Annotated in this window: 32 protein-coding genes and 1 tRNA gene; 18 read left to right on the top strand and 15 right to left on the bottom strand. The window is 46.4% G+C overall.

Annotation, left to right across the window (positions count from 1 at the left end; genetic code table 11):
• Window positions 1-35 precede the first annotated feature (35 nt).
• Window positions 36-1,487, top strand: coding sequence for a trypsin-like peptidase domain-containing protein (locus QUB10_RS00255; protein ID WP_333198427.1), 1,452 nt, complete (start codon window positions 36-38; stop codon window positions 1,485-1,487).
• A 229-nt stretch (window positions 1,488-1,716) separates the two neighbouring features.
• Complete coding sequence (locus QUB10_RS00260; RefSeq protein ID WP_333198429.1) at window positions 1,717-2,337, top strand: pre-peptidase C-terminal domain-containing protein; 621 nt, start codon at window positions 1,717-1,719, stop codon at window positions 2,335-2,337.
• Between the two features lie 359 nt (window positions 2,338-2,696).
• Here QUB10_RS00260 and QUB10_RS00265 read toward each other — a convergent pair whose 3' ends face one another.
• A complete protein-coding gene (locus QUB10_RS00265; RefSeq protein ID WP_333106934.1) occupies window positions 2,697-2,885 on the bottom strand; it encodes a chlorophyll a/b-binding protein in 189 nt (62 codons plus the stop codon).
• A 94-nt stretch (window positions 2,886-2,979) separates the two neighbouring features.
• Entirely contained in the window at window positions 2,980-3,996 is a 1,017-nt protein-coding gene (locus QUB10_RS00270) for a succinate dehydrogenase/fumarate reductase iron-sulfur subunit (RefSeq protein WP_333198431.1), read from the bottom strand.
• Window positions 3,997-4,235: 239 nt separating this feature from the next.
• Between QUB10_RS00270 and QUB10_RS00275 the strand changes: the two genes are divergently transcribed.
• The 7 genes from QUB10_RS00275 to QUB10_RS00305 all read left to right on the top strand — a co-directional run bounded on the left by QUB10_RS00275 (window position 4,236) and on the right by QUB10_RS00305 (window position 11,247).
• Window positions 4,236-4,478: a hypothetical protein gene (locus QUB10_RS00275; RefSeq protein WP_333198433.1), complete on the top strand. Its 243-nt coding sequence runs from the start codon at window positions 4,236-4,238 to the stop codon at window positions 4,476-4,478.
• Window positions 4,479-4,998: 520 nt separating this feature from the next.
• Window positions 4,999-5,547 carry an excalibur calcium-binding domain-containing protein gene (locus QUB10_RS00280; RefSeq protein WP_333198435.1) on the top strand — a complete coding sequence of 183 codons (549 nt, stop codon included), beginning with the start codon at window positions 4,999-5,001 and terminating at the stop codon, window positions 5,545-5,547.
• A gap of 122 nt (window positions 5,548-5,669) precedes the next feature.
• Window positions 5,670-6,401 carry a RadC family protein gene (radC, locus tag QUB10_RS00285; RefSeq protein WP_333198437.1) on the top strand — a complete coding sequence of 244 codons (732 nt, stop codon included), beginning with the start codon at window positions 5,670-5,672 and terminating at the stop codon, window positions 6,399-6,401.
• Between the two features lie 317 nt (window positions 6,402-6,718).
• Window positions 6,719-7,057 (top strand): DUF1815 family protein, encoded by a 339-nt coding sequence (locus QUB10_RS00290; protein WP_015176985.1) that lies wholly within the window; start codon window positions 6,719-6,721, stop codon window positions 7,055-7,057.
• A 715-nt stretch (window positions 7,058-7,772) separates the two neighbouring features.
• On the top strand, window positions 7,773-8,252 hold the full coding sequence (locus tag QUB10_RS00295; RefSeq protein ID WP_015176986.1) for a DUF4079 domain-containing protein: 480 nt from the start codon (window positions 7,773-7,775) through the stop codon (window positions 8,250-8,252).
• A 238-nt stretch (window positions 8,253-8,490) separates the two neighbouring features.
• Window positions 8,491-11,100 carry a ComEC/Rec2 family competence protein gene (locus tag QUB10_RS00300; protein WP_333198439.1) on the top strand — a complete coding sequence of 870 codons (2,610 nt, stop codon included), beginning with the start codon at window positions 8,491-8,493 and terminating at the stop codon, window positions 11,098-11,100.
• Between the two features lie 60 nt (window positions 11,101-11,160).
• Window positions 11,161-11,247, top strand: a tRNA-Ser gene (locus tag QUB10_RS00305).
• A gap of 519 nt (window positions 11,248-11,766) precedes the next feature.
• On the opposite strand, the gene QUB10_RS00310 is transcribed toward QUB10_RS00305, so the two are convergent.
• Window positions 11,767-17,235 (bottom strand): AAA family ATPase, encoded by a 5,469-nt coding sequence (locus QUB10_RS00310; RefSeq protein ID WP_333198441.1) that lies wholly within the window; start codon window positions 17,233-17,235, stop codon window positions 11,767-11,769.
• Between the two features lie 369 nt (window positions 17,236-17,604).
• Here QUB10_RS00310 and QUB10_RS00315 point away from each other — a divergent pair, with 369 nt between their 5' ends.
• The gene (locus QUB10_RS00315) at window positions 17,605-17,739 is read left to right on the top strand and encodes a hypothetical protein (RefSeq protein WP_333198443.1); all 135 of its coding nucleotides are present in this window, start codon (window positions 17,605-17,607) and stop codon (window positions 17,737-17,739) included.
• A 114-nt stretch (window positions 17,740-17,853) separates the two neighbouring features.
• Here QUB10_RS00315 and QUB10_RS00320 read toward each other — a convergent pair whose 3' ends face one another.
• From QUB10_RS00320 to pilM, 7 genes are all read right to left on the bottom strand, one after another.
• Window positions 17,854-19,329, bottom strand: coding sequence for an NAD(P)/FAD-dependent oxidoreductase (locus QUB10_RS00320; RefSeq protein ID WP_333198445.1), 1,476 nt, complete (start codon window positions 19,327-19,329; stop codon window positions 17,854-17,856).
• A gap of 404 nt (window positions 19,330-19,733) precedes the next feature.
• Window positions 19,734-20,999 carry a threonine-phosphate decarboxylase gene (locus tag QUB10_RS00325; protein WP_333198447.1) on the bottom strand — a complete coding sequence of 422 codons (1,266 nt, stop codon included), beginning with the start codon at window positions 20,997-20,999 and terminating at the stop codon, window positions 19,734-19,736.
• Window positions 21,000-21,014: 15 nt separating this feature from the next.
• Window positions 21,015-21,323 (bottom strand): HU family DNA-binding protein, encoded by a 309-nt coding sequence (locus tag QUB10_RS00330; RefSeq protein WP_333198661.1) that lies wholly within the window; start codon window positions 21,321-21,323, stop codon window positions 21,015-21,017.
• Window positions 21,324-22,206: 883 nt separating this feature from the next.
• The gene (locus QUB10_RS00335) at window positions 22,207-24,609 is read right to left on the bottom strand and encodes an AMIN domain-containing protein (protein ID WP_333198449.1); all 2,403 of its coding nucleotides are present in this window, start codon (window positions 24,607-24,609) and stop codon (window positions 22,207-22,209) included.
• A 481-nt stretch (window positions 24,610-25,090) separates the two neighbouring features.
• A complete protein-coding gene (locus QUB10_RS00340) occupies window positions 25,091-25,891 on the bottom strand; it encodes a pilus assembly protein PilO (RefSeq protein WP_333198451.1) in 801 nt (266 codons plus the stop codon).
• On the bottom strand, window positions 25,888-26,793 hold the full coding sequence (locus tag QUB10_RS00345; RefSeq protein WP_333198453.1) for a PilN domain-containing protein: 906 nt from the start codon (window positions 26,791-26,793) through the stop codon (window positions 25,888-25,890). Before QUB10_RS00345 ends, QUB10_RS00340 begins: the two co-directional genes overlap by 4 nt.
• A gap of 399 nt (window positions 26,794-27,192) precedes the next feature.
• A complete protein-coding gene (pilM, locus tag QUB10_RS00350; protein ID WP_333198455.1) occupies window positions 27,193-28,287 on the bottom strand; it encodes a type IV pilus assembly protein PilM in 1,095 nt (364 codons plus the stop codon).
• 429 nt (window positions 28,288-28,716) lie between these two features.
• Between pilM and QUB10_RS00355 the strand changes: the two genes are divergently transcribed.
• The 3 genes from QUB10_RS00355 (at window position 28,717) to QUB10_RS00365 (ending at window position 31,462) form a co-directional block, all read left to right on the top strand.
• Window positions 28,717-30,000, top strand: coding sequence for a sugar ABC transporter substrate-binding protein (locus QUB10_RS00355; RefSeq protein WP_333198457.1), 1,284 nt, complete (start codon window positions 28,717-28,719; stop codon window positions 29,998-30,000).
• Between the two features lie 243 nt (window positions 30,001-30,243).
• Window positions 30,244-30,687: a retroviral-like aspartic protease family protein gene (locus QUB10_RS00360; protein ID WP_333157226.1), complete on the top strand. Its 444-nt coding sequence runs from the start codon at window positions 30,244-30,246 to the stop codon at window positions 30,685-30,687.
• Window positions 30,688-30,886: 199 nt separating this feature from the next.
• The gene (locus QUB10_RS00365; protein WP_333198459.1) at window positions 30,887-31,462 is read left to right on the top strand and encodes a Uma2 family endonuclease; all 576 of its coding nucleotides are present in this window, start codon (window positions 30,887-30,889) and stop codon (window positions 31,460-31,462) included.
• Between the two features lie 5 nt (window positions 31,463-31,467).
• Here QUB10_RS00365 and QUB10_RS00370 read toward each other — a convergent pair whose 3' ends face one another.
• Window positions 31,468-32,730 carry a folylpolyglutamate synthase/dihydrofolate synthase family protein gene (locus QUB10_RS00370; RefSeq protein ID WP_333198461.1) on the bottom strand — a complete coding sequence of 421 codons (1,263 nt, stop codon included), beginning with the start codon at window positions 32,728-32,730 and terminating at the stop codon, window positions 31,468-31,470.
• Between the two features lie 153 nt (window positions 32,731-32,883).
• Between QUB10_RS00370 and QUB10_RS00375 the strand changes: the two genes are divergently transcribed.
• Window positions 32,884-33,909 carry a DNA cytosine methyltransferase gene (locus tag QUB10_RS00375; protein ID WP_333198463.1) on the top strand — a complete coding sequence of 342 codons (1,026 nt, stop codon included), beginning with the start codon at window positions 32,884-32,886 and terminating at the stop codon, window positions 33,907-33,909.
• Here the strand turns inward: QUB10_RS00375 and QUB10_RS00380 are convergent.
• The 4 genes from QUB10_RS00380 to rsmI form a co-directional block, all read right to left on the bottom strand.
• Window positions 33,906-34,454 carry a hypothetical protein gene (locus QUB10_RS00380; protein ID WP_333198465.1) on the bottom strand — a complete coding sequence of 183 codons (549 nt, stop codon included), beginning with the start codon at window positions 34,452-34,454 and terminating at the stop codon, window positions 33,906-33,908. The two genes, QUB10_RS00375 and QUB10_RS00380, sit on opposite strands and share 4 nt — an antisense overlap.
• Complete coding sequence (locus QUB10_RS00385) at window positions 34,451-34,954, bottom strand: DUF4365 domain-containing protein (protein ID WP_333198467.1); 504 nt, start codon at window positions 34,952-34,954, stop codon at window positions 34,451-34,453. Before QUB10_RS00385 ends, QUB10_RS00380 begins: the two co-directional genes overlap by 4 nt.
• Before the next feature lie 175 nt (window positions 34,955-35,129).
• Window positions 35,130-36,347, bottom strand: coding sequence for a glycosyltransferase (locus tag QUB10_RS00390; protein ID WP_333198469.1), 1,218 nt, complete (start codon window positions 36,345-36,347; stop codon window positions 35,130-35,132).
• Window positions 36,348-36,429: 82 nt separating this feature from the next.
• Window positions 36,430-37,311 carry a 16S rRNA (cytidine(1402)-2'-O)-methyltransferase gene (gene rsmI / locus QUB10_RS00395; protein ID WP_333198471.1) on the bottom strand — a complete coding sequence of 294 codons (882 nt, stop codon included), beginning with the start codon at window positions 37,309-37,311 and terminating at the stop codon, window positions 36,430-36,432.
• Window positions 37,312-37,423: 112 nt separating this feature from the next.
• Here rsmI and QUB10_RS00400 point away from each other — a divergent pair, with 112 nt between their 5' ends.
• The 4 genes from QUB10_RS00400 to QUB10_RS00415 form a co-directional block, all read left to right on the top strand.
• Window positions 37,424-38,284 carry a PfkB family carbohydrate kinase gene (locus tag QUB10_RS00400; RefSeq protein ID WP_333198473.1) on the top strand — a complete coding sequence of 287 codons (861 nt, stop codon included), beginning with the start codon at window positions 37,424-37,426 and terminating at the stop codon, window positions 38,282-38,284.
• A gap of 222 nt (window positions 38,285-38,506) precedes the next feature.
• Entirely contained in the window at window positions 38,507-39,634 is a 1,128-nt protein-coding gene (locus QUB10_RS00405) for a cupin-like domain-containing protein (RefSeq protein ID WP_333198475.1), read from the top strand.
• A gap of 98 nt (window positions 39,635-39,732) precedes the next feature.
• Window positions 39,733-40,611 (top strand): inositol monophosphatase family protein, encoded by an 879-nt coding sequence (locus QUB10_RS00410; RefSeq protein ID WP_333198477.1) that lies wholly within the window; start codon window positions 39,733-39,735, stop codon window positions 40,609-40,611.
• Between the two features lie 401 nt (window positions 40,612-41,012).
• Window positions 41,013-44,521: FG-GAP-like repeat-containing protein (locus tag QUB10_RS00415; RefSeq protein ID WP_333198479.1), on the top strand; the 3,509-nt coding region annotated here is incomplete at its 3' end.

Below are 44,521 nucleotides of genomic sequence, written 5' to 3' on the forward strand. Positions count from 1 at the left end.
CTAGCTACCGATCGCTAAATACTAAATCGATCCCCATGAATTTCAAACTTCTAAGTTTAGCAGTATCGGGAATTTTAACGGTTGGGGTTGCAGCCAGCGCCAGTGCGGTTGTTACCACATCCCCTGTGCGGCAATCAACAGATTTAACGGAATTTAACTCGGTGCATTCCCAGGGTGCGATCGCCCAAAATGTCGAAGAACAAACCAATATTCGAGTCTACGAAAAGGCTAGTCCGGCGGTTGTTACGGTTGATACAGATAAATCTAACGGCAGCGGCACAATTATCAGCCCCGACGGCATGGTGTTAACTAACGCCCACGTTGTTTCGGCAGGCGGTACCGTCAATATCATTTTGTCAGACGGCAGAAAACTTGTCGCCGATGTCATTGGATTCGGCGAAGAAGGTCTAGACTTAGCCGTGGTGAAGATTCGCGATCAAAACAATTTGCCCACCATTCCTTTAGCCCGTCCCGGTTCGGTGAAAGTCGGGCAACAAGCATTTGCGATCGGCAATCCCTTCGGTCAATTTCAAGGTACTTTTACAGTCGGAATCGTCAGTCGCATCGACCAGCAGCGGGGCTTAATTCAAACCGACGCCGCCATCAATCCCGGCAATTCAGGAGGCCCACTGCTCAACAGTTCAGGAGAATTAATCGGCGTCAATACTTCTATTTTTACTCGCGGCCGGGGCGGTGGCAATATCGGTATCGGTTTTGCAATTTCCGCAGACAAATTACCCGCTTTCCTGACAGCAGTGCGAGAAGGGCGGGCTCCCCGCGTGGCTCAAGCCCGATCGCCCTTTGGTGGCAACAAATCACCTCAAAAAGTTGCGTTAAACGGGCCCGCCGTCAGCGGCATCCTCACCGAGAAGTCTAGCGTTCTGCCCACCGACAACAGCTTTTTTGACCTCTACTCGTTTGAGGGAAAAGCGGGCCAGCAAATCACAATAGAAATGAAAAGTCAAGAAATTGACCCTTATTTAATTTTGCTCGGGCCCAACCAACGCGAAATCGCGCAAGACGATGACGGCGCAGGCAGGAAAGACGCCAGAATTACAGTCAGGCTGCCAGCAGACGGGACTTACACGTTAGTGGCAAATTCCTACCAAGCTAAGCAGTCAGGGGCTTATACGTTAGAACTGAAAGCGAGTGCTCCTACCGCGCCTTCTCGGGCGATTTTGCAAGAAGAAGGCGCTTTAGTCGCAGGCGGCCCAGTATTGCCGTCTGACAACAGTCTGTATCGAGAGTATACTTTTGAAGGTCGATCGGGTCAGTCTGTAGCCATTTCCCTCGAAAGTACAGATTTCGATCCCTATGTGGCTATCTTTGGCCCTAACGGCCGATTAGTGGCAGAAAATGACGATGGGAGCGATTCGACTAAAAATGCGTTTCTGACCGTTACTTTGCCCGCTACGGGTCGCTATCGCGTAATTGTCAATGCTTACGATGCTGCGGGCCGGGGTCGTTATACTCTAACAGTCCGGTGAAAATGGGGAAAAAGGTAATGGGTAATCGGGAATTGGTAATTGGTCGAATTATTCTGCTTCCTGCTTCCCTGCATCCATTAAATCTTGTACAGTGCTCGTTGCCGAACTTCCTTCTTCCATCCGTTAAATCTTGTACAGAATCGTTGCCGCACTTCCTTTGTCCCATCCGTTAAATCCGTTACAGAATCCGTTGCCGAACTTCCTTCTTCGTTGCAAATCGAGGTAATTCATGCGTCAAGTTAGATTTTGGGCGATCGCGCCAATTGCTCTGGTAGCTACTTTTTCTGGCAAGCCGACTGTCTCCCTGCCAGTTTCCAATTTAGGTGGAGTTGCTAACAGTAGTTCCACCCTCATTTCAGCAGAATTTCCTCAAAATTTAACTGATGCGAAGCCTGCTGGCAAGGCGGTTTTAGCTCAAGCAAGCCCCAACCCGTCGCCATCACCACAAAGTTCGCCAACTCAGAGCCCAAGTGTAGAACCTCGATCGAGTCCTGATGCGGGTTCATCTAAAGTCCTTTTAGAGCAAAACGGAGAACTCAGCCCTGCTAAGTCTTCTGTACTGCCCTCGGACAGCAGTTTGTACGATGAGTATACCTTTGAAGGGACTCAGGGTCAGAAAGTGGTTGTTACCGTAGAAAGTACCGAGTTTGATACTTATCTCGCTATTTTCAACTCCCAGGGCGAGCTACTTGCAGAAAATGATGATGCAACGCAGCAAAATTCCAATTCAGAGATTTCTGTTACCTTGTCTGCGAACGGTCGCTATCGCGTCATTGTCAATGCTTACGATCCGCCTCCAAAAGGTAGAGGCAAGTACAGTTTAACCGTCCGTGAAACAACTGGAAATTAGTTTGATATCATGTCCGCTCGAACGATTAAAAGGGCGGGTTTTTGAGATTGTCAATTATTGGCAGATATTTTTCGTGAACCCGCCCCTACCGTATTAGGGGTCATCGACCGAACAGAATATGAACTAAACTTCGGAGTCAGGGCACGGCAATACCGTGTCCCTATAATTCAAGGACGATCGCACTACAAGCAACTGCGATCGACTTTGGTAAATTCATATGTTTGTATGCCACTATAAATGTTATAACTTTTTACTTCTAATAATTTGATAAAGTGTATTTCCAATAACTATTAAAAATCCAATGGAAGCTGAAATATAGATAATTTTTCAGCTTCCATTTTTAATTAATTTTGATTAATTTAACGCAGACCCAGCCAGGTAAAAAAATCCTGACGGGTGAAGAATTCTAGCAGCAAAAGTCCCACGAACCCCACCATCGCAAATCGTCCGTTGATTTGTTCGGCGTAGGCATTCCAGCCAAAGGCTGGTTCTGGTTTTGGGGTATTTGGGGTTGTCGGTTTTGGAGATGGAGGAGTTTGAGCAGTCATTTAAAAGTTTTAAGTTTCGAGTTTTGAGTGATGATTTTTGGGAAGCTTTGCGATCGCACAACTTGTAATTTACCAGGAAAAGGACAGCCGATCGCTAATCTGCTGACTTTTCTAAACTTTGAACCGATTCGATCAGATTTCGCACCGTTTCGGTACCTTCTGAAGGCTCAAAAAACAGCGGGAACTTGCCGCGAGCGATCATTCTCAAACCCAACGGGCCCAGACTCAGCAAACCTTTAACGTCGCGGAAGTAGTTTCCTACTACTTCGATGCCAAATTTCCGCTCATCTATCCAGCCACCTTCTTTGACAAGATCGATTAAAACTTTGCGGTGGCGGATCGATCGACTGGCTTGGTCGTCTTTGCGATCGAGAATCTCCTGTTTAATCTTACCAATTTGATCCATCGGCGCAACTTCCATCGGACAAACCGAGTTGCAGTAATAACAGCGGGTGCATCCCCAGACGCCTGCGGTGCCTTCGTTGTATTTTTCTAGCCGATTTTCGGTTTCGCTGTCGCGGGAGTCGGCGATCGTGCGGTAAGCTTTGGCGAGGGCGTGGGGGCCGACAAATTCCGGGTTAACTTCGCGGGCGTTGCACTCAGAATAGCACGCGCCGCAGAGGATGCAGTTGCCAGTTTGGTCGAGTTTCGATCGCTCTTCTGGAGTTTGCAGAAATTCGCGTTCTGGAATTGCTCGCGAGGCGGTGCTGATATATGGTTCAACTGCTTCTAGGTTGTCCCAAAAACTGGTCATGTCAACAACCAAATCTTTAATGACCGGCATATTTCCCATTGGGGCGACGGTGATTTCTGGGATGAAATCGGTAGGCATTTCTGCTGAGCTGGAATGGGCTATTTTTTGCAGTCTTGCCAGTTCGCTGGCCACATTTTCTTTGCAAGCTAATGCCGAGCGACCGTTAATTCGCATAGAACAACTGCCACAAATTGTATTGCGGCAATTTTTGCGAAAAGCTAAAGTGCCGTCGTGTTCCCACTTGATGCTGTTGAGGCAGTCGAGGATGGTATTGCTCTCTTCCACATCTAAGGTGTAACTGTGAACCCGGGGAGCCTCGTTTTGATTTTGGCGCACTACGTTAAAGCGGACTTTCATATTTTGAGTAAGGAATTTAGTTTCTATTTTAAGCTGACTTTTCTGGCTCTCTCGAAAGCTATTATTTTTTTTAACACCTACCTAAAGTTAGAGATTTAACCAATTTTATTATTGCTTAATAAGAGGCAATAAGTCCAAAGTCATAAATTCTAAATGATAACTTTTTTAAGCGGATTTGTGAGCTATTAATTGGAGATAAAAGTAATTAATCGCTGCAATTCGCTAGGCGGAGGTGCGTGATGTCCAGCTTGTTTGTATTAACTTTCATGTTTTCCACACCGGCTTTTTGTCTGGGTCTGCTAAATCCTCAATGGGTGGGACTGGGAACTCGCAGGCGATCGGCTGCCTTGTACGGCGGCTTGATGGCAGTTTCGTTCGTTTTGCTTGGGGTTACAGCACCTAATGCGCCACAACCAGTTTCATCGGGGCTGCTGGCCTCAACTGAATGGCCAGAATTTAGGGTAAGCGCACCTTTGCGCTGAACGTAGCTGGGTATGCTTCTCACTTTTTTGGCAGCATTACAAAGAATTTTACCAGGACTTACGCCCGGTTGGGGCGAGAAACGTAGTTTTTTAAGAAAAATACTTGGTTATACTCATTTACTGCAATTAAAAACCCCGGTTTATAGGCGTCGGAGTGCGATCGCGAACTGTAGGAAAAAATCGTGGGTTTAGTAAGAAGAAATACACTCTGAAACCCGGTTGCACCAGGGTCGGGTGTCCAAGATTCGAGTTTACTTCGTAAATCCTAGGGATTTGTGAGTTTGCCAGCAGATAAATAAGGAAGTTAACTTCTCAGGAGTTAGGCACAGGGATTAAAGAAATCGGGTTGTTTAAACAGATATCCTTCGTGCTTCACCTCGTATTTGGGTAAAATAAACCCGGTTTCTGCGTCCTGGATTACTTCTATTTTTTACGGGTATAAAGTCGCGATGTTTAATTTTTTCGTCTTAAGCTTTCTCTTGTCGATACCTGCCTTATTTCTGGGTATTGTTAATCCGAAATGGGTGCACCAACCCGCAAGCGATCGGCCGCGATGTACGGCGGGTTGATGGCGGCTTCGTTTGTACTTGTTGGCGTCACCGCACCCAATCCGTCTCAGGAAGTTTCAGTGGCGCCTCCGGCCCCAACCGATCGGCTAGAATCATCTCAAACCCCTAAGCCGTCACTGCTTTCGGCAGTGCCGACACCCAAGCCGAAGACTGTGAAAACGCCTACACCAACACCGAAACCTGCAATTTCTCCTGCCACACCTGCACTTGCCAAACCAGATCCCGATCGCAAATTGCCATCTGCAGTCAAATCTGTTGAGCGAACCGCAGAGATTGCTCTTGATGCACAGCAGCCAAAGAAAGACACCAAGAAAGTTATTGACGAGTCTTCTAAAGTTAAGGTTAAAAGTGCCGATTTTCCGAGTTGCGTTAACTCGGATTGCAACTGTTCTGACTTTGCTACTCAAGCCGAAGCGCAGCGAGTTTTAGAGGCATATCCGGGTGATCCGTTTAAGCTTGATCGAGATCAAGACTCGATCGCTTGCGAAACGCTGGGTTAGATTTGATCTGCCAAAATCCTCGGTTAATGATGAAGGCTTTTTTCGGTGATTGTACGAATTGAAGAAGGCAAATCGATCGGCTAAAATCATGTAATTGTTGAGCTTGCGGTGCGGGTGCAGCTATGACTTACAGCTTGAGAATTGTCGATTTGCCAACGAGTGAACGGCCACGGGAACGGCTGATGGCGGGCGGCCCGAAAAGTTTGGCGACTGCAGAATTGATTGCGATTCTCCTGGGTACTGGTCAGGGACCGGGCAAACTTTCCGCCGTCGGGCTCGGACAGTATATTTTAAATCAGTTGAGTTTGCACCACCGCGATCCTCTGGCTGTGCTACGCACTATTAGCGTTCAGGAGTTGACGCAGATTCACGGGATTGGCCCTGCTAAGGCGACTTCTATTTTGGCTGCGGTGGAGTTGGGGAAGCGGGTATTTCAGTCGCGGCCGCCGGAAATGGCTGTGGTTGACTCTCCCCAAGCGGCGGCGGATGCCCTGAGTCAGGACTTGATGTGGCAGTCTCAGGAACGTTTTGCTGTGGTGTTGCTGGATGTGAAAAATCGGCTGCTGGGTACTCAGGTAATTACGATCGGCACAGCAACGGAAACTTTGGCTCACCCACGGGATATTTTTCGCGAGGTGATCCGCCAGGGGGCGACCCGGGCGATTATCTCGCACAATCACCCATCGGGGATTGTGGAACCCAGCCCGGAGGATATTGCTTTGACGCGACAGTTGCTGGCGGGAGCGCAGTTTTTGTCTATTCCGCTACTGGATCACTTAATTTTGGGGAATGGCGATTTTCGGAGCTTGCGACAGACGACGACCCTTTGGGAAGAGTATCCCCAGGGCGATTGAACTCTTATACTTAACTAATTTCATTGCTATCATTAGTTATTTGTATCTTTGGGCTCTCCGACGGCTGAATCAGCTCTGACCGCAGGCAAATGTTCCGGCTGGAGTTCCCCGCTAGAGCCTGTTTTGGCTGAATGTCGCTGCTGATACTTCGTTTCGATCACAACTCGGTTAATCTAGTATAGGTAGGCTGAAGAGGTCGCTAATCCGATTTTTTTTGAGCATACTAAACGTATACTAAACCAGCACCTAAATACCCATTTATTAAGAAATTATTAAATGGGATGTAAAATACACGGTGTGGTGATAGGAGGAGAACTGTGTTTCTGAGACTTGCAGAACAACACCGTAAATTCGTTCAAGATTTGGTAATGAACCTTCAAGCTTTAGCGATCGTGCTAGAGCATCGGGGTTATCTGGCATCCTGCTACACTTGCGGGGGTCAGATGAACAGTGCCTCATTTATGGTCAGTTTGACGGACAACCATCTGATTCGATTCTTAGTGTCAGATTACGGTATCACTTGGACTGAGATGCGGGACGACCGCGAACTCATGAAACTAGAAGGTGCAGAAGCGATTAATCAGTTACAAGAACTGGCAAATCTCGTAAAGTATCAAATCCAACCTTCGGAAGCTACTTTAGCGACGGCGCAGTGAGTGTAGCGATTGCAGGGTTCCGAGGAAGGCGACGCAAGAAAGTCAGTGCTTGTCTGCTAAAACCGAATCCCCAGCGAGTTAGTTGAGAGGGTTCATTTAGGTGCACAGCGATGGCAGCTCAACAGACAAGGGTGCTATCAGGGTGCCTTCAGACGGTTTAGCGCTCAGTCGAGCTCTCAGTCGATCGAAGTGAGCCTGGGCAGACGGCAGACTTTATGCCAGAAGTCTCAAACTTGGAACCTCTAGTTTTTTTTCAGCAGTTGATTCTCCCTTGAGATCGATTAGCAAAATTTAGAAGTGTGACGGCTCGTCGGCTGCGATGTTAATTTCTCACTTGGCCATTCAAAAGTCAAGGAATTGAAATTAACTTTGAGCAGGCAGGTAAAATTTAACATCCAGAGTGAGGATGAGGCTGTGAAGATTGGGCAAAAGGCAGCCCACGGGGTGTGATGTGCGGGCTAATGGCGTTTATTTTTGCTCTTAGATTTAGCCTATCAGGCTAAGAATTAACTTGAAGCAGCATCACTGCTGTAAAACATCTCACAGCCGGCCCAAGCCGGCTAAGTTTTGCGTATATCTAGGCTTTTGGCCAATGTTGGGCTGTTAGGTTAAACGGCTCTTTGAAGTGCACGATCGCACTTGCTACACTAATATTTTATAATATTTTAATGATTAGTCCGAAAATATTTATCGCCAAGTTTGGAGTCAGTATCAAATGGTAAATTTAAGCGAACTACTAGAACCCATCGCCAGTCAATTTCGCAGTCTAGGAATTCCCGAACCAATTACCCATTGGGGACACCCTGTAATGATGGGGATCGTGGTAGTGGCGATGGGCAGTTTTGTCGGGTATACGGGATGGCAGGGACGTTTGGCCACCGATAAAGATGTCGCACTCAAAAGTCGCTCGGATCACCGCAAGCTTGCACCGTGGATGTTTCTGTTTCTAGCTTTGGGCTATACAGGCGGCTTGCTGTCGCTGGTGATGCAGCACCAGCCAGTCATGGAAAGTCCGCATTTTTGGACGGGTTCGGCAGTGCTGGTTTTGCTGGCTGTTGGCAGCTTGATTTCGCTAACGGGTTTTGGGGGCAATAAGCTAGCACTGCGCGCGGTTCACGCTTATTTAGGCACGACGGCCCTTGCACTTATGGTGCTGCACGCGGCTTTCGGTTTAAAATTGGGGCTGTCTATTTAGAAGAAGACTTATCAGGCAGTGGTAGTATATGTAGGGTCGCAATGTGTACCCTACATACAGAGGTTATATCAAATCCTCTCTTCATCGGCATTATTCGTCTCTCTCTCTTCTCTTCCTCTGCGTTCTCTGCGTTCTCTGTGGTTAAATCATTCCGATATAACCGGAATTGATATTATGTGTTCTGGACTGAAACCAACTCTACTTTGGACAGTAAAAATTGCTAATTACTTGCTAATTAATGAATCAAGCAACGGGTGTCATTTTCTGTCTTTCCTACATTTTGGGATTGATTTCTACAGCGGTTTCTTGGGGTAGATACGCGATACTTGCTTTGGGAATAGCGGTAGCGATCGCCCTGCCGAAATTGTTGCGAAAATATACTAAAAATTCTGTCAAAGTTACTAAGAAAAGACGCAGCAGACAAAAAGAAAATGCTCTTGAAGCACCCTTAGATGCGAGGGAAGAGTTGAGTTTGTTGGATCTCCTGCCGCGAGGGAAATGGGTGTGGGCAGTTGCGGGTTTGGTGGCATTTCTAGCTAGCGTTTATTTTGCAGTTCGATCGCCCCAACCAGCAATAGATGACATCAGCAAACTGATTCCGGCGGTTGGAAACACTCAAGAAGTGGCAGTGACAGTTCGCGGTAGAGTTGTCAGTACACCTCGATTGACTCGATCGGGTCGATCGCAATTTTGGCTAGAAACAGATTTAGTTAGCGAAATCAACGGCGGCGAGGGAGGAGCAGTCGTAAACCGCCCAGTATCCGGTAAACTCTACGTTACAGTGCCGCTGTTGCAAACAACGGGTTTGTACGCCGACAATACGATCGCAGTTGTGGGTTCCTTGTACAAACCGCAGCCACCGTCGAATCCGGGGGCTTTTGATTTTCAAACATATTTAGCCAGAGAAGGAGCTTTTGTCGGACTCAAAGGCCGTCAAATTGACTGGAGGAGAGAAAAGGCGATCGCGGATGTAAATCGAGTTAACAGCCAAACGGCTGCTTTCTTGGAACCAAGCGGGATGCAGCCATCGAAAATTCAAGCGATGCGGCAGCGGATCGTGCGATCGCAACTATCGCAGTTAAATGTTCCCGAAGGGCCCTTGATCAGTGCGATCGCCCTCGGCAAACAAGCAGTAGATTTACCTTACAACATCCGTGACTCTTTTGTCCAGGCTGGATTAGCCCACGCGATCGCAGCTTCCGGCACTCAAGTTTCGATGGTTTTGGCTTTAGTTCTAGCTTTAACCAGGCGTTTTTCCAAACAATTACAATTTAGCTTTGGCGTCGGTGCTTTATTTTTGCTTGTGGGATTAACCGGCTTTGAAGCTTCAGTATGCCGCGCCGCTTTAATGGGATTTGGAACATTATTTGCTTTGGTGCTGAACCGCCAAGTTAAGCCGCTGGGATTGCTGTTAATCGCTGCTACTATTTTACTGCTGGTTAACCCTTTGTGGATTTGGGATTTAGGTTTCCAACTGAGTTTTTTGGCAACTTTGGGGTTAATCGTGACAACGCCGCCATTGATGGCAAAATTGGACTGGATGCCGCCCGCGATCGCTTCGATTGTTGTGGTTCCGATCGCCGCTTCAGTTTGGGTGCTACCGCTGCTACTTTACGTTTTTAGCGTGGTATCACCTTACAGCATTTTAGTTAATATTATTGCGGCTCCTTTGCTGTGGATTTTGAGTATTGGGGGGATGGTTAGCGCTTTAGCTGGATTGATTTTTCCGCCGGCTGGCAGTGTTTTAGCACAACTGCTGGACTATCCGGCAAAGGGGTTAATTGCGATCGCCCAATATTTCTCGCAATTACCAGGTAATTCGGTAGCTGTCGGTCAAGTATCGGTGTTTCAACTAATAGCGGTTTACAGTTTAATTTGCTGGGTTTGGATCGGGGGAAGTTCGGCAACGAGCAAGGTACAGGAGGTAACGGATAGAAGGAGGAAGGAAGAACAAAGACGGAAGCCGGAAGCAGTCAGAGGGAAAAACCAGGAAAAAGGGAAAGGGAAGAAGGGGAAAAGTAGAGTTATTGCGCTGCCGAGTTTTTCATCTGCTTGGATTTTACCGCTGGCGCTGGTGGCGGGAATAAGTATCATAGTTTTGCCAGCTTGGCACGTTCAATCATCTTTATTTCAAGTTACTTTGCTGGCGACATCTGGCGAACCAGTGTTAGTAATTCAAGATCGGGGAAAAGTGGCGCTAATTAATAGCGGTGATGAAAATACCGTAAGGTTTACAGTGTTGCCTTTTTTGCAGAAGCAAGGAGTTAATTCTGTGAATTTTGCGATCGCCACTCACGGTCATTTAGGTTTGAGCAGTGGTTGGGGAAAATTACTAGAACGCTTGCCAATTAAAACATTTTATGATAATAATGCTCCGAAACAAATTCACCGTGGCAGCAATCAGGAATTTATAACGGCTGTGCAATCTCGCCAAGGCGTTTACTTTCCTTTAGAAACTAACAGTACAGTTGATCTGGGTTCGACGCGGTTGCAGTTGGTGAATGCGGAGATGCCGGTGGTAGAATTCCTGGTGGGAAATCGAACTTGGTTGCTCGTCGGTGAAATGACACCGGAAGCGCAAAAAAAATTGGCAGCAACGGGAACCTTGAAGCCGGCTCAAGTGCTGTGGTGGTCGGGAAAAACCTTGACTGCCGAGTTATTGGGCGCAGTTGGGCCGCAAGTGGCGATCGCATCTGCTAACGAAATCGACCCAGAAACCGCCGCCCAACTGCGCCAAAGCAAAACCCAAATATTCTGGACAGGGCGCGACGGAGCCCTCCAGTGGACTCCTGCTGGGGGATTTAAGACCACTCTGGAATCAGAAGAAAATCAAACTTCTTTTTTATAAAGATTTACAATGTGGCGCACTGTGCGGTAATATACTTTTAGCTCACATCTCAAATCAATTGGAGAGGTGGCAGAGCGGTTGAATGCGGTAGACTCGAAATCTACTTTAGGGGTAACTCTAACGTGGGTTCAAATCCCACCCTCTCCGTACATTCCTTACTCCACAAGGCTTTGATGCTATCCGCTTCTTTAGCCCAATGTGCAGTTTTATAGGCAGTGGTATATATGAGTGGTATATAAACCACTTCGGTATATACCACTTTTTGCTTTAACTCCACCCCATCAAGCGGGCGATCGGTCAAGACAAAAGTATTTCTAAAATTGCCTCGAAATCTATTTTAAAGGCAACTCTAACGTGGGTTCAAATCCAACCCTCTCCGTACATCTCAGCGTCAAGCGCGCACCTTATTAACCTAGGGTGCGCGCACCTGATTATATTATGAAATTTAACTCCACAATCTCCGTAGCATGATAGCTGCTTTCATTTCGGTGAGGATGGGGGAATTAGTCTAGATTCTTTGTTTCCCTAGTCCATAGTCGCTAGTTCCTAGCACGAAAACCCCTAGCCTGTTGCTCGTTCCCCGTGCCCAGTTTCCTGTTTCTTCTAATAACGTAGCCTGTAATTGCGAGGCGGCGCTAATTGCGCTAAAGCCCTACTACGAAATGCTCACGCCGGAATAGAAATCACAAACTCCGAACCCTGACCCAGGGAAGAATTCACCACTAATGTACCTCCATGTTTTTCCACAACAATTTGGTAGGCTATCGACAATCCTAATCCTGTTCCTTGACCTACAGACTTGGTGGTGAATAAGTGGTTAAAGATGTTTTCCTTGACTTCGGGTGACATCCCCACTCCATTATCCTTAATGCGAATCAAAACCTGATTGTTGGATTCGCTCAGAGCAGTTTGAACCGTGATTTGATTAGGTAGAGCTTTAATTTCACTAAAACTCCGCCCCTTATTGGACTCCTCCAGAGCGTCAATCGCATTAGCCAGCACATTCATAAATACCTGGTTTAACTGTCCGGGAAAGCATTTTACGAGGGGCAAGTTACCATAGTCTTTCACAACTGCAATGGCAGGGCGGAACTCGCTGGCTTTTAAACGGTGCTTAAGAATTAGCAGAGTGCTTTCGAGTCCGTCGTGAATATTGAAAGAAACTGGTCGATCGCTATCAGCCCTGGAAAACGTTCTTAGACTCGTACTGATATTGCGGATGCGATCGACTCCCTCCTGCATCGAGCCAATCAATTTGGGCAAATCTTCTCGCAAATACTCCAAGTCCATATCCTCAATTTCTGCTTCAATTTCCACTCCCGGATTGGGAAACTTTTCTTGATACAAATCAATCAAATTGAATAAATCCCCCACGTATTCTATAGCCGGTTGCAAGTTGCCGGCGATAAAGCCTACGGGATTGTTAATTTCGTGGGCTACACCTGCGACTAAATTTCCGAGAGCAGACATTTTTTCACCCTGCACCAATTGCAACTGCATCTGTTTGAGATCGTTGAGATAAAGCTCTAGTTTTTGGGCATATTCCTGAGATTGTTGATACAGTCGGGCGTTTTGTAAGGAAATTGCTGCTTGGGAACACAGGATATTGAGGATGGCGACGCGATCGCGCGTAAACGCCCCCGTTGTGAGATTATTCTCTAGATACAGAATCCCCATTACTTTGCCTTGATGGAGAATCGGAGTGCATAAAACGCTCTTGGGTTGGTGCTCAATGATGTAAGGATCGCCAGCCCAGGTGGTTTGAGTGCTGGCACGATCGAATACCAAGATTTCTTTTGTACGTTTGACGTAGTTAATGATGTTCAGAGGAATTGCTTTGCTTTCTTCAACTCGAAGTGATTCCAAGTCACAATCTTGGCGATTTGTACAGTGTACGGCAACTCTCCACTTTCCACCTTCCTCCAAAATTAATGCTCCGGTTTGTGCTCCGGCATTTTGCACTACTACTTGCATCAAAGTAGTTAGCAATTGCTCTAGTTCTATTTCACTGGAAAGAGCTTGAAAAGCTTTGATCACTGTCGGCAAATCTACTAACTCCAAACTGCTGGTGCTACCGATAATTGTTCTATTCGTGTTAGATAGAGATGATTCACTGCTGGATGTGTGAGTTGTTTCTGTCGGATTCTGGCGAGTTCGCTCCTGTTGCAGGATCACAGCAAGCAATTCGGGGTAGCGCTGTTCTAGATGGTCAATCTTGGCTTTGGCTCCCCACTTTGCGTAAGCATAGTAAGCATCAATTAAATAGGGTTTTGCCAGTTTTTCTTTGCCCCATTCTAAGTAGAATTTGGCAGCGAGTTCGTGAGCAACTGCTTCTTCGTTGATGTACTCGTTTTCTTGGGCGAGGGCAATAGCCTTGTCGTACATCTCGACCGCTTCTATTTTTTGGTTTAAAACCCGATGCTGTTCTGCCTCAACTAGATAGAATTTATGCAGATGATTCATGGGGGCATGATGCGCCCATTTCAGCATTTTTTCTTGATTAGCTTGTACTCTGTCGAGAAGTTCCTGTTGTTCGGACTCTGGAGTCTCAGAATAAACCGCCAATCTCACTAGAGAATCGTATAAATAGAAGATTGCAACACTTATCTGCCCTGAAGCGGCGCTCAAATAACTTTCTATTTGAGCCATATTTTTAAAGGCTTCCGGGTAATTATCCAACAGATAACAAAGCACAAGTTTGTGCAAGTATAAGTAATGAATGCCCAGGTAGTTATTGGTTCGCTGATATAGTTGCAGCATTGTCTCTTCGTCGTAGGCTTCTCCCTTTAAAAGGCATGGGTTTTGCGATCTTCCTATCAAGTTCAAAACGGCTTGCCAACAAATTTTTTGATAAGAAAGTGCTGTGTCCTGGTGAATTTTACTAACGGCATCTGCGTAGCTTGCTATCTCTCGTTCGAGTTGGGTTAGCTGCCTGCCAATAAAATACGAATAATAACTGTATTCATAGATAGCATAGCCAGCAAATTCTAACTCTCCAGTTTCCAGCCCACAAAAATAATCTGACAGCAAAGGTTGTAAGGTATTTCTGAGGTGTTCTTTCCAAGGTTGAATACCAGAATGCACCATTGCGGATGTCTTCGCTTGGATTTCTTTGGCATTTAATTTTGACACTAGACGTAAAGCAAGTTCACCTAATTGATAGCCCCGATCAATATCTCCCATCCCACAGAGAAGAAAACTATATATGGCAAAAGCATAGGGAGACAAAGAAGCATTGCCATATTGGACAGATAAATTGACCTGTTTGCAAACTACCAAAGGCACGAGTGGCGGCAACGCTACGTAGGCAGGAGAAAATAGGCTTGACAGAATCGTTATAGTTGCTAGTTGTTGAGGAGCTGTCATCAGAGGAAGATCGATTAAATCCTCAATTCGCTTCTCATTCAAAATTGCCGCAGTTTCGCCTAATGCCTGCCCAATATCCGACGGATTTGGCTCCGAGGGAAACTCTACCCCCAACAGTTTTAAAACTTGTAGTCCTGTATTCAGCGCTTCCTGTAACTTATTTTGCGCCATACAAGCTTGCATCTGGACTTCATATACTTTCACTTTGTCCAGTAGCATTTTGGCACAGCTTTCCACGACTGATGCCAATTCTTCCATCCGCTCAAAGTCACCGCACAGATATGCCGCTTCTGCTGCTTCGGTATACAGCGCTAATGTTAGTTCGTATTGACTATGCCAACTATTTTCTGTCAGTAATTCCTGGCCAACCTTGAAATCTTCAACCGCAGCAGCATAAGCGGTAGCAGCTTTGGCTTTCTTTCCAGCAACCAGATTCAATCGTGCTAATTGTTCCCGTTCTGCCTCCTGGGTAATTAGCTCAACTCCCACATTTAAGTGATTGACAATATCAAAAATTCTTTCTTCTCGATCGGCTTCTGGCGTATTCTTTAATAACAGTTGACCAATTTTTAAGTGAGTAGAACGCTTTTGGTCTTCAGGAATGAGGGAATAGGCTGCTTGTTGAACGCGATCGTGTAAAAAATTATATTTGGGTAATTGGTCATGGGTAATTAGTAATTGGTCAGATTTCTTTTCCTTAGCGATTACCGATGCGCTATTTCCCTCTGGTTGATAAAACTTATAAACTTCGCTAATGGGTAAAATTAGCCCGTCTTGTAGTGCTTTCCATAAAGCCGATGCGGTTTCTGTTGGCGAATTTTCATCAACAATTGCTAACGTCGCCAAATCGAACTGATTGCCAATACAAGCAGCTAACTTTAAAACTTCCTGTGTCTGGGCTGGCAACTTTCGCAACTGAAGTGCCATAAATTCTACAACATCATCTGTTAGTGCCAAGGTTCGCACTCGGGCAATATCGCACTGCCAATACCGAGATTCAAAATTAAATTCAATAAGCCCATCTTCCTGCAAAGATTTGAGGAATTGTGTGCTGAAAAATGGATTGCCTTGGGTTTTCTGATAAACGAGTTCTGTCAAAGGCTGAGCCAACGCTGTAGAACAAGCTAGAGTATCGGCAACTAAACAATTTACGTCGGCTCTATCAAGTGGTGCTAAGGTAATAGTATTCACCTTTGCTTCAGTTTTTTGAATCTCTGCTAACGTCAGCATCAATGGATGTGCTGGAAAAACTTCGTTATCCCGATAAGCTCCAATTAAAAAGAGATAGCGGTTATCAACGTCGCTCATCAGCAGTTGAATTAATTTTAACGATGCTGAGTCAGCCCATTGCAAATCGTCCAAGAAAAGCACTACAGGATGGTCTTTTGTTGTGAAGACTTGAATGAATTTTTCAAACAACAAATTGAAGCGATTTTGCCCAGCACTTCCCGAAAGTTCGGGGACTGGCGCTTGCTGTCCGATAATACGTTCTAGTTCAGGAATGACTTCAACGATTACCTGAGCATTCTCGCCCAAAGCAGCCAAAATATCCAACTTCCATTGTTCTACTTTAGCATCGGTTTCCGATAGCAGTTGTCCCATTAAACCGCGAAAAGCTTGGACAAATACTGTAAAGGGAAGGGTGCGTTGAAATTGGTCGAATTTTCCTTTAATAAAGTAGCCTCGCTGTCTCACAATTGGTTTGTGAACTTCGTTAACGACAGCGGTTTTGCCAATGCCTGAGAAACCGGCAACGAGCATCATTTCGGTGCTTCCGGCACTGACGCGCTCGAAGGCCGATAGCAGGGAGAATACTTCGCTTTCTCTACCGTACAACTTTTCTGGGATTATGAAGCGATCGCACAAATCTCGTTGTCCTAATTTAAAGGATGCAATCTCTCCCTTTTCTCTCCACTGCTGCCAACAAGTTTCTAAGTCATACTTGAGTCCGCTGGCACTCTGATAGCGCTCTTCTGCATTCTTCGCCATCAGTTTACCCACTATCTCAGACAGTACCGGAGGAACTGCTGGGTTGAGTTCATGGACGGGAATAGGTTGCTTTGCCAGGTGGCAGTGTACCAAATCCATTGGATCGTCTGTTTGGAAGGGTAACTTTCCTGTTAGTAATTCGTAGAATGTGACTCCCAGAGAGTAGAAATCTGTGCGGTAATCAATGCCTCGGTTCATTCGCCCAGTTTGTTCGGGAGATATGTAAGGTAAAGTGCCTTCGAGGACATTGGGATTTTGAATTTCTTGGGTTTCGCGCGGCAGCAGGGAAGCGATGCTCAAATCAATCAGCTTGACTTCTTTACTGGTGGGGTTAATTAGAATGTTGGCGGGCTTGAGGTCTTTATGGATGACGTGGTGGCGATGAAGGCCGTCAAGGGCGTTGGCAATTTGAATCGCCATAGGAAAAAAATCGTTAACTGGCAAGCCTTCTAGGGTTTCGTTGCTATCGGATGCTAGACTAGCAAGGTAGCTACATAAGGAAATTCCGCCAAAGTCTTCCATCACCAGAGCATAGCGGTTATGATAGCTCTCCAGGCTGTATGCCTTGACAGTGCCGGGGATATTTAAGTTTTTAGCAATTACGTATTGGTTGCGGAAGTGAACCAGTTCGTTGAAGCTGGGAAAGTCATTTCGCAGTAATTTGATCGCGACGGGTTGCTGATCACAAGAGCGAATACCCCGATAAACTAGAGTTCGATTGCCTGCGTATATTTGCTCGTTTATGTGATATCCTAGAAAAAAATTTGTGATGTTAGCCATATCTACGTATTCCTACTGCTTCTGTCAAGTCTGAAGCTTCTGAGAGTTACTATCTACTATTTTCGCTCGCTCTGCTTTAGTATTCAGTGAATTACATTTTTCTTAATATATTGGGGAGAGATAGTTATGAAAGCAAGAGTTTAAAACAATACTTGAATTGTTTATGTAAGAGCTGTTTATAGTTGAGTTAATACTAAGTAGAAGATGAAGAAGGCTAAAGCTGATTGAACGACAGCCGTTGATAGAAGAGGAATTTAAGAGGCTAATCAGGTACTTAAGAGCATTTTTAAAACCGATGCTTGAATGCGATCGCCTATAAAAACTAATCTCTAGTTTACATCATAATTTAATGTCATTAGTACAATTCGGGTGGATCGGAATTTAAAGCGGGAAGCAGAGGAAATTGAGTTGGTGTGTCAGATTAGGGATAAATTGGGATTCATGGGAGCGCCCGCCGAATTATTTCTCCAACTGCCACAACAAGCTGCCCACTCTAATAAGTGAATCAGGTATTAAATGCCAAAATTCAGGAGCAGACTATGGAACTAGCCCAAGTCAATTATATTTGGCCACTCACATACTTACAATTACCAATTACCAATTACCCCTTTGATTTTTTCACTTCCAATACCTGCGCCAGTGAAACAAATTCTCCCATAAATTGCGCGAAAAAGTATTGCGACCCAAGCGCTGCGACTCCCAAACGGCAGCAGTTTGACCGTTAATTGCCGAAAAACTCGACCAAATATAAGGAAGTTGGGCGATCGCCTCAACCTTCATCCCGTGACGCACAGCCAAAGCGATCGTGTGAATCAACTCAGCAGCTTGCGGCCCGACAATACTCGCTCCCAACATCTCCCCGTTGCGACGCCCGACAATCTTACAAAAACCAGTTGTATCCCCGGACATTTGAGCTCTTTCAACATTCTTGAAATATTCCCGACAAACAATCAGATCGTCTCCAAAACGGCGCCTTGCTTGCGCTTCAGTCAAGCCAACCCTCGCCAACTGTGGATCGGAAAAAATAGCCCAAGGAATCCCACGATAATCTATTTGAAACATTGGCAAAAACAAAGCATTTTTCACAGCAACCGCAGCTTCGTAATTAGCGATGTGAGGGAACGGATAACCCCCAGCAACATCGCCGATCGCGTAAATGCGATGATTAGTTGTTTGCAGCTTTTCATTTAAAATCACCCCCCGATCGCTGAATTTAACCTTAGCCGCTTCGAGATTTAACGATGAAAAATTGTGTCCTCTACCTGCAGCCAGAAAAATCTCCTCAGCTTCGATAGCCCTTGGCCCAGCTTGAATCCACTTTTTACCCTCAATCACCCTAGCTTGAGTCACCTCAGTAGCAGTAAGAATCCGCACTCCTTCAGCTTCCATTCCAGCTTGCACCAAACCAGCCGCCTCCCGGTCTTCTTTAGCCAAAATGTGCGAACTTTTCACCACCAAAGTGACAGCAACCCCTAGGCGAGCAAAAGTTTGAGCCACTTCGACACCGCTGGGATCGGCACCGATTACAGCCAAACTTTTAGGCAACTCTGGAAGTTTGGCTAATTCCCCGACAGTTTCCGAAGTAAAAAAGCCAGCAGACGAAAGTCCTTCAATATTGGGAATCGCCGGCAGAGTTGGACAAGCTAGCAAATAACAGAGCGATCGCAATTTCCTACCGCCGACAACAAAAGCCAAATCCGGTTTCGCCACAAACTCGCCACTGCCAAAAATAACATCGACCCCGCGAGCAGCTAAAACGCCGAGAGAATCAATTTCTGACAAATTAGAAACAACATCATCTGCCCACTTGAGAACCCCGTCAAAGCGCAATTTGAGTGGCATGGAGGAATTGGCGACTTCCCAACGCACCCCCAACTGCTGGCGGCTGATCTGCTGGGCAAAACGAGCAGCCTCCCTCAAAGTTTGGCTGTATCTCAAACCAAGGTCGATCGACTCTTTCCCTCCAGTCGGCAAATCTTGGGAATTACTTAGGGGTTCCACCAAAGCAACGCGAGCCGGGAAATTAGTTGCAGTCAAAGCAGCATAACGTCCGGCCGGAGTTCCACCAATAATCACTAAATCATAGTCAAGCATAAATAAAGAAGTCAGTAGTCAGTAGTCAGTAGTCATTAGTCAGTAGTCATTAGTCATTAGTCATTAGTCATTAGTTAGTAGTCATTAGTTAGTAGTTTAGGAGGATCTGCGCGCGGGGTCAGAAACCCGGTTTCTTCCTAGATACTTCGCTGCAAAACCCAAGATTTTTAGCCATCCTCGCATCATTTGTGAATTTCTTACTCCCTCCCCTTTATAAGGGGAGGGTTGGGGTGGGGTCAAAAGTTTACGACTCCTGCAAGGATTGCTATATCATAGAAACCGGGTTTCTTGGGGATGTCCGCTCAAACGACCAATAAAATCGGTTTGTTAACTTTTATTGGTTGTCAACTGTCAACAGTCAACTGACAACAGTCAACTGTCAACAGTCAACAGTCAAAAGTCAGCTAACGAATAACTTCGGAAAGTCCAGCAATCAACCGCAGATTGTCCGCCCTGGAGCGCACAGCCACCCGAAAAAACCGATCGCCCAACTCAGGAAAACTTAAACAATCCCGAATCAAAATCCGGTGTCGTTCCAAGAGACTTTTTTGAATCGAAGAAACCGACATGGACGACTCAACCAACAAGAAATTAGCCGCCCCGGCAATTGGCTGCAAACCCGGTAAATTAGCCAAACCCTCAAATAGCTCTCGGCGAGCAACAGGCAGCCAATCCCAGGTTTGCTGCTCAAAAACAGTATCTCGCACCACAGCAGCAGCAGCAGCAGCAGCCAAAGCATTCACAGGCCAAGGATCGCGCAGTAACTGCCAGCGGCGCAGAATATCGGGATGGGCGATCGCGCAGCCCAACCGCAGTCCCGGCAGAGAATAGAATTTAGTGAGCGATCGTAAAATCACCAAATTCGGAAACTCCTCAACAGCATCGATCAAAGTTTCCTGCTCAGAAGGGGGTAGAAAGTCCATAAAGGCCTCATCCACCACCACCATACCTAACTGCTTCACATAAGGCAAAATCGCCTCCCTAGCAAACAGCAAACCCGTAGGATTGTGCGGGTTATTCAGTAGCAAACCACGTCGAGAGGGGGCATCGAGAGCAAGAGGAACTGGGATACGAAAAGAAGGGGAGACAAGGGAACGGTTAGAAACCGACAAATCATCCGTTACTAACTCGTTTCCTGCCCCAACGTCCAACGATTTCAGATCCAACTCAGATGTGGCACCATTCTCAATTAGTTGTTTAGGAACAGGCAAGATGCCTGTTCCACAAGAAAATTCATCTCTTGTGGAATGGGCATCTTGCCCGTTCTTGACAATGGTGCAAGATTTAATATCCAAAGGGCATTTGATCACCTGCGCGCCGAAAGCCGAAAGAGCCCGCGAGTAATCGCCAAAAGCCGGAGTCACCAAATAAGTCCCCTCCAGCTTCGACAAATCCCAAGCCGCCCAAGTCAACAATTCCGCCGAACCATTCCCCGGCAAAATCCAATCCCGGTCAACATTCAAAGCCTCACCCAAAGCAGTCCTGAGTTCTCCATAATCCGGGTCTGGGTAAGCCGTCAGACTGCTCAAGTGTGATTGAATCGCAGCCAGGGCCGACTCAGGAGGACCCAAAGGACTGATACTCGCAGAAAAATCGACAATAGCAGAGGCAGGGCAGCCTGCCAGTGTGGCTGCCCAAGCTAAATTCCCACCGTGTACAGGTCTAATCAAGACTCAGTTCGCCAGCTATTCCGCGTTTTTCGGCGGTGCAACTCTGTCCTTAAACAACTTCCCTGCGGAAAATGCAGGAACTCTGGTTGCCGGGATTTCCATCTTGTCCCCAGTTTTGGGATTGCGACCCTCGCGGGCCTTGCGTTCCCGCGACTCAAACGAGCCAAAACCGACCAGCGTCACCTTGTCGCCATCGGAGACAGCTTCCATGATTGCTTCCAGGGCCGCACTCAAAACAGCATCTGCCTGTTTTTTCGTCACGCTAGCCTTTTCCGCCACTGCATCAACCAATTCACCTTTGTTCATTGCGAACTCCTTCTCGATTTGCAAAATTACGTTAAACAGAGTTAGTTCAACTATTAGCTGTGAGTTATCAACTGGATTGAGGTGTGGATTGGGAGGTTTGGGTGGTTCCCGATTGCTCCCGTCCGCTTCCCCGAATCACAACTCCTGCTGAATACCAATTACCCTAGGGTAATTGGTCAGAAAAGGAATTTTTGTTTCTAACTGCTGAAAACCCCACAGCATCTAATTTTCACTGCATTATTCTAAAGTCTTGCCGACCGTTATGGATCGGTGGAACCTTTAATTTATATGGAACTTGCTAATTTTTGTAATTAATCCCAAAATTTAGGTAAAAAAATACCACATTGGAGACAAGATTTCTCGCCTCGGTGGATTTTTGAACCAAAAAAAAGGAGAAATAGAAAGAATAAAATGTAATTTGTCAAGGGCTAAAGGAAAAGTTTTTTCCTTCTTCCTTCTTTCTTTCCCCTCTTTCTTTCCCCCGTGGGGCAGGGCTGTTTCATTCTCAACGAAATCATCGTTTTGTAGGGGTAGCGCTACCCCTACTCCCCGTGCCTACCCCCTCCACGGACGAGGGAATCGGTGTTTCAAGTATCGGGGCTCTTCACGAGGGTTTGCCCCTAGGTCGAAGGAAACCGCCCTCCGTGGGGGGGGCTGTTTCCTTCTCCCGAAACCCGCCAGGGACTGAAGTCGCTGTCTCATAGCTGAAGTCGTCTGAAGACGACTGAAAGAGTTATTTATAGTGCTCTTGCAGAGGACTAATGAGTTCTTTAGTCCTCTAAAAGAGGACTTTCGCTTTGAGGCAGGGGTTTCAACCCCTGTCGGACTGTCGGACTGTCGGACTGTCGGACTCAGGGGAAAGAGCGTGGAAAGTTGACAGCAAGGCATTTTTCCTTTGTTCCTACTGTCTCGGCTGGACTGGCTGACTGCGCTGCAACAGTTGGCGGGCGTCGGGACTGATGTTGTTTTGGTAGCCAAAGTTCGATCGATCGCTATCATCCAAAATCTGCGGCGTCAGCAATACAATCACTTCCGCCCGCTCGTTGATCTTAGTAGTGCTCCTGAACAGCGAACCGATAATCGGCAAATCTCCTAAAATCGGAATCTTCCTCGCTGTAACCCGGTCTTGGTCGCGGATAATCCCCGATAAAATCAAAGTCTGACCGTCCCGCAGGCGAATTAGCCCCGACTGCAAAGAGCGGCGAGCCAGCAGGGTGATAGTGTTATTTTCTCCTGCGCCAGTGCTCAGGGGTCTGTCCGGGCCGATCGCACTGACGATTGGGTTGACTCGCAGAGAGACAAAACCGTTATCGTCGATGCGATCGATCGCCACTCCCAACTGCAAACCGGCCTGGCCTTTTTCTGCCGTCACCGTTCTGGTAGTTTGACCTTCTGTTGTCTGTGATTCCGATCGAATGTTAGTAACCACTTCTTCGGTGATATCCACATTCGCCGTTTCCCCTTCTTGGACAACTAAAGTCGGGTCAGTCAGGATTTTGGCATTCTGGCTGGTAATACTTGCTTGCAGGTTAGACAGAAAACGTCTTGGATATTGGAACAGCGGGAACTGACCAAAAAGCGCACTTCCCGAACCGGTCGCCGAGCCTGGAGTGTAATCCGTAATTCCAACTCGCGTGGGGTCATTAGTAATTGGGGCTGTCGGCTGGAGGAACACACCTTTGGCGGCGGTATCGCGACCTTGACCTGTCAACGGCACGATACGCCGGCCGTTCGCATCGTAGAAAGGAGTATCCCTGAATTCTTGGGGAATGTCTCGGTTCTCAATAATCGGCCGATTAGCTATGCCACTAGTTACAGTCGTCTGATCGGGCGGATTGATGCCGCCAAAATTGACGATCGCCGCCCCGCCGTCATTGACAAAGAAACTGTCATTAATCCCGAAAGAGAAGCTAGTATTTGTTCTGTTGTCTCCCGACAAGTTGATATCGATCACCTTGACGTTGACAGCCACTTGACGGCGGCGCAAATCTAGCTGTGTCAAGAAAGCCACAGCCATGTCAACTTTGCGTGGGTCGCCCACCAAAGTGATGGAATTGAGCCTAGAATCCGCCAGCACCGACAGTCCCCTCAGCAAGAGCGGCCCCGTGCCTTCCCTAGCGCCGATCGCCTTAATGTCGGGTTCCCGAATTTCCACATCCCGCGCAGCATTTCCCTGGCCCACGCTTTGAATAGTCACCCGAGTAATCGGCAGTTGAGTTTCCGCACCTTGAGCACTCAAAAAGTTAGCTGCATCCGTAGAGCGAACTTGATTGAGCCGCAAAGTCCGAATGATAATATTGCGCGAGTCGATCGGCAAGTTAGTCCCTACAAAAATCGTCCGCCCCTGGCGGTTAGCTTGCAGCCCGCTGAGCCTTAGCACGTAATTAAAGACATCTTGCACCGACTCATTTTCGATGTCCAAAGAAATCTTTGGCCCTTCATCTGAACCGGTGGCTCCCGGCTGACCAGGCACTGCGGGCTGGCCGGGTTGAGCAGGGGCTCCGCCACCTGTAAAAGCAATGTTCAAGCCCGCAGCGCGAGCCAGCAGAGCCAAAACGTCCCGGACTGGGGCATCCCGCAGCACCAAGCGGGGGATGCGTTCTCCCGAACTCAGTTCAATATTTCCCGCGCCGGGGGCGATGTTAGACACTGCGATATCTCCCAAGGGGGGAGCAACTGCCCGCGGTTGGAAAGGCGCAGCCTGATTGCTCTGGGATTGAATTTCGCTGGGGAGGGGCGGGCGATCGTTTCTGGTAATAGTAACTTCGGGATTTGGCAGCAGCACGCCTGGGTTTTGCGAGGTGCGGACTTGGGGAGCCGGGGGGGGAGCTGTTTGGGTCAGGGGCAGTCCCGGAGGCGGCGGGGGTGGAGTTTGGGCAGACTGTACTGTACCACCCTGTCCGGCAACGCTGAGGACGATGCTTTGGCCTTGTCCCGGCACAATTTGTCCGTTGGGAACTCCGTTGGTGCCGGCTACCACAACGCGGATGCTGTTAGCCTCTACCTGGCTGATTTCTACTGAAGAAATTCCCGGAGCGGGGTTATCTTGACGGAAGCTGTTGCCTTGTGGCAAGCGGAGCTGGGTGTTGATAATTGTGGCTTGGTAAGTATTGCCGTTATTGATGGCGAAAACTTGCGGGCGATCGCCCTTTTCTGTCGCCATAACAATATTTACCCCATTATTGGCTTGACTTACTTGCACTCCTGTGACTTGAGTCGGCACTGCCGAGACGGGGGCTTGCGCTACGAGAACTCCGGCCATGCTGCCCAAGAGTCCTCCACTTAACCGTAGATGCTGTTTCACGTTCTCTCCTCAACTACACTTTGTTATTTATTTCTTGTTCGCAGTCTTTTGTCGCTAGCTGCTAAACTGACTAAAATATTCAAGGGTTCGAGCCTTTTTGAAAGGAGAAGTTATGCCCTTTTCGATTGGCAATTTTCGATTGGGAATAACTGATGACATAAGGGTTAGAAACTATCCTACAGCAATCCTCGCATCATTTGTGGATTTCTTACTCCCTCCCCTTTGTAAGGCGAGGGTTGGGGTGGGGTAAAAAATTTACGACTCCTGCAAGGATTGCTATACACTTCCCTTACTTTGAGAAACTGGTATTAGAAGAAAGTAGGTTTTAGAGCCAATTGTTGATTGCCTATAATTTTTTTTTGTGGCATTCATATTTTTTTGACTTCTACCTTCAATCTTCAAAATTCCACCTTCTGCCTTTTCCTTTCTTGTGAAAGAGCGAGTTGGGAACAATAGCTAATATCTATCCGCCCAACTACCGCTACTTAGCACCAGGACTTGGAGCCGGAGTTGGCGGTTTTTCTTCTTGCTTTAACGGCAGCAGTGCGTGCAAGTCAAAAGCAGTTTTAATTTTAGTTGGCGGCTGCTCCACAGGAACTATTTTCCCTTTCAAAAAATCAACTTCAATAGGCTGATTTGATGGGATCAATTCCGATGTCAATTTTCTCACTACCAACAGCGACTGCATCAACTCCAAGTTACGCATAAAATTGCGGGTTTGAGCGAAAGTGCCTTCAAACTCTACCTTAAATTTTTTGCGTCTGAGCTTGCCAGCCAGGGACGGGCCGAAGGAGGTATCGGCCAGAATATCAGGGTCGGGAGCTCCCGGCGCGGCGGTGGCTGCCGCTGGGGGCATATCCGGCTCAAATTTGGTAATTTTAGCCTTGAGGTCATCTCCTTGCACCCCGGCGTTGATTCTATTAACCAGTTGGGTCATGTCAAGCAAAATCGTGTTGGCGCTGGCGTCGCTGGCAAACATTGCCGTCACGTTGGCCCGGCGCTGTTTTGCTTCTTCTTGCTTGGCTTCTGCTTCTGCCTTTTTTTGAATTTGAGTTTGCAATTGCCGTTGCGTTTGCTCGCTTTCGCTAAGTTTTTGCTTGAATTGGTCGCTTTTTTGGAATTCGGGAAGTACGAACTGGTACCCAATGCCGCCGGCAATGACGAGCCCGAGAACCGCGATGCCGATTGCTTGGACTTGGGGTGTCAGCTTAATGCCGAATATTTCTTGAGCCCCTGTATCTTCTGCTTGTCCGCTAGGACCATACTCATTTGCTAATGTCATTGTTTTTTCACCTCTGGTTTTTGTGGTTCTAGCACTCCTTTTTCTTGAAGTGTTTCTATCCGTATTGCGAGCCCGTCTGCTTGCTTGCTTCGCAGTTCGGAGAGCAACTCGGAGGCCCCCGTCGGGCTGAGCGTCGTTTCAATTTTATATTCCACCACCGGTCGCAGTTTGGGAAGTTCTGTGGGTGCTGCGTTTTGGTTACGCACTTGTAATTGTGCGGGGTTGTTTTTTAATGTGGCCGCTATCAGTTTGGTATCGGTGTTAAGGAAGAAGGGAGAGCGCTGGACTAGCAACATAAAGTCGTTAACTTGAGCAAAGGTACTGGCTATTCCTGAAATTTGTACTTTTGCTGCCTGCTGCGGGACGACGGGGACGGGAGCAGCAGCCGGGGTGGGGCTGGCTGGAGACGGACTCGCCCCTGGGGACGGACTGGCTGCAGGGGCGGCTGCGGGGGGTGGGGGTGCTGCTGCAACGGGGGAGGGACTCGGGTCGATTTGCTCGATTTTGCCAATTTGCACTCCCGCCGGAGTGCGGGCACTGAGGTCTTGCAGCATCGCCGACCAAGGTTTAATTTGGTCGAATACTCCAGCTAATGCTTTGTATTCGGCGGTAACTTGGTCGGTTTCGGCGTTGATGGCTTTGATGGTGTTGGCTTGAGTGTTTAACGTTGCCAGTTCTACGTCGATGGCTGCTTGTTGTTTGGCCAATTTGTTATTTTGATTAATCGCCCACCACCCGGCGCCCAGGACTGCGGCGTTGACCCCGAAGGCAAACAGCACTGCCCCATATATGGGCAGTTGGTCTTTGGCTCCACCGGAACTTTTTTTAGCTGAGCTTTTGGCTGCTGCAACGGGTTTGTAGTCCGGACGGTCGTTGAGAAAATTAATATCTAGGCTGTACATGGCTTCACTCGATTTTTTAGCAGAAGGGAGAAGGCAGAAGGCACAAGGTAGAAGGAAGAAGGCACAAGGTAGAAGAAAAAAGTGATCGACCGCTTATGTTTGAGCAATTAAGAATGTCCCAACTCTCTTGGCTGTTGCTATAGATTTAAATTTGAAATTTTAGATTTTAGACAGAGCCCAAGATTGCTGGTACAAGTGAAGGATTTATTTAGGGAAGAAAGAAACAACTTTTTGCCTTCTACTGAAGGAAGGGGCTGCTTCTACCTCAGATATATTCTACCTTTTACCTTCTACCTTCTACCTCCCATATTCTACCTTCTGCTTTCTGCCTTCTTCTTTTGGAAGGGGTTTTTACCTAAAATTCTCAAATCGGTTTTTCTCTCATCTAAAACTGTTAGTTCACATAACCTCCCTTAGTCCTAAACCTAGGGCGACTCCTAAACCTGCTCGCTGTTCTGGGGTAATTTCTTGGCTGATTTCGACTCCTAGGGTTTCGATGGGATCGACTTGAGATGCGGGCAAGCTTAATCTTTGCATAAAAAATTCGTCGAGTTTGCCGATCGCAGCTCCCGGGCCTGCTAGCAGTAGTTGCGCTACTTCGAGTTCTTCGCTCTGGTTGAGGTAAAAGTCTACTGAGCGGCGCAGTTCGTCTGCTAGTTCTCCCAATACTTTTATCATCGCATTTGTGCCGGGATTGGCGTCTCCCGATGCCCCCATTGTATCTGTGACTGGCAGGGTCATACCTTGCAGTTCGCTGGTGTCTCTGGTTGGTGGCAGGTTCATGGCTTGGTTGAGGGCGGTCTGGATTTGGTAGGTGCCGATCGGGATGGTACGGTTGAACTGAGGTATGCCGTCCACTACTATAGCTAACTCGGTGCTGTCAAATTCTATGGCGGTGAGAACTGCTGCTTCTTGGGAGGAAAATTGTTGCAGTTGTTCTTTGAGGGTGCGGATTAGGGCAAAACTGGTTACTTCTAGTACGTCTATAATCAGTCCGGCTTCTTTGAATGTTTCGATGTATGTGTCGGTAACTTCTCTGCGGGTTGCTACTAACACGACTTGCACTTTTTCTACTCCGTCGTCATCTACAAAAAGGCCTATTTTTTGATAGTCTACGTCGGCGTCTTCTCTAGGAAATGGCAAGTACAGTCCTGCTTCTGCGTTCATGTAATCCCGCAGTTCTTCTTCGTTGAGCTCTGCGGGAACTGGGATGAGGCGGATGACGGCTTCGCGGCCGGGAATGGCTGTGGCTACTCGCTTGGCTTTGATTTTGTTGTCGGCGAGGACGGCTTTTATTAGTTCTGCCATTCCTGGCGGATCGACTATTTGTCCTTCTTGTACATAGTCTTCTGGAACTTCTATGGAGGCTAGGATGCCTAATTTTAATGCCTGAGCTTTCTTTTCGAGCTGAATGATGTTGATGCGGTCAGAGGCTATTTCGATCCCGATTCCTGGCTGGCGTTGGGAAAGTAGACCTTTGAAAAAGTTAACCATGTGATTGGGTCGCCGATAATTGCTATTTTTTTCTTTTGTAGTTGGCCAGCCTGATTCAGCGCGCAGGCGTGTTGGAGGGTTGGTTTCCAACTGCCACCAGAGTGCTGTAATCTCGGTATCCCGCCTTCTTCTGCACAGCTCAGTCTGTGTTGCGCGATCGCTAGTTCCGATTTTATGCTATCCAATTTACTTGACAATAGCTATTCTGCGGAGAATGTCAATAAATTCCAGCTCGATCGACCGAAAACCTGCCGATTCTGCACAAAAACAGACTATCTCGCTCCTGGGCCCAGGTACAAAACTCTGTTACTGACTCATCGCGCTTGGTGCGGGCGATTCCCTACCCTTCGGGAACCCCTACGGGGAACGGGATAGCTTCGCTTCACGCTTTTTTGTCTAACGGTTCCCATTACTCTCAAATTTTATTCTATGAAACGTAAATCTTGGCAACTTTTTGCTGTTTTTGGGCTGGTGGGGCTGCTGCTGTCTGCGGTGGTGAGTTGCAGCAAGCCGGCTGTTAATTCCCAGGCAAATAATACGCAGGAAATCGAGTTCTGGACTATGCAGCTTCAACCTCAGTTTACTGAGTATTTCAACAAGACGATCGCCGGTTTTGAAGCGGAAAATCCGGGGGTGAAGGTGCGCTGGGTGGACGTTCCTTGGTCGGCTATGGAAAGCAAGATTTTGGGGGCTGTTTCGGCGAAAACTGCGCCGGATGTGGTTAACCTAAATCCCGATTTTGCTTCGCTGTTGGCGGGACGCAATGCTTGGCTGGATTTGGATTCTCGGATTCCGCAGCAAGTTCGATCGACCTATCTGCCAAATATCTGGAAAGCTGGCGTGCTCGACGGCAAGAGTTTTGGCATTCCTTGGTATCTCACGACTGGGGTGACAATTTACAATACTGATTTGTTGAAGAAGGCTGGAATTGCTAAGCCTCCTGCTACTTATGCCGAGTTGGCACAGGTGGCGAAGCAGGTGAAGGAGAAGACTGGTAAGTTTGCTTTTTTTGTGACTTTTGTGCCGGAAGATTCGGCGGAAGTTTTGCAATCTTTCGTGCAGATGGGTGTGCCTTTGGTTGACGCGAAAGGTAAGGCGGCTTTTAATACTGCTAAGGGCAAAGCTGTTTTTCAGTATTGGGTAGATTTGTACAAGAACGGACTTTTGCCCCAGGATGTTTTGGTGCAAGGACATCGTAGGGCGATCGAGCTTTATCAAGCTGGGGAAACTACTTTTTTAGCTTCCGGGCCTCAGTTTTTGAAGGCGATTGCTGAGAATGCTCCGAGTATTGGTGCTGTTTCGGCTGCTGCGCCTCAAATTACGGGGGAAACAGGTAAGAAGACTGTGGCGGTGATGAATTTGGTTGTGCCCCGCGACAGCAAGCGCCCTGATGATGCTGTCAAGTTTGCTCTGTACGTCACTAATTCTCAAAATCAGTTGGCTTTTGCTAAGGCTGCTAATGTTTTGCCTTCTACGGTTGAGGCTTTGCAAGACGATTATTTTAAGAACGTTCCGACTGATGCTCCTGCTGCCGATCGAGCTCGGATTGTTAGTGCTTCTGGGTTGAGTTCCGCCGAGCTATTGATTCCGCCTTTGAAGGATGTTAAGAAGTTGCAAAAGGCGATTTATGACAATTTGCAGGCGGCAATGTTGGATGAGAAGTCGGTAGATCAAGCTGTGGCTGATGCGGCTAAGGCTTGGGATCAAAGGTAGTTTTTAATTGAAGCTGGGGCGGGATTTTTTTTGAGTTCGCCTCTTGCTTTTTTTTGCAACTTGACGTATTGTTAAATAATGGGAATCTGTGCCGCCATATATAAGCAGATATCAGCCTTTAACTTATTATCATATTGGTTGTCTTTACCACAGAAACCGAGTTTGTCGCTCCGGGCGATCGCCCCTGCATATAAGTTACAATTAAAGGAAGTAATAACTCCGACGTTTAAGTAGGAGACCAATATGCAAATTCAAAGTAACAACGTAATGGGAAAAGTTTTCGCCACTCTGACAATCGTTAATCGAGCCGACCAAATTCGGGCCGAAGATGGGACAATTTCACTAGACCAAATTCGCTCGATAACCCTCAAAAATGTATTGGTAGATACGGGAGCAACTACGCTGTGTCTGCCACAAGATGCGATCGCCCAACTGGGACTGAAACTCCTGAAAGAAGTGGACGTAGCAACCGCAATGGGTATTGGCAAAGCCCGAATTTTTCGAGATGCTACCATATCGATGTTCGATCGGGAAGGAACTTTCGAGTGCTTGGAGTTACCGGGAGGTAAAGATGCGCTTTTGGGCGTGATACCTTTAGAAGCATTGGGATTAGAAATAGACTTGCAAAAACAAATTTTGAAGCCTTTGCCTATCAGTCCAACTGAAACATATTTGACGATTTTGTAGGAAATTCATTTTTTGAGGCAATTGTCCTTGACAAGAGGGATCGCCCCTCTCAAAGACTCAATTTATTTATCCCGTGCGATCGCCTTTCTCAATTCAGCTTGATTGATGATTTCTACAAAAATAGCCTAAATCCCTCAAATATTCAGAAATTTAACTCGTGTTAAAATCAAAGCTCAGCTCAGAATAGGATAAAATTCTTATGCCAGCGATGACACTCAAAGATTTAAACCAAGTTCAAACCCTTTTTTCCGAAGCGGGTTTAGATTACCAAATTGAACTAGAAGACGGGAAACTTTCAATTGTGGGGCCATCAGACATCGTATCCAGTGAAATCAGCAGTATTTTGATTCGCTTGCTGGGTAACTGGGTTTATCCCCGTCGCTTGGGGAGAGTCTTTGACTCCGCAGGCGGTTTCATCATGCCGGATACGAATGTCAAAGCACCGGATGTTTCTTTTGTGCGCGCCGCCCGCTTGCGCCAAAGTCCGCGTTATTTTGGAGAACTTGTCCCCGATTTGGTGGTTGAGATTAAATCTCAGAGCGATCGCATTAAGCCTATAGAAACCAAGGTTTTGAAGTTTATAGAACTGGGTGCGATCGTCGGAATTCTGATCGATCCTGATGAAGAAACAGTGACTATTTATCGCTCTACAGGTGAACCGACTGTTTTAGGAAATGGCGATATCTTAACATTAGCAGAACTTTTTCCCGGTTGGGAATTGCCCGTTTCGGAATTGTGGCCTCCTATCTTTACTGAGGAAGAAACACAATTCTGATGCGTTTAAGCTTGGGATTGCTGTTGTTGCAGAAAATAGCCGACGAGATAAAGAGAACCGCAAAGGATTGTTAAATTGTCACCTGTAACAGCAGCATCTAAAGCTGTTGTTAAGTCGGGGAAGGCTTGACAGAGTGTTAATTCGGGGCAGATAATTTGAGCTAGGGTGGCTAATTCAGCGGGGGATGATGAGTTTTGATCGGGTACGGGTACTAAGTAAAGTCGATCGCCCTTTTTGAGTAATGCTTTCAAAATATCGTCGCAGTCTTTAGTCGCCAGAATGCCGATTACCCAGTTAATTGGTTGGGAAGTGTTAAGATTATCGACATATTCACGCAGGGCGATCGCTGCGGCGGGGTTGTGCGCGCCGTCAATTAATATTTTGCGGTTTTTCCAAGTTGTCTGCTGGAGTCTTCCGGGCCATTGGGTTTTGGCGATACCGTTTTCGATGGCGGTTGGGGAAATTTGCCATCCTTGGTTTTGGAGAATTTGCAAAGTTGCGATCGCAATTGCTGAATTCATTAGTTGAATTTTTCCCAGCAGCGGCAATTGATATTTTATTTTAACCGCATTTTGATTTAACTGATATTCTGCGAATCCTTGTCCTAAATCTATTGCGGGTTTTACCCAAGTTGCCGGACAGTCTAACTCTTGAATGCGTTTTTCTACTACTATTCTAGCTGATTCTGGCAATTCTCCGATAACTGCCGGACATTTTGCTTTAAGAATTCCCGCTTTTTCCCCAGCAATATCTGCCACGGTGGGGCCGAGTATTTGCCAGTGGTCGAGACTGATAGAAGTAATGACGCTAGCGAGAGGTGTTTCGCAAACGTTAGTCGCGTCTAATCTTCCTCCTAATCCAGTTTCTATTACTGCAATATCTGCTTTTTGTTCGGCGAAATACAGCCAAGCTGCGGCGGTGATTATTTCAAATTGAGTGGGAGTTTCGGTGTTGTTTTCGGTGGCGGCGACAACTCGTTCTAGACACTGTTGCAATTCTGTTGGGGAAATCGGTTTTTGGTTGATGCAAATTCTTTCTGTCCAATCGATTAGGTGCGGGGATGTGTAGCGCCCGACTCGATAGCCTGCTTCTGTTAGTATGGAAGAGAGATAAGCGCAAACGGAACCTTTGCCGTTTGTCCCGGCAATGTGGATAATGGGTATTTGTTTGTGGGGGTTGTCTAGTTTTTCTAGAAGTTGTTTGATTCTTTCTAGGCCGAGGTGGACGCCGAAGTGTTGGTAAGATTGGAGGATGGATTCTGCATTCATTGAGGATGATAAATTCTGTTTGTGTGTGAATTAGATTTTTTTTATTAACCGCAGAGGGCGCAGAGGGCGCAGAGTGAGAGAAGAAAGAGATAGATATCTAAGAAGAGAGAGGTTTATAATTGATTTATTGTATTTATTGCGGGTGAAAAAAAGGTGGCTTTTGATATTATTTCTCTGTTTTCGGGTTGTGGCGGGTTGGATTTGGGTTTTCGCTTAGCTGGGTTTAATCCCGTTTGGGCGAATGAATATGATAAGTCTATTTGGGATACGTATAATTTTAATCATCCTGAAACTATTTTAGATCGCAAAGATATCAGAAAAATCAAATCTGATGAAATTCCTAATTGTATTGGGATAATCGGCGGGCCTCCTTGTCAAAGTTGGAGTGAAGCCGGGGCGAAACGGGGGATTGATGACAGTCGGGGTCAACTTTTCTGGGAGTATATCAGGATTGTGCGGGACAAGCAGCCTTTGTTTTTTTTAGCTGAGAATGTTAGCGGTATTTTGGCGGCCCGAAACAAGGATGCTTTTACTTATATATTATCGCAGTTTGAGGACATCGGGTATCGGGTTTCCTACAAGTTGGTGAATGCTAGAAATTTTGGGGTTCCGCAAGATAGGCAAAGGGTGATTGTTGTTGGCTATCGGCAGAATCTGGGTTTGGGTTTTGAGTTTCCCGAACCTGGAACCGATATTTTGACGCTGAAAGATGCGATTTCTGATTTGCAGGCCGCCCCTATGTCAGTTAAGGGTAAATTAGATAATTATCACGATTCTGTCCCAAATCACGAATGTGCGGATTTGGGGTTTTCCAGCATTTATATGTCGCGCAATCGAGTTAGAAGTTGGTCTGAACCTTCTTTTACAATTCAGGCAAGCGGCAGACACGCACCTCTCCATCCTCAAGCTACTAAAATGATTTTGGTTGGCAAAGACAAACGCATTTTTGACCCCAATTCGCCTCTGCCTTACCGTCGGCTTTCTGTGCGAGAGTGCGCCAGAGTTCAGACTTTCCCGGATGACTTTATTTTTAAGTACAAGTATATTGCTGATGGATACAAAATGGTCGGCAATGCTGTTCCTGTGAATTTGGCAAGAGTTTTGGCAACTAAGATTTTTGAGGATATTGGAATCTCTAGCAGATTAGCGCCTCGACTTTACACTAATATTTTTGGTTAGTTTTGCCCTTGGTCATCTAGGGTAAAATTCCGGGTATTTTTGACAATAAATACTTGATTTTCTTTGATTAAGTCTCCCGTACAGAAAACGGGCAAGCGTTCTTGATAAGATTTGATTGCGAGGATGTAGTCTTTGTCTGCAAGTTCCGTTTTAATTTTCCGCAGTTGGTCGGCAATGACACCTAGTAAGGTAATCTCGCCACTTAATTTGTCGGCGTTAGGAGTGTGAATTTGAATCACGATTCCCTGAATAGTTGTATTAGGAATCCCGGTAATTAAATCTGCTAAAATTTCCAGTTGAGAGCGATTTTCGATGATTTCCAATGTCTCTAACATCAAGTTCATTGACACGGGAAAGTCAGGAAGAGTGGAATTTAAAGGTAGAACGATTTGAGGGGCTTCTGGCTTGATATCGCTGCTTGTCCAAATAATAGCGCGGCTGTCAATTTGTTGTGCTTGTTTCCAACCTTTTGCTTCTAAGTAGTAGCTGATTTGCTGAGGTTGGAGATTTTTGAGCAATTCAATATCCTTTATTGTCACATTCATAGTTGTCTCCCGGTTGCGATACGCTGCATGATAGTTGTCAGAGTCTCAGCCGAAAATATATTTGTTCTGGGTATGGAAATAGTGACCCTTTCTTTATTGTCAGTAGATGCTGCACCTTCTAATGATATCCAATAAGCGCAGCGTTTTAAGCAGAGTTCCGCTTCTGTTTGTTGCAGCCAGTCATTGACTCTATCGGGAACAATGACCACAATTATAATTCTAGGAGGATAGGCGTTGCTTGTGCTCAATTCTTCGTAGTTTTTAATGTTCAGGGGATAGCGAAGGCTATTGTCGTTGAGGATATCTCTTGAGGTACATTTGACTTGAATGTAAAGAATGGGAAAGTTTGGTAAACCTGATGCTGCTATTCCCGTGATAATTAGGTCTACACCCAGCTTGTCTAGAGGAGTAGTTGTTCGCTGGCAGATGCACCCTGCTGCTGAAGCCACGGCGTAAATGTAAGCATAGCTGAATTCTTCTTTTTGGGTGTTGATATCCATTAAACTGCTAATTCGGTCTTATTGCCAATAGGAGAATGATATAAAAGCATTAATTGATGTTCGGACAGACATTTTATTGCAAAAGCCACACCTGTTAAATCGCTCACTTATACTTCAAAGAGTCCGGGTTCGTATTCTTCTATGAGGGTGAATAATAACAGCAGTATATCATCTGTTATTTGAATTTTGTTAACTGACCGAGATTGTGCTGAATCGCATTTATCCCGCGAATATGAGACAAGGGAGAACCTCCGTACAAAAAGCTGTTCAAACTAACTTGATAATTTTGCTGAACTGCTAAATCCAGCCACAAATTGTTTATCGCATCTCCGGGCTTGTAGTGGGGAATGTTGTGCTGATAGTAAGGAAAACTGTCTATACAAGTATTGAAAAAGTTCTTGCGCCCGCAATGCTTTAAATACTGATATCGCGGTTTAAATTCTGTTTGATTTTCCAATACTGTATATATAGTATCTGCAAGAGATTCTGGGTCAAATTTGGCGTAAAGACCGGCACCTTCGGGGAAAACTGGCGAGTTGCCTCTGGCGTATTGGTTGAATTCTTCAAAACAAATTACTGGTACGTTGCAACTCATGGCTTCGGTAATTCCTCGGTTTTTTCCTTCGAGGAGGGAACCGAGGACGAATGCTTGTGCTCGCGAATAATATGTGGGGATTTCGCTGTAGTAGTCTACTCTTGGCACTAAGTTAATGTAGTCGGAGGGATGGGTTAAAATTTCCTCGACTTGTTGCCATTCTTTTAATGCGTACTCGTCGAGAGTTTTCAGGTTGCTAGCATCAAATTCGTGGCCGGTGACTACTGTTAGTTTTATCGGTTTTTGCGGATATTTTTGGCGGTAAACTTTTAAGGCTTTGGCAATAATTGGCAAATTTTTTTCTTCGGAAATTCGCGCGACGGCTAGCAAGTCGATGTCTTTGGCGGGGACGTTGCGAGGGGAAATTAAGTATTCGTTGATGAAGTCTGTGTCTTGCAGTGGTATGATTGGTTTGTGGGCGCGCTCTGGATAAGTTTCGCGAAACCATTTATCCCGCTGCGGGTTTTTGTATAAACTAGAGTAGGCGTCAGCTATGGGGGCCCAGGAGTAGGAGATTCCGGGGGAATAGGTGAAGGATAAAAATACTGATGAAAGTTGGGGAAATAGTTTGTTTATTAGTTCGACTCCTTCGCTGAAGTAAATTCCTTTGATGAAACGCCCTTCGTAAAATAGTGGGGGAAGCAAGACGTAGAAACTGACGGTATCGAAGCGGTGGGGTTGGTCTTCAAATATCTCCCAGCTAAAGGCGTCTAAGTCTGCATAGATTTCGGCGATTGGTTTGTTGATGTGGGGGTTTCGTAAATATGGCTTTTGTCGATCGTAGTTTCCGCGTACCATATAATTCTGAGTGTGAGTATCTAGCTTTTTTATTTAACCGCAGAGGGCACAGAGGGCGCAGAGGAGAAGAGAAGAGAGATATTCACAAGTCATCGACGGGTTGTTCTAGCGATTCATTGTCGCCAATTGTGAGGGCGAGTTGGTAGATTTGGCGGCGGGGGAGGGATGTTTGTTGCGCTAGTTGGCGGCTGGCTTGGGAACGACTTATGCCTTCTGCAATTAATGTTTGCAATTCGGCTTTGATGGCGTCTTCGGAAAATATTGGTGAGGCTGTTTGGATGCCGGCAATTACGAGGGTAAATTCTCCCTGGGGTTCGCGATTGGTGTAAAGTGCGATCGCACTTTCTATACTACCACGCCAAAACTCTTCGTGCATTTTGGTTAATTCTCTCGCCAGCACAATCTGTCTGTCGCTTCCCAAAGTATTTGCTAAATCTTGTAAAGTTTGTCGCAATCGGTGGGGAGATTCGTATAATATTATAGTGCGGGATTCTATTTGCAAAGCTTCTAAACTCTGTTGGCGTTCTTGACCTTTTACGGGTAAGAAACCTTCAAATATAAATCTCTCTGTGGGTAATCCTGATGCAGTTATGCCAACAATGCAGGCGGTCGGGCCGGGAATCGGAATAATGTTAATATTAGCATCGGCACAGGCTTTGACTAACTCGTATCCGGGGTCAGAAATTCCCGGCATTCCGGCATCGGTGACGAGGGCGATATTTTTGCCTAAATGCAGTTTGTCGATGAGTTCGGGAAGTCGCTGGTGTTGGTTGTGTTCGTGATAGCTGATTTGAGGAGTTTTGATTTGGAAATGTTGCAAAAGTTTGCCTGTATGGCGGGTATCTTCGGCGGCGATGAAGTCTACTGTTTGCAAGATTTTGATGGCGCGAAAGGTCATGTCTTCGAGGTTGCCGATCGGGGTTCCTACGATGTAAAGTGTTCCTGTATTGGGATTTGCTTGCATTTTAAGATTGGGATTTTTTAAGGATGGGACACGGGCGGGACGCCCATGCCACGCAGATGGGACACGGGCGGGACGCCCATGCCACAGGCCCATGCCACATATTTAAGAAGATATGAAAACTGGATTGTTTTTGGGATTGGCGACTTTAGATTTAGTTTATTTAGCCGGGAAGCCTCCGGGTGAAAATCAGAAAGTTGTTGCTTCTGATTGTACCATTGCTGCGGGCGGGCCTGCGGCAAATGCTGCGGTCACTTTTAGCTATTTGGGGAATGCGGCGGTATGGGCTGGGGTTTTGGGCACTCACGCGATCGCCCAATTAATTCGTGCAGACTTAGCGGAGTATAATGTCAGGATAATCGATTTGGAACCGGGGCGATCGCACTCGCCGCCAGTTTCCTCGATTATTGTAACTGAAGCAACGGGCGATCGATCGGTAATTTCCATCAATGCTACGAAATCGCAAGTTGACAGTCAAACAATTAACCAGGATATTTTAACATCCGTTAATATTGTACTGCTTGACGGACATCAAATCGCAGCCAGCCAAGAAATTGCTCAACTTGCCCAGTCAAAAAACATTCCCATTGTCCTCGACGGCGGCAGTTGGAAACCCGGATTAGAAGAAATATTGCCTTTCGTTGAATGGGCGGTATGTTCCGATAATTTTCATCCACCCAACTGCGACAATTCAGAACAAGTTTTTGCTTACCTGTCAGCAGCCGGAATTTCTCATATTGCCATCACTCGCGGCGACAAATCAATTTTATACCTCAGCAATGGCAGTTACGGCACTATAGAAATACCTCAAATTCAAGCCACAGACACTTTAGGCGCGGGCGATATTTTTCACGGCGCTTTCTGTCACTACATTTTGCAAAATAACAACTTTACAGATACTCTCACCGCAGCAGCTAAAATCGCTTCCCATTCCTGCAAAAACTTAGGAACCCGCGCCTGGATGAATAAGAGTTGATTTTATTAAAAAATTAACCTAAGTATCCGGGGAAAAATGATCCCGTTAGAAAACTTGGACAGAGAACACTTGTTAAGTTAAAATCCTAATAACAACCTTGACAAAAATTGTGCACTCCTTCCTTCGCGCCCTTAGCGCCTTCGCGGTTCGTTAACAAGATTGCTATATTAGTAAGACAAGTTCAAACTAAGCCAAACATTCCCCCAACAACATACCCGAATCATGCCTGACACCCAACCTCTAACTATCACCCTTCCCCCTTTGCGGATTACCCTAAGCGAGCAACAACAGGTTAATCTAGAATGGCTGACGCAAAACTTGCCCAATCTACTCGCAGCCCCAAGCAAACCAGAAGTCCCCGACAATATGAAACAGTGGGTGGCGGCTAACAAATTATTAAATCAACCCGACGCAGAAATCATTCAAGCGCTAATAAGTACCGGCATAGATGCGGAAACAGCCACCGCAGAAGTTAGGGAAATATCATCTCATCCCTACTTTCAAGCCGGAAGCCAGTACGTGCAGTTATTGCAGAAATTAGAGTCGCATCTCAGGATTAACAATCAATTAGCTGCATTGTCTTCCAAGTTTGGCACAATCGAACGCAAAAGCAGCCTTTCGCGAGAGTATTTTCTCGAAAATTACTACGCCAAAAATACTCCAGTAATTATTACCAATATCATGCACAACTGGAAAGCATTGCAGTTGTGGACGCCGGAGTATTTGCAAGAAAAATACGGCAATGCAGAGGTACAAATTCAAGCCAACCGCAATTCCGACCCGAATTACGAAATTAAGATAGAAAATCACAAAAAAATTGTTTTGTTCCGCAAATATGTAGACATGGTGGTCAAGGGCGGGCCTAGCAACGACTACTACATGGTTGCTAACAACCAAACTCTGGAAAGAGAGGAATTTAAACCCCTATTCAACGACATTGAAATATTCCCAGAATACCTCAATCCAACGGATACAAAAGGCAGAGTTTTCTTTTGGTTCGGGCCGAAAGGCACGATTACGCCGCTACACCACGACCCTGTTAATTTAATTTTAGCGCAAGTGTCGGGTCGCAAACTAATTAAGTTGATTTCTCCCCAACAAACTCCTCTGCTTTATAATCACGTCGGAGTTTTCAGCAAGGTTGACGGCGAAAATCCCGATTATGACAAATACCCGCTTTACAGAGATGCGAAAATTATTGAAGTAATTTTGGAACCGGGAGAAGCTATCTTTATTCCTGTCGGTTGGTGGCATCATGTAAAATCATTGGAGGTTAGTATTTCGGTTTCGTTTACTAACTTTGTGTTTCCTAATTATTATGAATGGAAATATCCTCATATTAATTGGTAATTGCTAATGTATGGTTCCCAGGGGCGGGCACGGGGGCACCGCCCCTACTCAAATCTGCGTTCATCGGCGTTTATCTGCGGTTCAAAAAAAAGAAATTTATGAAAACTCTCGAAGAAATCAGCGAAATTTCGCGATCGATCGCCTGGAGTGCATCAGATATCCTACAATCCTATTATCGGCAGGATTCCAACACTCCTAACCTCGACATCCAAGAGAAAAAAGATGGCCCCGTCACCGCCGCCGATGTCGCTGTCAATTCTTACATTCTCGACGAATTGCAGTCGGCTTTAGGGAATGCAGAATTTGGCTATCTCAGCGAAGAAACTTACAAATCTTATTTAGAAAAAAACGGTCAAATTCCCTTACCTCAAAGTTGGGTTTGGATTATTGACCCTTTGGATGGAACGCGAGATTTTATTGACAGGACAGGGGAATTTGCAGTTCACATTGCTTTAGCGTTCGAGGGAAGACCGGTATTAGCAGTTGTGGCTTGGCCCGAACAGCAAAAGATTTATTATGCAATCCGGGATGCGGGTGCTTTTGGAGAAAATCGGGATGGTTCTACGGTCAAATTGCAGGTTTCGGCGCGAAATATAGTGGCAGATTTATCTATAGTAACTAGCCGCAGTCACCGGGGCGATCGCTTTAATCAATTGTTACAAAAACTGCCTTGTCAAAATCAAATAGCTGTCGGTAGTATTGGCTGTAAAATTGCGACAATTGTCGAACAAAAGGCTGATGTTTATATTGCTCTTTCGGGAAAGTCGGCGCCTAAAGATTGGGATTTAGCGGCGCCGGAATTAATTTTGACTGAAGCGGGCGGCCGATTTACTCGTTTTGACGGTTCTGCTTTGCAATATAACCGGGGAGATGTGAGTCAGTGGGGGGGATTGTTGGCGAGTAACGGTTGCTGTCACGCTGCTATTTGCAGGGAAGCTGAGGAGATTTTAGCAGGGATAGATGCGAGTTTGGGCTAGTCACAAGTTTCGTAGGTGCGTTAGAAGAGTGTATTTTCTGCACGACTAATTGCTGACGCACCCTAAAGTATGTATCAAAATTGCTGAGTTTGAAATTTCTGTACAATTGCACTTACGTTTCACAAATATTTGTGGTAAATCAATCTAGCATTCGTTACAGTAATAATACTTAAGTATTTTCCATATCTTTATCAAAATTTTAATTAACCAGGTATTTTTTAAGAAAAATTTACATATTTTCTGTAAAAAAACTGTTATCGTTACGACAAAAGATGAGGAGTCACCGGGTTTTTACGGAGAAAGGGTGTGTCTCTATAAATAAAAATTGATAGATAGTTTCGGACGCCAGTCACGAAATAGCGGAATTTTTGTATTTTTTTGAAACCCCAGTCAGGTGGATTATGCCAAATTTAAATAATCAAGTTTCAGTAAGGTCGATCGCCTTTATCGACCCTCAAGTTGAAGATTATCAAAGTTTGATGGCCGGAGTAACACCGGGTACGGAAGTAGTCGTTTTGGAGGGGAATAAAGATGCGATCGACCAAATTACTCAAATTTTAGCTCTTCGGACAAATATTGACAGCATTCACATAGTTTCTCACGGTGCTCCCGGCAGCTTGCAACTCGGCGACGTTCGCTTTAGTTTAGATGATATAGAGTGCGATCGGAATTCTCTACAGCAGTGGTTTTCGCCACGAACCGACTCAATCCCCAACAATCGACCTCACATTCTTTTGTATGGGTGCAACGTAGCAGCAGGCGAGACAGGTAAAGCATTTATAAAACGCCTGAGTGAGTTAACCGGCGCGTCGGTTGCTGCTTCGCAAAACCTTACCGGAAGTGCAGCAAAAGGCGGCGACTGGTTCCTAGAAGTAACATCAGGGAAAATTGCAAAACCTTTAGCATTTCGGCCAGAAGTGCTGGTGGCTTACAACCACGTTCTCTCCAGCTTCAGTACGGCTACTAACTTTAGTGCGGGCTTTTCGCCGACGGCAACTCCTGTTTCGATTGATACGGGCGACTTTAACAGCGATGGTTTCCCCGACTTAGCCGTGGCAAACTTAGGTTCTAGAGATATTTCCATATTGTTGGGGACAGGTACGGGCAGCTTTGGTACTGCTACTAACTTATTTAACCCCGGTAACGAGATTCCCAATTCCATTGCAGTGCGCGACTTTAATGGAGACAGCAAACTCGATTTAGCTGTAGCCAATCCTATTAATGGCGCTAACGGGAATTTCATTTCCATCCGGCTGGGGACAGGTACTGGCACTTTTGGCAATCCTACCAACTTCGGTTCAGGGATAAATCCTCGATCAATCGCTGCGGGCGACTTTAATGGAGATAGCAAGTTAGATTTAGCCACAGCCCCTTTGAGTGGCAACAACCTTTCAATTCTTTTGGGAGACGGTACTGGTAGCTTTAGCACTCCCGCTACCATTATTAATACCGGAGCATCTCTTACTATTGCCACAGCCGACTTTAACAGCGATGGCAAACTCGATTTAGTCACCTCGAACAATAGCGCCACTAACAATATTTCAGTTTTGTTAGGAGATGGTACGGGCAACTTTAGCGCCCCCGTTAACTTTAGCGCGGGGACAGGGAAGCACTTTGTCGTTACAGGCGACTTTAATGGCGACGGCCAACTCGATCTCGCTGCATCGAATAGCGCTTCTAACAACGTTTCAGTTTTGTTGGGAGATGGTACGGGTAATTTTGGTACTGCTACCAACTTTAGTGTCGGCTCATCTCCCGAATCTGTGGTTGCGGGGGACTTTAATGGTGACGGCAAAACCGATTTAGCCGCGTCTAACGGCGGAGATAACAATGTCTCAGTCTTGTTGGGAGATGGTACTGGCAGTTTTGGTACTGCAGTCAATTTTAGTGTAGGAACTATTCCCCGTTCGATCGCAGCGGGAGATTTTAATGCTGACGGCAAGTTGGATTTAGCGACACCGAACTTTACCTCTAAAGATGTCTCAATTCTGCTAAATACACCCAATACAGTTAATTTTGGTACTGCAACTTACAGCGGCACAGAAGGAACAACAGACACAGTAGTTAATATTCCCGTTACCCTCAGCGGCGGCACTCCTTTTGCCGATGTAATTGTACCAATTGTCATCGACCCCAGCAGCAGTGCCACCCAAAATTCTGACTACACTATTTCCCCTACCTCGATTACATTCCCAGCAGGTGCAACAGGTGATGCACTCACCCAGAATGTTGCATTTACTATCAAACCCGACAATCTCCCTGAAAACGCCGAAACCGCAATCCTCAACTTTGGCACAATCACCGGAGGCATTGCAGGTACCACCAAACAAACAACATTAAATATTGCAGCCAACGGTACAGTTTCTTATGCCATCGCCGCCGGTACTCCCAGCATTCCTGAAGGTAATAGCGGCACAAAACCTTTGACTTTCACTGCTACTCGCAGTGGCAACACAGGCGGGGCAAGTAGCGTCAATTATACGATCGTCGGCACAGCTACAAACGTCAGCGATTACAACAACATCGGTGGCACTTCAGGCGCAACTGCTGTTACTGGCACAATTAATTTTGCCGCCGATGAAACATCCAAAACCATTACTCTCGATGTATTAGGCGACACCCTAGTTGAACCCGACGAAACTATTGCCGTCACCCTGTCAAATCCTACAGGCCCAGGCGTAACCTCGACAATTACCACTGCTACCGCTACCACAACTATTACTAATGATGACACTGCCGGTTTCACAGTTAACCCAATATCGGGATTAACTACAAGTGAAGTTGGTGGCAAGGCAGAATTTACAGTCAAACTCAACGCTCAACCTACTGCTGACGTTACCATTGGTTTGAGGAGTGACAATGTTGAAGAAGGAACAGTTTCAACTAATAGCTTAACTTTCACTCCTGGTAACTACAATCAACCGCAAACAATAACGATAATTGGTGTTGAAGATTTAGTAGCTGATGGCCCTAAACCTTACAAAATTGTCACGGCTGCTGCTGTGAGTACCGATGTTAATTACACTAACCTCGATCCTGAAGATGTCACCGTCACCAACAGTGACAATGAAACTCCGGGAATTACGGTGAATCCGACGGCGGGATTAACTACTGGTGAAGATGGCACAAAGGCTAACTTTACTGTGGTTTTGAATACTAAGCCAATCGCTGATGTGACTATCGGTTTGAACAGTGACAATGTTGCCGAGGGAACAGTTTCCCCGGCTAGCATAACTTTCACTCCGGCTAACTGGAATACAGCGCAACCAGTAACAGTAACAGGGGTTGACGATAGCATTGTTGACGGCGATATTGGCTACAAAATACTCACGGCTGCTGCTGTTAGTACAGATGGGAATTATAACAACCGAGATGTAGCGGATGTTAGCATTACCAATAGGGACAATGATACCGCTGGTATTTCTATTACTCCCACGGCAATAACTGCTACAGAAGGCGGGGCGAATGGCAGTTATGGCATCCAATTAACGTCGCAGCCGAGATCCCCTGTAACTATCACTCTCACAACAGGTAATCAGATTCAGGCGATCGCGCCTATCGCTTTCACTGCGGATAATTGGAATATAGCTCAAACCGTTACGGTGATAGCTGTTGATGATGCCCTTGTAGAAGGTACACACAGCGGTAATATCAGTCACCAAGTGACTAGCAGTGATGCTAAGTATAATGTGTTGGGGGTGCCAGGGGTGACAGTGGCGATCGCAGATAACGACACTGCACCGACACCGACACCAACACCAGTTATAGTCGAGCCGCCGACGCCGCCGACACCGACACCAACACCAGTTATAGTCGAGCCACCGACGCCGCCGACACCGACACCAACACCAGTTATAGTCGAGCCGCCGACGCCGCCGACACCGACACCAACACCAGTTATAGTCGAGCC

It is taken from the genome of Microcoleus sp. B5-D4, assembly GCF_036705145.1.
GTDB lineage: Bacteria > Cyanobacteriota > Cyanobacteriia > Cyanobacteriales > Microcoleaceae > Microcoleus.

Bases quoted from the DNA above. Each gene is read 5' to 3' on its own strand.
- QUB10_RS00265 (WP_333106934.1), bottom strand. From the start codon at position 2,885: ATGACTGCTCAAACTCCTCCATCTCCAAAACCGACAACCCCAAATACC.
- pilM (WP_333198455.1), bottom strand. From the start codon at position 28,287: ATGGTTAACTTTTTCAAAGGTCTACTTTCCCAACGCCAGCCAGGAATC.
- QUB10_RS00295 (WP_015176986.1), top strand. From the start codon at position 7,773: ATGGTAAATTTAAGCGAACTACTAGAACCCATCGCCAGTCAATTTCGC.
- rsmI (WP_333198471.1), bottom strand. From the start codon at position 37,311: ATGCAAGCAAATCCCAATACAGGAACACTTTACATCGTAGGAACCCCG.
- QUB10_RS00360 (WP_333157226.1), top strand. From the start codon at position 30,244: ATGCAAATTCAAAGTAACAACGTAATGGGAAAAGTTTTCGCCACTCTG.
- QUB10_RS00270 (WP_333198431.1), bottom strand. From the start codon at position 3,996: ATGAAAGTCCGCTTTAACGTAGTGCGCCAAAATCAAAACGAGGCTCCC.
- QUB10_RS00370 (WP_333198461.1), bottom strand. From the start codon at position 32,730: ATGAATGCAGAATCCATCCTCCAATCTTACCAACACTTCGGCGTCCAC.
- QUB10_RS00380 (WP_333198465.1), bottom strand. From the start codon at position 34,454: ATGAATGTGACAATAAAGGATATTGAATTGCTCAAAAATCTCCAACCT.
- QUB10_RS00405 (WP_333198475.1), top strand. From the start codon at position 38,507: ATGCCTGACACCCAACCTCTAACTATCACCCTTCCCCCTTTGCGGATT.
- QUB10_RS00365 (WP_333198459.1), top strand. From the start codon at position 30,887: ATGCCAGCGATGACACTCAAAGATTTAAACCAAGTTCAAACCCTTTTT.
- QUB10_RS00400 (WP_333198473.1), top strand. From the start codon at position 37,424: ATGAAAACTGGATTGTTTTTGGGATTGGCGACTTTAGATTTAGTTTAT.
- QUB10_RS00410 (WP_333198477.1), top strand. From the start codon at position 39,733: ATGAAAACTCTCGAAGAAATCAGCGAAATTTCGCGATCGATCGCCTGG.
- QUB10_RS00310 (WP_333198441.1), bottom strand. From the start codon at position 17,235: ATGGCTAACATCACAAATTTTTTTCTAGGATATCACATAAACGAGCAA.
- QUB10_RS00345 (WP_333198453.1), bottom strand. From the start codon at position 26,793: ATGTACAGCCTAGATATTAATTTTCTCAACGACCGTCCGGACTACAAA.
- QUB10_RS00300 (WP_333198439.1), top strand. From the start codon at position 8,491: ATGAATCAAGCAACGGGTGTCATTTTCTGTCTTTCCTACATTTTGGGA.
- QUB10_RS00320 (WP_333198445.1), bottom strand. From the start codon at position 19,329: ATGCTTGACTATGATTTAGTGATTATTGGTGGAACTCCGGCCGGACGT.
- QUB10_RS00355 (WP_333198457.1), top strand. From the start codon at position 28,717: ATGAAACGTAAATCTTGGCAACTTTTTGCTGTTTTTGGGCTGGTGGGG.
- QUB10_RS00280 (WP_333198435.1), top strand. From the start codon at position 4,999: ATGGGTGCACCAACCCGCAAGCGATCGGCCGCGATGTACGGCGGGTTG.
- radC (WP_333198437.1), top strand. From the start codon at position 5,670: ATGACTTACAGCTTGAGAATTGTCGATTTGCCAACGAGTGAACGGCCA.
- QUB10_RS00260 (WP_333198429.1), top strand. From the start codon at position 1,717: ATGCGTCAAGTTAGATTTTGGGCGATCGCGCCAATTGCTCTGGTAGCT.
- QUB10_RS00385 (WP_333198467.1), bottom strand. From the start codon at position 34,954: ATGGATATCAACACCCAAAAAGAAGAATTCAGCTATGCTTACATTTAC.
- QUB10_RS00340 (WP_333198451.1), bottom strand. From the start codon at position 25,891: ATGACATTAGCAAATGAGTATGGTCCTAGCGGACAAGCAGAAGATACA.
- QUB10_RS00255 (WP_333198427.1), top strand. From the start codon at position 36: ATGAATTTCAAACTTCTAAGTTTAGCAGTATCGGGAATTTTAACGGTT.
- QUB10_RS00390 (WP_333198469.1), bottom strand. From the start codon at position 36,347: ATGGTACGCGGAAACTACGATCGACAAAAGCCATATTTACGAAACCCC.
- QUB10_RS00275 (WP_333198433.1), top strand. From the start codon at position 4,236: ATGTCCAGCTTGTTTGTATTAACTTTCATGTTTTCCACACCGGCTTTT.